Raw genomic sequence first — 57,671 nt, forward strand, 5'->3', positions numbered from 1 at the left:
GGTCCTACCCCCGTGCTTTTTGTTGCACGGGACCCACGGGTGCAACCAGCACCCGGCTTTCCCTGCGCCCTCTGATCGATGAGAGGGTGAAACGAGACGCAAAGCTCGGGCAGTTCATGCCGCGAGAGCGCGAACGCACATCCCCTCCGCTGTTTGACATTTGGATCAGAACTCGCGGCGACGCCGTAGGGTGGGCAAAGCGAAGCGTGCCCACCACCGCGAGCACGGTGTTGGATGGTGGGCACGCTTCGCTTTGCCCACCCTACAACCTCAAGCGCAACCACCCGCTTGCACTACAACAACTGCCTGTGGTTATGGCTCCCTGCTTTCGCAGGGACGACAGCGGTGCGCGGTTCGACGGAATCGTAGGATGGGTAGAGCGCAGCGAAACCCATCATTGGCGCCGCTTGCTTCGTCGCGATGGGTTTCGCTGCGCTCTACCCATCCTACGATCTTCCAGTGCCAGCCTACGCCACGCCCGCGCGCAGGAAGTCGTGGAAATGCACGATGCCGACCGGCTTGCCGGCGTCGACGACGATCAGCGCGGTGACCTTCGACGCATTCAACAATTCCAGCGCCTCGCCGGCCAGCGTGTCGCGGCCGATGGTTTTCGGATTCTTGGTCATGACGTCGTCGACGACGGCGGTCATCAGGTCGGAGCGCATATGGCGGCGGAGGTCGCCGTCGGTGACGATGCCGACGAGATGGCTGCGGCGGTCGACGATGCCGACACAGCCAAAACCCTTCGAGGTCATCTCGACCAGCGCGTCCGACATCTTAGTGCCGAGCGGCTTCAGCGGCACGGCCTCGCCGGCATGCATGAGGTCGCGGGTATATTTCAGCATCGCCCCGAGCTTGCCGCCGGGATGCAGCACGCTGAAATCGGTTGAGGTGAAGCCGCGGCCTTCCAGCAGCGCAATCGCCAGCGCATCGCCGAGCGCGAGCATCATCAGCGAGGAGGTGGTCGGCGCCAGATTATGCGGGCAGGCCTCGCGCGCCTTCGGCAGCGTCAGCGCGATATCGGCGGCCTTGCTCAGGCTCGAGCCCTTTTCCGCTGTTATCGCGATCACGGGAATGCCGAAGCGCGCGGCGTAAGAGATCAGGTTCTTCATCTCCGGCTGCTCGCCGGACCATGACAGCGCCAGGATGACGTCGTCGGCGGTGATCATGCCGAGATCGCCATGGCTCGCTTCGGCGGCATGGACGAAGAACGCCGGCGTGCCGGTGGAGGCAAAGGTCGCCGCAACCTTGCGGCCGATATGACCTGATTTGCCGAGCCCGGTGACGATCAGCCGTCCGTTGGCGTTGCGGATCATCTCCGCCGCCGCGGCAAAGGGCGCCCCGAGGTCGGAGCGGAGCGCGGCGTCGATCGCGGCGACACCGCTGGCTTCCGCCTCCAGCGTCCGCAGCGCCGATTGTACGGCGGCGTCAGCGGGCTCGGTGTCCGACGATTTCGGCATCAGCGGTTTGGGCTTGGCCATATCTCTTTACCAGAGGGTCTGTTTCCAGGGAGGAGGGGCGGTGCGCCCAGAGCCGTCTCCCTTAGCACGGCCGGCGGCGGCAGGCGACGCAGCCAGCCGCTCTCAACGAGCCATTAACCATAATTGTTTTAACTCCATTAAGGACGTTCTCGGCCCCGTTCCGCGTTTGCCGTGTAAGTCAAGGAATTTGTTGAGGTATTTCTATCGTGGGACGAGGGCGAGCAAGGGGCCGGGCTGGGCACGCGCGCTATTTGCGCGCGCCTGTCGTGTGCCTTGCCGCGCTCGCGGTGAGCGGCCCCTTCGCGCAGGCCCAGACGGTCACGCCCGATTTGTTCAGCCCGTCGCGCACGACCCAGGTGGCGCCGCCTGATTCGCCCCTGCGCAGGACCGCGGCCGAGCTGGCCGATCCGCTCAACGATCCACGATTGCGTGACCGGGATCGCGATGGCCGCGCGCCGTCACGCATTGGCCAGGTGCCGTCTTACGGCCTGCCGGCTGCGAACGGCGCCTCGACGTCAGGCTATGACTCGCTCAACCGCAAACGCCAGCAGCCGAAATATTATCCGGCGCAGGCGAGGCCGAAACGGCCGCCCGGCCCCGGCACGCCGCCGCCCGCGCCACCGCCGAGGACTCTGGCCGGACAATTGCGCCTGTCGATCCCGCCGTCGGAGACCGCCAACAAGCCGCCGGTGCCGCCGGCGATGGCCGGCAATGTGGTGGGCCAGCCGCCGCGCAAGCGGCTTAAGGTCGACGATGATCCATTCGGCGCGGTCGGCGATTATGCCGGCAGCTTCCTGATCAAGTCCGCGGTCGAACTCAGCGCCGGCTATGAAACCAATCCCGGCCGGCTGTCGGTGCCGCAGGGCTCGCCGACCTACGTGATCGCCCCGGAATTCCTGGCGGTGTCCAACTGGGAGCGCCACGCGCTGGTCGCGGACCTGCGCGGCTCCTTCACCGGCTACACCCAAAACCTGACGCCGAACGCCGATGGCACAGCGCTCTCCGCGCCGCTCGATATCGATCGCCCCAACTTCATCGGCCATATCGACGGGCGGCTCGACGTCACCCGTGACACAAGGCTGATGGGGCAGGCGCGGCTGCTCGTCTCCACCGACATCCCCGGCAGTCCGAACGTGCCGGCGGGTCTCGCCAGGTACCCGATCTACACCACGGTCGGCGGCACCTTCGGCGTCGACCAGAATTTCAATCGCCTGCAGGTCTCCGCAGGAGCCACCGTCGACCGCACCGATTACCAATGGTCCAGGCTCACCGACGGCTCGTTGGACTCGAACGATGACCGCAACTTCAGCCAGTACGGCGGCGTCGCGCGCGTCAGCTACGAAGTGAACCCTGCGGTCAAGCCGTTCGTGGAAATCCAGGGCGACAGCCGCGTCCATGATCTGCGGCTCGACCGCTCGGGCTTCGCGCGGGATTCCGTGGGCGGCTATGCGAAGGCCGGCTCGTCCTTCGAGTTCTCGCGGCTGTTGTTCGGCGAAGTCTCGATCGGCTACGCCGCCCGCAACTATCAGGATCCGCGGCTGAACCGGCTGGATGGCCTGCTCACCACGGCATCGCTGACCTGGACCGCGACGCCGCTGACGACGGCCAAATTCTATTCCGACACCCAGCTCGCCGAGACCACGCTGCCCGGCACATCAGGCGTGCTGGCGCGCACCTACACCGTCGAGGTCGATCACGACTTCCGCCGCTGGCTGACCGCGATCGGCAGGTTCACCTACGGCACGCTCGACTACCAGGGCGACAACCGCCTGGACAAGATCTACTCGCTGTCAGGCGATCTTATCTACAAGATGACCCGCAGCCTCTGGATCAAGGGCACCGTCCGCCACGACATATTGGACTCGAGCTCGCCGGGATCGAGCTCGCAGTCGACGGTCATGCTGCTCGGGGTCAGGGTGCAGAATTGAGGGAGAAAGCGGCTGCCTCACTCTCCGTCATGCCCCGCGCAGGCGGGGCATCCAGTACGCGGAAGCTTCTCGGCTTATGCTCCGACGCTGATGGAATACTGGGTCACCTGCCTTCGCGGGTGACGACAGTTGAGAGTGGTGCCGCCGCGGCGCACTACCGCGGCAGATCCGTCTTGCCCATCAGGAACGTGTCGATCGCGCGGGCGCAGAGGCGGCCTTCGCGGATGGCCCAGACCACCAGCGACTGGCCGCGGCGCATGTCGCCGGCGGAGAAGACGTTGGGCAATGAGGTCTGGTAGTCGCTCGTGTTGGCGCGGACGTTGCCGCGCTGGTCGAGGTCGACCGCGAGCTGCTTCAACAAGCCGTCGTGCACCGGATGCACGAAGCCCATCGCCAGCAGCACGAGCTCGGCGTCGAGCTCGAACTCGGTGCCGGGCAGGGGCTTGAACTTGTCGTCGACCTTGATGCAGTGCAGCTTCTTCACCTTGCCGCCGGTGCCCTCGAACTTCTGGGTCAGCACGGCGTATTCCCGGATCGCGCCTTCGGCCTGGCTCGACGAGATCCGCATCTTCAACGGCCAGTTCGGCCAGGTCACGCCCTTGTTCTCGCGCTCCGGCGGCGCCGCCATGATCTCGAGCTGGGTCACGGACTTGGCGCCCTGGCGCAGCGAGGTGCCGATGCAGTCGGAGCCGGTGTCGCCGCCGCCGATCACCACCACATGCTTGTCCTTGGCCAGGATGTCGGTCACGCCGTTGAGCGGCTCGCCGGAGACGCGGCGGTTCTGCTGCGGCAGGAAGTCCATCGCGAAATGGATGCCGTCGAGATCGCGGCCGGGGATGGGGAGGTCGCGCGGGGCTTCCGCGCCGCCGGTCAGCGCGATCGCGTCGTACTGGCTCAGATCGCTCGGATCGATCGCCCCGGGTGCATCGCCTCCGACTTGGGCGCCGTAATGGAAGGTGACGCCTTCGGCCTCCATTTGCGTGACGCGGCGATCGATGATGCCCTTCTCCATCTTGAAGTCGGGAATGCCGTAGCGAAGGAGGCCGCCGGCCTTGGCATACTTCTCATAGACATGCACGTCGTGCCCGGCGCGCGCGAGCTGCTGCGCGCAGGCCATGCCCGCCGGCCCCGCGCCGATCACCGCGACCTTCTTGCCCGTCTTCTCGGCCGGGACTTCCGGCTTCAGCCAGCCATTGTCCCAGGCGCGGTCGACGATCGCGCATTCGATGGTCTTGATGGTGACCGGGTTGTCGTCGATGTTGAGCGTGCAGGACGCCTCGCACGGCGCCGGACAGATGCGGCCGGTGAATTCGGGGAAGTTGTTGGTCGAATGCAGGTTGCGCGAGGCTTCTTCCCACTTGCCCTGATAGACGAGGTCGTTCCAGTCGGGGATCTGGTTGTTGACCGGGCAGCCGGGTGTGCCCGGCGCGACCGAGCCGGTGCCGTGGCAGTAGGGAATGCCGCAGTTCATGCAGCGCGCGGCCTGATCGCGGAGGTCCTTCTCGCTGAGCGGAATGACGAACTCGTGGAAATGCTTCAGCCGCTCGGTGACCGGCGTGTACTTGCGGTCGTGCCGCTCGATCTCGAGGAAACCTGTGATCTTTCCCATTAAGTCTGAGGCCCCTGCACCTGGTTCGTCTTGTTTCGTCATCCGGGCTCGCGTCACGCGCCCCGTTAGACCCTCATCCTGAAGACCGGCGCTCGCGCCGCGTCTCGAAGGATGAAGGCCGGTATCCTGGCCTCATGTTCGAGACGGCGCTTCGCGCCTCCTCACCATGAGGGTCTTGTGACTACGCTCCGATCGCGATCTTCGGCTCGGCGTCGGCGTTCGCCTTCATTTCCTTCAGTGCGCGACGGTACTCGACCGGCATCACCTTGCGGAATTTCGGCAGCCACGCCTTCCAGTCCGCCAGGATCTCGGCGGCTTTCTTCGAGCCGGTCAGCTTGGCGTGCCGCGTGACCAGCACATGGAGCCGTTCGACATCGGAATCAAGCAGGTTCTGGAACACGTCGACCCGGCCATGCGCCTCGAGATCGCCGGCATGGTGATAGGTGGCGGCGTTGATCATCTCTTCCGACAGCACCGGTTCCAGCTCGACCATCGAGAGGTTGCACAGTTTCGGGAAGTCGCCGGCTTCGTCCAGGACATAGGCGATGCCGCCGGACATGCCGGCTGCGAAGTTCCGGCCGGTCTTGCCGAGCACGACGACGATGCCGCCGGTCATGTATTCGCAGCAATGATCGCCGGCGCCCTCGACGACCGCGACCGCGCCGGAATTGCGCACGGCGAAGCGTTCGCCGGCGATGCCGCGGAAGTAGCATTCGCCCTCGATCGCGCCGTACATCACGGTGTTGCCGACGATGATCGACTCCTCCGGCACGATGCCGGAATTCTTCGGCGGCTTGACGATGAGGCGTCCACCAGAAAGGCCCTTGCCGACATAGTCGTTGCCTTCACCTTCGAGCTCGAAGGTGACGCCCTTGGCAAGCCACGCGCCGAATGCCTGGCCCGCGGTGCCCTTGAGGCTGACATGGATGGTATCGAGCGGCAGGCCTTCATGGCCGTAGATCTTCGCCACCTGGCCCGACAGCATCGCGCCGGCAGAGCGGTCGGTGTTGTTGATCTCCTCTTCGATTCTGACCGGCGCGCCACGGTCGAGCGCGGCGCGGGCCTTCTCGATCAGGCGACGGTCGAGCACGGCTTCAAGATGATGGTTCTGGGCCTCCGAATGGTAGATCTTCTGGCCCTTCTCCTCCTTCTGCCGCACGAACAGCCGCGAGAAATCGAGGCCCTTGGCTTTCCAATGCGCGACCAGCGAGGTCTGGTCGAGCATCTGGGTCTGGCCGACCATCTCGTCGAACGTCCGGTAGCCGAGCGTCGCCATGATCTCGCGCACTTCCTCGGCGACGAAGAAGAAGTAGTTGATCACGTGCTCGGGCTGGCCGGTGAATCGCTTGCGCAGGACCGGGTCCTGGGTCGCGACGCCGACCGGGCAGGTGTTGAGATGGCACTTGCGCATCATGATGCAGCCGGCCGCGATCAAGGGCGCCGTGGCGAAGCCGAACTCGTCGGCCCCGAGCAGCGCGCCGATCACGACATCACGCCCGGTGCGGAAGCCGCCGTCGACCTGCACCGAGATGCGGCTGCGCAGCCGCTCGCGCACCAGCGTCTGGTGAGTTTCGGCGAGCCCGATCTCCCACGGGCTGCCGGCATGCTTGATCGAGGTGAGGGGCGAGGCACCGGTGCCGCCCTCGAAGCCCGCGATCGTCACATGGTCGGCGCGCGCCTTGGCGACACCGGCGGCAACCGTGCCGACGCCGATCTCGGAGACGAGCTTGACCGACACGTCGCCGTCCGGATTGATGTTCTTCAGGTCGTAGATGAGCTGCGCCAGATCCTCGATCGAATAGATGTCGTGGTGCGGCGGCGGCGAGATCAGGCCGACGCCGGGCGTCGAATGGCGGACGCGGGCGATCGTCGCGTCGACCTTGTGGCCGGGCAATTGGCCGCCTTCGCCGGGCTTGGCGCCCTGCGCCATCTTGATCTGCATCATGTCGGAATTGACGAGATATTCCGTCGTCACGCCGAAGCGGCCCGAGGCGACCTGCTTGATCGCCGAGCGCATGGAATCGCCGTTCGGCAGCGGCTTGAAGCGATCGGATTCCTCGCCGCCTTCGCCGGTGTTGGACTTGCCGCCGATCCGGTTCATCGCGATCGCGAGCGTGGTGTGCGCCTCGCGCGAGATCGAACCGAACGACATCGCGCCCGTGGAGAAGCGCTTGACGATCTCCTTGGCCGGTTCGACCTCCTCGAGCTTCACCGGCTTGCGCTTTTCTTCTGCCGCGGTCTTGATCCGGAACAGGCCGCGCAACGTCAGCAGCCGCTCCTGCTGCTCGTTCAGGATCTTGGCAAATGCGCGATAACGCTCGAGCGAGTTGCCGCGCACGGCGTGCTGCAGCGCGGAGACCGACTCGGCGGTCCAGGCGTGATCCTCGCCGCGGGTGCGGTAAGCGTACTCGCCGCCGACATCGAGCGCGGTCTTGTAGACCTGGGCGTCGCCGAACGCATCGGCATGCCGACGCGCGGTTTCCTCGGCGATCTCACCCAGCCCCACGCCTTCGATGCGGGTGTGGGTGCCGGCAAAATACTTGCCGACGAAATCGGCCTTCAGCCCGACGGCGTCGAAGATCTGCGCGCCGCAATAGGACTGGTAGGTCGAGATGCCCATCTTGGACATCACCTTGAGCAAGCCCTTGCCGATCGACTTGATGTAGCGCTTGACGATCTCCTTGTCGTCGAGCCCACCCGGCAGGCGGTCCTTCATCGCGATGATGGTCTCGAATGCGAGATAGGGATTGATCGCCTCCGCGCCGTAGCCGGCGAGGCAGGCGAAATGGTGCACTTCGCGCGGCTCTCCGGATTCGACCACGAGGCCGACCGACGTACGCAAGCCGGTGCGGATCAAATGATGATGCACGGCGGCGCAGGCGAGCAGCGCGGGGATCGGGATGCGGTCGGTGCCCGTCATGCGGTCGGACAGGATGATGATGTTGATGCCTTCGCGCACCGCGCCCTCGGCGCGCGCGCAGAGCTCATCCACCACCTGCTCCATGCCGGCCGCGCCGAAGCCGGCGTGGAAGGTGGTGTCCAGCGTGCGCGACTTGAAATGGGTCTCGGCAACATCGGAGATCGAGCGGATCTTCTCCAGATCCGCGTCGGTCAGGATCGGCTGGCGCACTTCGAGGCGCTTGGTGGAGGCGAGCCCCTGCAGGTCGAACAGGTTCGGCCGCGGCCCGATGATCGAGACGAGGCTCATCACGAGCTCCTCGCGGATCGGGTCAATCGGCGGGTTCGTCACCTGCGCGAAGTTCTGCTTGAAATAGGTGAACAGCGGCTTCGGCTTGTCGGACAGAGCCGAGATCGGCGTGTCGTTGCCCATCGAGCCCGCGGCTTCTTCGCCGGTTGCCGCCATCGGCGTCATCAGGATGTTGATGTCTTCCTGCGAATAGCCGAATGCCTGTTGGCGGTCGAGCAGCGGCAGGTTCGAACGCACGCTCTTGGTCGGCGCATCCGGCAGTTCTTCGAGCTGCATCTGGGTGCGGGCCAGCCAGTCGCGATAGGGATGGCTTTTGGCCAGATCGGCCTTGATCTCATCGTCGGGAATGAGCCGGCCCTGCTCGAGATCGACGAGCAGCATCTTGCCCGGCTGTAGCCGCCACTTGGTGACGATCTGGTCCTCCGGGATCTTCAGCACGCCCATTTCGGACGCCATCACGATGCGGTCGTCTTTTGTGACCAGATAGCGCGCCGGGCGGAGCCCGTTACGATCCAAGGTCGCGCCGATCTTGCGGCCGTCGGTGAAGGCGATCGCGGCCGGGCCGTCCCACGGCTCCATCATCGCGGCGTGATATTCGTAGAAGGCGCGGCGCTCTTCATCCATCAAGGGATTGCCGGCCCACGCTTCCGGAATCATCATCATCACCGCGTGCGGCAGCGAGTAGCCGCCCTGCACCAGGAATTCGAGCGCGTTGTCGAAGCAGGCGGTGTCGCTCTGGCCTTCATAGGAAATCGGCCAGAGCCGGCTGATGTCCTTGCCGTAGAGCTCCGAATGCACGGAAGCTTGCCGCGCCGCCATCCAGTTGACGTTGCCGCGCAGCGTGTTGATCTCGCCGTTATGGGCGATCATGCGATAGGGATGCGCCAGCGACCAGGCCGGGAAGGTGTTGGTCGAGAAGCGCTGGTGCACCAGCGCCAGCGCGCTCGCGAAATCGTCCTCGTGCAGGTCCGGATAATACTTGCCGAGCTGATCGGCCAGGAACATGCCCTTGTAGATTACCGTGCGGCACGAGAACGAGACCGGGTAGTAGCCGGCCATGCCGCGATCGCGGCGCTGATAGATCGCCTGCGAGATCGACTTGCGCAGGATGTAGAGCCGGCGCTCGAACTCGTCCTCGGTCTTGCCGACGCCGTTGCGGCCGATGAATACCTGCAGGTGATAGGGCTCGGTCGGCTTCACGGTGACGCCGAGGGAGGAGTTGTCGGTCGGCACGTCGCGCCAGCCGAGCAGCTTGAAGCCCTCGTTCTTGATCTCGTCGGCGATGATGCTCTTGATGACGTTGCGCCAGGCGGCGTCGCGCGGCAGGAACAGCGCGCCGATTGCATAGTCGCCCGGCTGCGGCAGCTTGAAGCCAAGCTCGGCTGCCTTGCGCGCGAAGAAGGCGTGCGGGATCTGCACCAGGATGCCGGCTCCGTCGCCGGCGCGCGGATCGGCGCCGACGGCGCCACGATGCTCAAGGTTGCACAGGATGTTGAGGGCGTCGGAGACGATCTGGTGCGAGGGCTTGCCCTTGATGTTGGCGATGAAGCCGACGCCGCAGGCATCCTTCTCCAGGCTCGGGTCGTACATGCCTTCGGCTTTGGGACGCCAATCGTGTTCGCGCGCCGGTTCGTCCGCTTTCGAGGCTGCGGCCGCCGACAACGTCTCTGTCACGATGGTTTCGCGCTCGAATTCCGACCCGCTCATGTTTCCTCTCAAATAAGGCTAAAGGGCCTCACGGTCGTTGGCGCACCTTGGGCGTTGCGGCACCCACCGGGGCCACCGCTCGTCCTCCGCGAGCCGCAATGTCTTAAATCAGGCGAGGAGCGTTCAACGTCCCTGAGGAACGGCCTTGCCCGCAGCATTCTCGGAGCCCGAAGGGCCGAGTTTCCGTTGCAATCCCTATGCCGGGAATTGCTCCGCGATTAAGACAGCTATACTGTCCTAACTCCGACCTTGCCAAATTTTTTTCTATCACACAAGCGCATGAGAGTCCTCGTCCGCATGTAGTTTTGCGCGGTGCGCGACGGGAGGGCCGCCCCGGATTTGAAGCAAACGCGCCGTGATCCGGCCCAAGGACCGCCGGAATTGCCGCTGAAGTTTCCCGCGGGCGCCAGAGGGCAAAAATGCTCCATGCCCAGCGTCTTACAGGAGCTACCGGTGATGAAGCTGTTTACGGGATGGGTCTTGTCTGCGGGCCTCGTTCTGGCGGCCCCGACCGCCAATGCGCAGTTGCTGGCGCCCAATCACGTCGAAAATCCGCTGGTCGTGACCGTGTCCGACTTCGACGGCCCCTATGCGGCGATGCCGCCGGAGGTGCCGGCGCCGCGCTATGGGCCAGCCTACGAACCCGGGCTGCTGCCGCCGATCGAAGTCTACGCCGTGCTGCGCGAAAACGGGTTCCTGCCGCTCGGCATCCCGCGGCAGCACGGGCTGGTCTACACGATCGCGGTCATCGAGCCCGGCGGCAGCGACGGCAGGCTGGTGATTGACGCGCGCAGCGGGCGTATCGTCCGCTTCATTCCGGATGACGGGATGGATGACGATTACCGAGGCGATCTGAGCGGCGCCTATGGCGCTGCCGGACCGTTGCCGCCGGCAACCCCTGTTCGCAGCAGCGTGCCGCGGCCGCCGGCCCCGATTCCGCATGTGGCGAGCCGGACCGTGCCGAAGCCCAGGCCGAACCCGCTAGCCGCGAAGCGCGCGCCGGAACCGGCCCAGCAATCAGCCGCCGTGCAGCAGAAGCCCGCGGAGACCCAGCAGGCCATTCCGCCGGCTGCCGCCCCGACCGTCGGCCAGGTCAAGCCGGCTGCTCCCGCCGCGCCGACCATTCTGCCGACCCAGGAAATGCCGCAGGTGCAGGGCTTGGAGTAGCAAACGTTCCTGTCATTCCGGGGCGATGCGTGAGCGTCGAACCCGGAATCCATTTCGCCGCCGACACCCGTGGCCAAATGGATTCCGGGCCTGCGCCTGACGGCGCATCCCGGAATGACGGAGGGGAAACAAAAACGCCCCGGTTTCCCGGGGCGTTTTGCGTTCGGCCAATATCTGCCGAAGCTGCTGCCGCGATTAGGCGGCGGCCTTGGAGCCGTCGGCGACCTGCGGCGCGGCGGAGCCGGTCGTGATCGGAATGCTGCGCGGTTTCTTGGCCTCGGGAATCTCGCGAATGAGGTCGACGTGGAGCAGGCCGTTCTCAAGCGAAGCGCTCTTCACCTGTACGAAGTCGGCGAGCTGGAACGCGCGCTCAAAGGCCCGAGAGGCGATGCCGCGATAGAGAACGTTGGTATTGTCCTTGCCATTCTCGTTGGCGGTCTTCTCGCCCTTGATCGTCAGCGTGTTTTCCTTCGCGACGATGGAAAGCTCAGCCTCGGAGAAGCCGGAAACCGCAACGCTGATGCGGTAGGCGTTCTCGCCGGTGCGCTCGATGTTGTAGGGGGGATAGCCGGGGCTGCCGTCCGAAGTCGCCTGATCGAGCAGGTTGAAAAAGCGGTCGAAGCCGACGGTGGAACGATAGAACGGGGTCAGATCGTAGGTACGCATGATAGTCCTCCAATGAGCGACTGATTCGATTGCCCGCCCGCCATCGGGCCGGGCTTTAGTCTGTGTGCAGCCTGATGTTCCGGTTCCGAAACACTGGTAGCGGCCTGCACGAAGATGATATGGGTGGGGCCATCAGGCGTTCAAGAGGCGGAAATATCGTCGCTTTTTGGCGCTCACGCCCTTGATTCCCGCCGTCTCTCACCTAGCGGTTCCCCTTCATGACGCTCGTCTCCATTCCAGCCAATCCGGTTCCGGAAGACGTCGTCAGCGGCACCATCAAGACGCCTGATGGCGCTGAATTGCGCTTTGCGCGATGGGCGCCGCCGCCGGGCCGCAAGGGGACAGTCTGCGTGTTCACCGGCCGCAGCGAGATGATCGAGAAATATTTCGAGACCGTGCGCGATCTGCGCGACCGCGGCTTTGCGGTGGCGATGATCGATTGGCGCGGGCAGGGCCATTCCTCGCGGCAGTTGCGCGATCCACGCAAAGGCTATGTGCGCAGCTTTGCCGATTACGAGATCGACGTCGAAACCTTCATACAGCAGGTGGTGCTGCCGGATTGTCCGCCGCCCTATTTCGCGCTGGCGCATTCGATGGGCGGGGCCGTGATGCTGCGCATCGCGCATGCCGGCAAACGCTGGTTCGATCGCATGGTGCTGTCGGCACCGATGATCGACCTGCCGGGACGCCGCACCTCATTTATCCCATCCGCGCTGCTGCGGATCATGCGGCTTGCCGGCCAGGGCGGACGCTACGTTCCGGGCGGCAGCGACGATCTGGTCGGGCTTTCGCCCTTCATCAACAATCCGCTTACCAGCGATCCCGTCCGCTTTGCGCGCAACGCGGCGATCCTGGAAGAAGATCCTACGCTCGGCCTCGGTGCGCCAACGGTCGCCTGGGCCGACACTGCCTTCAAGGCGATGCGTACGTTCCGCGAATACTACTATCCCTCGCAGATCCGCCAGCCGATCCTGATGCTGGCGGCGAGCAACGACACCGTGGTCTCGACGCCTGCGATCGAGGAGTTCGCCTATCACTTGCGCGCCGGCTCGCATCTCGTGATCGCCGGCTCGAAGCACGAGATCCTGCAGGAGCAGGACCGCTACCGCGCGCAGTTCTGGGCGGCGTTCGATGCCTTCGTGCCGGGCACGCCGCTGTTCGGGTAGAATATTTCCTCGATCGGCTACAAGGTCTTCAGATATTCGATCAGGGCTTGGCGCTCATTCTTGTCGAGCGCGCGGCCGACGATGCCCTTCGGATACGGTGCGGCTCCCTCGAACGAGTGGCCGCTCACGCTGTTGCCGTGGATCTCTTTTCCGTCGCGATCAGTCGCCGAGAACAGCGTCTGGCTATTCCTGCACGACGTCTCGTCGCTCTTCACGTCCAAGCCGACACGCTCCGGGTCGAAATCACGCGCGCCCATGCAGAACTTTTTTGGACGCTCGGCGGCGGGTCGGAGCAGCCATTCGAGCGAGGCGACGGAGCCGTTGTGCAAATAGGGCGCCGTGGCCCAGATGCCGTTCAGCGGCCGCGCGCGATAACGCGGCGCCGGCGAAGGGTTGGGGCAGTTCTTTCGTTCGCCCCAGAGCTTCTTCTGCTGCGCCGACGGGATGTGCTGATCGTCCATCCATTTCCGGCTGACGAGGTCCACCGTCGCCATCAAGCCGAGGGCGTAGGACATTTCCGTCGAGGAGGTCGGCTGAAGGTCAGGACATTCCCACCACTTCGTGAGGTCGCGCGCTGGATCGATGCCGAGGAAGCCAGGGACCTGAACGGTTCGCGTGGTCAGTATCCTGGCCTGCGCCGGGTCTGTTCCCATGTCATCCGCCGTCGTCTGGACGGGATCGAGCACCGGGCTCTCGCCGGTACGGTCCCAGCGCGGCGACGACCAGAAGCTCTTGTCCGGAAATTGGGCGTCGAACACGGGGTCATCGACCGGACCGAGATGGCATTCGACGCAGATCTCGGCATACAACTCCCGGCCCTTGGCGACGCGGTCGGGCTTGAGCTTCCAGGCCTGATCGTCGAACAACTGCGACGGCCATTTCGGCGCGGTCAAACCACCGAAGCGCGGTGGCGGGGTGTTACACGACTACAGCGTGTGGCGAGGTTTGGCTGAATCCCTCAAAGTGGGTGAACGACCGGACGGCGCTGCGCTCGGCTGCGCGCTCATTCACGACTCGGCGGCAAACTTCCGGGTTTCGACAAGGGTCAGCCGGGCGAGCGGTACGCCGGCTTTCAGGAGCCCCTCACGATAGTGTTGGATATCGGCCGGCTGCTTCCAATGGAAGTTCTTCAAATGTCGATCGACGGTGAAAGTCGGATAGTTGGACATCAGAACGCCGGTCGCGTCCGCCGCCTCCTTGGTCCGCCCCAGCTGAGCCAGCGCGGCGGCACGGATCGCCAGCGCCGGCATATGGTTCGGATTGATGTAGAGCTGCTCGCGTGCCCAGGACAGGGTCGCGTCGTATTGTCCCAGGAGGTAGTGGCTGAACGCATTCAAGGCCGCCCATTGGTAACGTGGGTCGCTGTTGCCGCGCTGCGCCCCCATCGAAAACAGCTCGATGGCCTGGCGGTGCTCACCGCTCACGAGGTGAACATATCCAAGCACGCCGCGCGCGCCCATGTCGTATGGGTTGAGCGCCACGGCGCGGTTCGCCGCATCCAGAGCCGCCTCGTAGTGTCCCTCCACCGAACGCACATAGGACAGGATCTGAAAGGCGAAGGACGAGCGCGGGTCAAGCCGAACGCTGGCCTCCGCGAGGCTTACGATCGAGGTCCACAATTCGCGCGTGCGCTTGAGCCAGCCAAACTGGATGCTCTGCACCTGGATCGTGGCGAGATAGGCATGCGCGATCGAAAGCGTCGGATCGAGCGCGATCGCCTCCTTGAACAGCGCAATGGAGGCCTCGTAATCTTCCCTGGTGTGCCGGTAGTAGTAGGAAAGGCCCTTCAGGAATCGATCCCACGCGGTGACATCGTTGGAAAGGCGGGCAGGCGCGGAAGCCTCGGCGCGGAATATTTCGGTGGCGATCGCCGCAGAGAGGCTGGTCGTGATCTCGTCCTGCATCGCGAACAGATCGCCCATGTCGCGGTCATAGCGGCCGGTCCACAGTTGCTCGCCGTTCTCGGGCGCGATCAGCTCGGCTGTCACCCGGATCTTGCTCCCTGCGCGCCGCACCGAGCCCTGGATCAGGTAGGTCGCGTCGATCTCGCGGGCGATCAGGCGGGTGCTCACATTCTTGCCCTTGAAGGAGAATGTCGAGTTGCGGCTCAGCACCCGATAGAAGGACTGCAGCGAAAGCGCGTGGATCAGGTCTTCGGTCAATCCGTCGGAAAAATACTCGTCGCTGGAGTCGCTCAAATTGGCGAAGGGAAGCACGCCGACGATCGCGGTCCGCGACTGCCCTGGCAGGCCCGACGAATCCCGCACCTGGCGCCCAGGCGCCTCCGGGCCGCTCGGCTCCCAGGTGAAGACCTCCACGGGATCCGCGATATTCTTGAAACGATGACTGCCGGTGTTGACCAAGGTGGCTTTGAGGTGCCTGCCGGCTTCGTGATAGGCCTTGGCCGAAGCGGCCAAGCCGCCCGGCGGGGAGACCGTCTCGAGCCGGACGGCGATGTTGACGTCATCGCCGAACAATTCGTCCTCGTCGGCCATCACATCGCCCATGTGAATGCCCATCCGGAACTGCATGACACGGTCGGCGGGAAGCTGGTTATTGCGCTCCGCCATCAGCATCTGCATCTCGATGGCGGCCTCCAGCGCTCCGACGATGCTCGGAAATTCGAGCAGGAAGCCGTCGCCGGTGTTCTTCAGAATACGGCCGCCATGATTGAGGATGATCGGATGGATCGCGGTCCGATGGGCTTTGAAGGCGGCATGCGTGCCCGCCTCGTCGGCGCCCATCATCCGCGAGTAGCCGGCGACATCGGCGCAGACTATGGCAGCTAGCCGTCTCTCCATAACCGTATCTATGCTCCGGAATCGGCCAGTGACCGCCGCGTGCGCGGCCGACCGTTCCAACCCTTATAAAACAAGATGTACATGGCGGAAGCCCGATCCTGAGATCATAGTAATGCAAACGTTCCGGAATTGGCAGCGGACGGCGCCGGAAATGTTAGCTGCATGATTTTTATGTCGTGGAATAATGTGGAGCTGCTGTCCTTGTTCGTTGGCCAACGTCCGCGTGAGAGATGATGACGATGCTCGGAATTCACGAACTATGGCTTTTCATCTTGTCGGGGCTGCTGCTTAACGTGACGCCGGGGCCGGACACCGCCTATATCATCGGCAGGAGCATGCAACTCGGATGGCGTGGCGGAGCGGCGGCCGCGCTCGGCATAAGCTGTGGCTGCCTTTTTCATGTCTTCGGCGCGGCGATCGGGCTTTCGGCGCTGCTGATGACGTCCTCACTGGCCTTTACCGCCCTCAAATGGGTCGGCGCAGCCTATCTCCTGTTCACGGGCGTTCAGATGCTGTTGTCACGCCAGCGCGTGATCGCGGATGTCACCCTTCAGGGTGAGGCGCCGACGCTGCGACGGGTGTTCTGGCAGGGCGCGCTCACCAATGCGCTCAATCCGAAGGTGGCGCTGTTCTTCCTCGCCTTCCTGCCGCAGTTCGTGGCGGCTGATTCGCCACACAAGACCGCGGCCTTCCTGCTGCTCGGCGCGATCTTCGTCTTCAACGGCACGCTGTGGTGTTTCGGCGTGGCGGCCTTTGCGGCGCGGGCGGCGATGCGGATCCGCCGCTCCAGCGGCGTGATCGCCTGGATCAACCGCACGCTCGGCGGGCTGTTCGTCTATCTCGGCTTCCGGGTGGCGATGCTGGAGGCGCGCTAGAGAAATCCTCGAGGCTTAGCCGTGGATCTTCACGAGCGCGCTGGCTGCGAGGTAGAACCCGAGCAGGATCATCGCGATCAGGAACCAGCGGCGGAACGCCTCCGGCTGCAGCCGTGACCGCACCGCCTGCCCGACGAACATGCCAACGAAGGACGCCACCATCGCCACCGCCCCGGGCAGCGCGGTCGCGGCGGTCAATACGCCGGCGGCGGTGAGATTGAAGGCGAGGGCGACGGTTGCGGTGGTGAAGAACAGGCCGAGCGCCTGCACCAGCTCGTCCTTCTCCATGCCGATCGCCTGCATGAATGGCATCGACGGAATCACCTGCACGCCTGTCGCCGCCGAGATCACCCCGGTCACGACGCCGACGATGCCGCCGATCCATTTCTCGTCGCGGCGGGCGACCTTGAAGCTGAAGCGGCTGAGGCCCACGACCGCATAGATGATGAGCAGGAGACCAAGAACGACGGTGCCATAGGGCGCATAAGGCCCGGTCAGCAGCCCGCTATTCAGCCAGATGCCGACCACGGTGCCGAGCATCAGCGGCCATAGCCGCTTGAGGATGTCGCGCAGATAAGGGCCGACGAAGGTCTGCCAAATGTTGGTGACGATCGCCGGCACGATCACGATCGAGATCGCCTGCGCGGGCGGCATCGTCACGGCCAACAGTCCCATGGAAACCGTAGGCAGGCCAAGCCCCAGCGTTCCCTTGACGAAACCGGCGAGCAGGAAGGCGAAGGCGATCAGAATCAGCATCGAGTCGAACATGGGGGCACATTGACCGATCGACGCAAGCGGCACAATCTGGAGATTACGGAGAATGCCTTCGGCTTTGCCGAAGATAGGCGGAGAGCCCGGTATGCGTTTCGACCTGGTTGATCTGCAGCTCTTCATTGCGGTGGCGGAGACGCGCAGCATCACCAATGGCGCTTCCCGCGTTCATCTGGCACTTGCGTCCGCGAGCGAACGGATCAAGGGGCTCGAGGCTGCGCTTGGCGTCTCGCTGCTCAAGCGCGGCCGCCGCGGTGTCGAGTTGACCGCCGCCGGCGAAAGCCTGCTCGATCATGCGCGGATCGTGATCCACAATGTCGAAGCGCTGCGCGGCGACCTTGCCGCCTATGCCAGCGGCGTCAGGGCGAGCGTGCTGCTGCTCGCCAACACGTCGGGCCTGTCGGAACATCTGCCGCGGGCGCTCGCCGCCTTCCTGCGCGAGCATCCCGACATCAATGTCGACGTCGAGGAGCGCGAGAGCGCCGACATCGCGGCTGCGATCGCGACCGGTGCTGCGGATCTCGGCTTCGCCGCCGAGCATGCGTTGCCCGAAAGCGTCGAGCGCTTCCTGTTCAGCGAGGATCGCCTGACGCTGGTGGCCTCGCGCCGCAGCGATCTCGCAGGCCGCCGCCAGATCGATTTCCAGGACGTGACCGGCTATGACTTCGTCGGGCTGACCGCCTCGACCGCGCTGCAGGCCCACATCGCCAAGCATGCGGCCCGGTTAGGGGCCCGTCTGCGGTTCCGGGCGCGCCTGCGCGATTTCGACGCGATCTGCCAGATGGTCGCGGCCGATGTCGGCATCGCCGTGATCCCGGAGACGGCCGCCCGGCGCTGCGCCCGGTCGATGCCGATCACGTCGATCCGGCTGCGCGACTCCTGGGCCGACCGCAAACTCACGATCTGCGCGCGCAGCTTCAAGGCATTGCCGCGCCCGGCGAAGCTGCTTGTCGACTATCTGCGCAAGGCCGCATCGTGACGGGGGGCTTGCTCAACCGTTGAGCAGCTTCATCGCCGCCTCGTGCACCCGCGGGTCGCCCGCGGCGATGATGCGGCCGCCGCTTTGCGCTGGCTTGCCTTCCCAGGTGGTGACGATGCCGCCGGCGCCGGTGACGATCGGAATCAGGCCTGCGATGTCATACGGCTTGAGCTCTGTCTCGACCACGAGATCGAGATGGCCGGCAGCCAGCATGCAGTAGGAGTAGCAGTCGCCGCCATAGCGCGTGAGCCTGGCGGCGCTCTCGATCCGTCCAAAGCATGCCCGGTCGGTGGCGTTCATCAACAGCGGACTCGTGGTGTAGGCCGTCGCCTCCTTCAGCGACGCGCAGCGCCTGACCGAAAGCCGCCGTTCGCCGGACGGGCCGGAGTAATGGGCTGAACCATTGTCGCCGGAGAACCGCTCGCCGATGTAGGGCTGATGCATCATCCCGAACACCGGCGTGCCCTTGTGCAGCAGTGCGATCAGCGTGCCCCAGATCGGGAAGCCGCCGATGAACGACTTGGTGCCGTCGATCGGATCGAGCACCCAGACATATTCGGCGTCCTCGCGCTCATTGCCGAATTCCTCGCCAACGATGCCGTGCTGGGGGAAATTGGCCTTGATCAACCGCCGCATCACCGCTTCTGCTGCGCGGTCGGCTTCGGTCACCGGATCGAAATCGCTAGCGCTTTTATTGTCGACTGAGAGCGAGGTGCGGAAGAACGGCAGGATGGTTTCGCCGGCGGCGGTCGCAAGGCGGCCGATGAAGGCAGTGAAATCAATGACCGGCACGGCTGTTCCTTAAAGCGAGAAGCGAACTGGCAACTCAGTGCTACTGCCTAGCTCAATCCGGGATAATCCGCACCGACATTGAGGAGGTTTGTCGCCAGCATTTTTGAACGCGAGAGGGGCGCCGCATCCCGCTATGAGTTTTGGTACTAGGTGCAGTCACGAAATCGGGAGGCTGCGATTGAAGAGCAGCATTAAACGTTCATTTCTTGATGAAGATATTGAAAGAAAACGACAAAAATCGACTTTAGCCCTGTGTTACGGGTCTGCAAGCCCTGCGGATAATGCATGGGAAATGAATCTAAAACCGCTTGCGTTTTGTGCGGCGCGGCCGCATATTGTTGCGGTGCGGTAGCGCCTCGCGCTATCGCTGCCCTCCTTGGGCGTTTCCTCCCTAGACTTGGGCCGCTTGTTCATTCAAGCGGCCCTTTTTTCTTTTGGGGTTCTTTGCTGTCATTCCGGGGCGTCCGAAGGACGAACCCGGAATCCATCGGGCCGCAGGTATGGTAGTGAGATGGATTACGGGTTCGCGCTCGCACGCCCCGGAATGACGATGGATCCTACTCCGCTGCCGCCTGGAACGGACCGAGGTCGCCGAGCGGGACTTCCGCCAGCGCCTCCGCCAAGGTTGCGAAATCGGCGGCCAACTGCGCAAAGCGCGGCCCGCGCTCGCGCCGGCGTTCATCCATGTAGACCGCGCGGTTGAGTTCGAGCTGAACGGTATGCAGCCCGCTCGCCGGGTTGCCGTAGTGCTCGGTGATGAAGCCGCCGGCATAGGGCTTGTTGCGGCCGATCGAATAGCCGAGCCCGCTCATGACGTCTTCGACCACGTCGGGGAGCAGCGGCGCGCAGCTTGTGCCGTAGCGGTCGCCGATGACGATGTCGGGCCGGCGCGGCTCGTCCCGCGACACCCCGATCGACGGCATCGAGTGGCAGTCGACCACAACAACGGTTCCGAACGCCTGGTGCGCCTTGTTGATCAGCCGGCGCAGCGCCCGGTGATAGGGCTTGTAGAGCGCCTCGATCCGCGACAGCGCCTCATCGACATTGAGCCGCTCGCGATAAATCTCCTGGCCGTCGCCGACGACGCGCGGGATCGTGCCAAGCCCGCCAGCGACCCGCATCGAGCGCGTATTGGCAAAGCTTGGAAGCCGGCCCGTGAACATGCGCGGATCGAGCTCATAGGGCTCGCGGTTCACGTCGACATAGGAGCGCGGGAAATGCACCCGCACGACGGGAAAGCCGCGCGCGCTCAAGCCTTCGATCAACTCGTCCATGAAGGAGTCTTCCGAGCGCCTGAGCGACGTCAGATCGATCCTGGAAGCGTTGAGGAATTCGGCCGGATAAACCGAGCCCGAATGCGGCGAGTTGAAGATGATCGGCGCCCGCCAATTGACGGGTTCGACGATCTCGAACGGAGGCGGCAATTCACCGTCAGGCCTGCTCATCGTCCGGCGCCGTCCCTTCGATTCCGCTGGGGCTTCCAGCACGATTTTGCCGGAAAAACGGAGGATTTATGTGGGGGCATTGTCGGTAATCACGACCCTTCTGCCAAGCGAAAAAAATCGTGAGGCGGGCTGGAATGTCTCTTAAGAGCGGGTAACGCCCGACGTGATTGATTCGCGCGGCGTTCCGGTCCACAACTAAGTTAAGCATCCGGTCGGCCGCGCCGGCTCATCTTTCACTCGAAATTTACCGCCTATCGGGCTTAGTGTGCGGACCGATCCTCCCAAGCCGGGATTCGACGAAATCAACGCCATGCCCAAAATCCTCCTCGCCGAAGACGACAACGATATGCGCCGCTTCCTGGTCAAGGCGCTCGAAAACGCCGGATTCCAGGTTTCCCCGCACGATAACGGTATGTCGGCCTATCAGAGGCTGCGCGAGGAGCCGTTCGAGATGCTGCTGACCGACATCGTGATGCCGGAGATGGACGGCATCGAGCTCGCCCGCCGCGCCTCGGAACTCGATCCCGACATCAAGATCATGTTCATCACCGGATTCGCCGCCGTCGCCCTGAACTCCGATTCGGAGGCGCCCAAGAACGCCAAGGTGCTGGCCAAGCCCGTGCACCTGCGCGAATTGGTCAGCGAAGTGAACAAGATGCTGGCGGCCTGATCGGCAGCCAAGATTCGCCTTCAAGCGTCCTTGCCTGCCCGCTTGGGGTCCGTTATAGGAACCCGACCCAGCCGATTTTTCGGGCGCGTAGCTCAGCGGGAGAGCACTACCTTGACATGGTAGGGGTCACAGGTTCGATCCCTGTCGCGCCCACCACGCTTCGCCCTGGCGGGCTACGCGTGGCGCAGCCAAGCGGAGCAGGCCAGGGCGAAGCGTGTCCGGCGTAGCTTGAACGAAGTGAAAGCGAAGACGGACTGCCGCGACGGCTTGGATATCTGATCCAAGCGTCAAATGACCCCCCGCCGTCATCGTCCGCGCGATGCATGCGTGTCTTCCTGGGACGAGCCGTCTGTCACACCTGCGCTGATAAGATCTCGAGTTCGCTATGGAGATATCCTGAAGGAAACACGACGCCGCATTCGTAGCCGCGCCTCCACACGACGTGGCAGTGCGTGCTCGACTTGAAGCCGTCAAACGACATGAGGAAGTCGTTGGCAAAGAAGTGAAATGAATTCGAGTACAAACCAGCACCGCGCATGTGGAGATTTCTCACCAGGCAGGGATGAACTCCCGAAATCCCGCTAAACGAAAGCAATGCGAACTGGTTCAACTGAACACGTTCTAGGGCACGACGTTCAATCATGACCGGACGCTCCAATTGATAAAATATCCGCAATTGAAATCTGGGAACGCTGCAACTTTCCATCAGTGCGGCTGTCCTAACGCATGCGCTCGTGTTCCTATGGTTAACGGTCGACGCGAAGAAAGCGCGAGCGAGATGGCACAAACCGCACGTCCGCACGTCGCCTGACACTTTCTGCCTTCGCTCTGGCACAAAGTGCACTGACGAGCGCGCCAAGGTTGTGCTTGTTTGCGCTGCGACTCTCGCCGATTCACGGCGGGCCTCGGGGATATCGGTTTCAGGGCGCGGAACCGCGCCATGCAGGCGGTCGGAGGCCTGTTTCGGTTTCCGGCGCCAGTCCGTTTTAGCGGCATGTCACAAATCCTATATAGAGAGGTGGCCATCATGCTTGGCTGAGGGGGCTTGGCGCGCCTCAGATGACCGGACTGGCCTTTTCCAGAGATGTTCGTACCGCAGTTCGATAGGTGGTCTGTCCGTGGCGTTCCGATCGCCGGCGTTCGCGGCATCGCGAAGCTCACGCCTATCCCGGCGAAAGCGCCCGCCATATGAAGATGGACGGTTCAGATGATCCGTTGCCCCCAAGGGAGACGGACCGGATAAAGGCCGCGCTCACTGCAGGAGATCCGACGGCCTGGTCCAACGCAGAAGTGGCGCGTCTCGTCATCATCCCGGCTCTGGCGGTGCTGTTGTTTGCCGGCGGCGTCTATTGGATCAAGGTACAGCACCCAGCCGCATCGTCGGTCGATCAAGGACCGACATCTACAATACAGGTGCGCCTGGTTCCTCAACGCGAGGAGACACCGATTCCCGTCGATTCAACGTCGCAGGCGACGACGGCGAATGTCGCCCATTCGAATCCTGAAGCCGAACAGCCGGATGATCAGGCGGGGGATGAGGTTGTGATCAAGTCGCCCGACCGCGCGTCCCTGCCTGTTGAAGCCAGTCCCAGCATCCCCAGCATCTCACGTCGTTCGACCGTGGCGAATGTGGTGCCGAATAATGCCCTGCTGAAGTTTCAACAAAGCCTGCTCAAGCACATTGCAAGATTTCAGCGCTATCCCGCGGCGGCCCACAATAAGCTTCAGGGCGCGGTCGAAACGTTCTTCTCGATCGACCGGAAAGGGCGCCTCCTGGGCGTTTGGGTGAAAACAAGCTCCGGCCAGATACTGCTCGATACCGAGGCGATCGAGACCATCAAGAGGGCGCAGCCTCTTCCATCCATCCCAGCCGAACTTCCGGATCGCCTCAACGTCCAGATTCAACTGGCCTTCGATCCATCCTGAAGCGACCCCGGTAACCGCCGCACGGTCTACGGCTGATTGCCCGGCTCGAAAGTGCAGTCGGCGCCGCCGCCGGCCTTTTGCTTGATCACCTTGGGATCGATCGTGCAGGTCAGCTTCGAAAGGCCCGCGATGTTCGATCCGGCGGCACCTTCGGCGGGGATGCCCGCCATCAGCATGGTTGCAAACAATTCGTTGGCGTCGCGGCCTTTCAGCGCGCGCTTGGCGATCTTGAAGGTGATCTCGCAGGAGCGCGACGTGATGTCGACATTGCTGGTGCGGCAGACGATGTTATCGGCGGTGACGGAGATCTTTCCGCCATAGGGAAAATTGGTGTCGCCCTTGAAGAAGGAAGCGACGGTGCGCTTGGGCGCGGCGGCGATCGGCGAGTATTGGGCGACCACGGCGGCGAGCGCCAGTGCCGCCGATCCTGAAGCGGAGGTAGCTGGAGCCGCGCTCGCGCCGCTGATCGAAAGAAAGAGAGTGAGAGCCGCCAATGGTCCAACGCGCATCGTTCCTGCCTCCTCCGCGTGTCGTCCCCGCGAAGGCGGGGCCATGCCGCGTGATGTCTCGATAGGATTCGGTCATAGTCATCGTCGCAAAACTACATCCTGTGGTTATGGGTCCCAGGTCAAGCCCGGGACGACGTGGAGAGAGCGGGCCCGGAGTTGTGGGGCTGGCAAAGCGAAGCGTGCCACCATTGCGAGCGGAGTCCTTGATGATGGGCACGTCGCAGGCGCGCCTTTGCCCACCCTGCACATGCTGCGTATTCCAATCTTTTTCCTCACCCTGAGGAGGTCGCGTAGCGACCGTCTCGAAGGGCGAGGCCACCGGCGGCGCCTCATGGTTCGAGACGCGCTGCGCGCTCCTCACCATGATGGGCGAGAGGGTGGGCACGTCGCTGCGCCTTTGCTCACCCTACAAATTCGCTGCCTTCAATCCCTCGACCATCGCGCGGACGATGGTGGCGACTTCGCTGCGCAAGGCTTCGATGGGCACTGCGATCAGCTTGTGCTCCAGCCCCAGCGCGACCATGCCGTGGACGGCGGAGAACAGGCTGCGGGCCGTGACGCTCAGCTCTCGCGGTGAGCGCGCGGGAAAGAGCGCGGCGAGCGGGCGGTAGATGTGGCCGAACAGGTCCATCTGCTCGGAGATCGCCCAGTCCGGGACCGGCTTGCCCGGCGCCATCCGGTGCTCGAACAACGCGCGCCATAGCTCGAGATTGTCGGCGGCGAAATCGCAATAGCCGACCGCGATGCGGACCAACGTGTCGGTGGGATCCGCCGGACCGTCCCGCTCCGCCGCGGTGAGGGCCGCGTCGAGCCGCGCGAGTGTGCGCGATCCTATCCGCAGGATCAGCTCGTCGACGTCCTCGACCAGATTGTAGACCGCGCCATTGGCGATGCCGAGTTCGCTGGCGAGATCGCGCGTCTTCAGGCCGGCCAATCCGCTGGCGGCGATCGACCGCTCTGCCGCTTCGATCAGCCGTTCGCGGTTTTTGGCTCGTCGTTCCAGGGCCTTGGACATTTGTCAATCACATTGTGAGCGTTGCTCAAGAGTTTATTGAAGCGCGCTCAAGTTCCAGCTACAAAGATGATGTGAGCAATGCTCATAACAGGGAGCTGGCAAATGTTCAAAACCGTTTTCACTCTTTTCCGCGGCACCTTGGCCGCGGCGGAGGAGGAGCTGCAGGATCGCTCGGCCCTCCTCATCCTCGACCACCAGATGCGCGACGCGGCCTCTGCCGTCGATCGCTCCAAGCGAACGCTGGCGCTGGCGATTGCCGGAGACCAGCAGGAGGGCCGTCGGCTCGAGGCGACCAACGCGCGGATCGGCGATCTCGAGCTGCGCGCCACGGCCGCGCTGGAAGGCGGCCGTGAGGATCTGGCGCGGGAGGCCGCGCAGGCGATCGCCAATCTCGAAGCCGACCGCGACGCCGCGATGACTGCGCGCACGCTGTTTGGTCAGGAGATCGCGCGGTTGAAGCGCCATGTCGCCAATGCCGAGGCGCGGCTGACCGAGCTCGACCGCGGCCGCCGCATCGCCCGGGCTTCCGACGCGGTGCGCTCGCTGCGCCGGAGCGGCACCGAGGCGGTGCGCCCATACGAATCCACGCTGCCGGAGGCGGAGAACACGCTGCGCAAGTTGCGCGAACGGCAGATGGAAGCCCAGGCCGCCGATGAGGCGCTGATCGAACTCGACGCCGCCAGCGGACCGCTCGCCACCGCTGAGAAGCTCGCCGAGCTGGGCTTTGGTCCCCGCATGAAATCGACTGCCGACGACGTGCTCGCAAGGCTGAGAGCCAAGCGCGCACCTGCTGCCTGAACTGTGAAGCTTTCAATATCATTCATTCAATTAGGAGACTGTCATGAAGCAGAATACCCAACACAGCCCCGCCTGGATTACCTTTACTTACGTCTCGTTCGCCGCTTCGGCTTTCATGGTTGGTATCGGCATCTGGCTTCTGCCGGCCGACCTTTCCATCAAGGGTTATCTGATGATGGGTTTCCTGATGCTGGTTCAGTCCTGCATCACCATGACCAAGACGATGCGCGACGTGCATGAGAGCGACCGCCTGGTGAACCGGCTCGAAGACGCCAAGGCTGAACGGATCCTGATGGAAGTGTCCAAGGCGGCCTGACCAGGCAGCCGGAGATGGAACGAACTTCGCGAGGCGGCGGATGTCTGGCATCCGCCGCTTTTTGCCGCGAGGATGCATCGATGACGGCGCGCAAGGGAGCATTTACCTTCTCACCATGAGCGCCGCCTGGCGCTTACAGCGCCTTAATGGGCGAAGGGCAGTAATCTGGCCCGACAACGGGCAGCGGCATGGCGTCTTGGAGTAGAATCTCGGTCTCGCGCTTGCGGGAAAGATTTGGCAAAGCCGGCGTGGCACTGGCGCGCCTGCCTGGCCACGCCACCTTCTGGCTCAAGGCGTTGTCGCAGCCAAACATCGATCTCACCTTGCGCACGCATGCGGGCCTTCGCACGCGCATCGTCGAGCGTCCGGGCGTCTCGCTGCCGCAGGAGGAATTGGCGGCACTGGTCTCGCAGCTCCGCGTCGTGGCCGCCAAGACGCTGCCGCAGGAGAGCCTGACGTACGGCATCTTCTCCGGCGAGCCAGAGCGTCTCGCGCGCGCCATCGTCACGCTGATCTCCGAGGAGGAAACCGAACGGCCGATCGCCTTCAATGCGCTGTCGGTGATGGAGGTCGAGCTCGACGGCGCACCGATCGACGTCACCCATCTCGGCCTCGTCATGGTCGACCCTGACGTGCGCGGGCAGGGGCTGTCCTGGGTGCTCTATGGCATGACCGCACTGGTGCTGTTCGCGCGCGACGGGCTGCGTCCGAAATGGATTTCCAATGTCACGCAGGTGCCGGCGGTGGTCGGCATGGTCTGTGAGACATTTTCCGATGTGTACCCGTCGCCGCTATCAGGCGCGCGGCGCAGTTTTGCGCATCTGCAGCTCGCGCGCGGGATCATGGCGCGTCATCGCGCGGTGTTTGGTGTCGGTTCCGAGGCCGGCTTTGACGAAGAGCGCTTCGTCATCACCAATGCCTACACCGGCGGCTCGGATGCGCTGAAGAAGAGCTTCGAGATCGCGCCAAAGCACCGCAATGCGATCTATGGCGAGTTCTGCGCTCGCGAGCTCGATTATGCGCGCGGCGATGACGTACTGCAGCTCGGCCGCATCGATCTGGCCGGCGCGCGGCGCTATCTGACCAGCGAGGTGCCGGCGGGCTCGCTGCCGGCGCTGATTGCCGCCTCCGCCGTGCTGGCGTTGCAGCGGCTGGTGTTACCGTTCTTCCACTGGTTGGATGACACGCGCGCGTTCGGCTCGCTGCGGCCGCGTTCTCGCGACAAGGATGGGCGCCGATGAATCCCGGGATCGTCGCCGATTCCATCGTCAATCTCTGCGGTGCGATCGGGCTCTGCGTCGCGATGATGACGTTCTACTGGCGCGACCCGAACAGCCCGCTGACGCGGCGCCTCTTGTTCGGACTCGGCGTGATCGCGCTCCTGTTCCTGGTGCGCGGCGTGGCGTGGTGGAGCGGCAGCGATGTGCTGGATCGCCTGAGCGTCATTCCGGCGGCGCTGATCCCGCTTGGCGCGCTTGTCGTGACCGAAGGCATGCTGCGGCGGCATGCGCCGCGCGTGGTGAAGATGCTGGCGGTGTTCGGTGGCATCCTGCTCGGCCTTGGCGGCGCGCTCGGGCTTGCCCGGTTCACGATGGCTTATGCTGTTTCGTTGTCGCTGTTCCAGCTTGCGGGCTTTCTCGTCTGTGCCTTGTTGCTCGCGCGCCGCGATCGCGCTTCGCTGATGGCGTCGGAAAACCGCAGCATCGGACGCCTCGCAGCTGGCGCGCTGATCGTGATTCCGTTCGTGATCACCGATTTCCGCACGCTGTTTCCGGACATCCCGGTCCGGCTGGGTGCGATCGGCGCGCTCTTGACCGTGACCGTGATCCTGATCGCAGGGGGCGGTGCCGAGACGCGGCGTCACGGGCTTGCGCTGATGACCTTGCGGCTTGGCAGCTCGGCGCTGCTCGGCATCGCCGCCGCCTTCATCGCCGGCGATGTCGATGCCGCGCAGATCGAGCGCTTCTGCGCGGTCGCGGTCGCCGGCGTGCTCACGATCGCCCTGATGACGGATGCGCTGCGCGCGGTGTTCGAGGCGCAGGAGCCGGGGGTCTTGAATGCGGCAGCGCTGTCGACGGCGAGGACGCGTGACGAACTGATCGCCGAACTGGCGCGGCATCCGATCTTCGAGCACGCGCGGCGCTACAGCGAGGCCGAGCTCGCCAGTTACGATCCGCCGCGCTTGCGGGAATTGTTCGCTACGCAGCGGCTGCTGCGCCGGTCGGGTGCGCCCTGGGGATTTTCACCTGACGACGCCGCGGTCGAGCGCGTGCTCTCGCTGATTGCGGCCAACAGCGCCACGCATGTGATCGTGCTCTCGCATGATCCGGTCGACCTGATCGTGCTCGCCGTGCCCGTCACATCAGCCGATCCCGCCACCGAAACCGCGCTCGCACTGGTGCGGCGGTTGCTGGCGCTGACGCCAGAGACGGTGTGAGGTCGGCGGAAATCCGCCGGCCCCTTTGGATCTCCGCTCGCCTATCAGCCGCAGACCTGCGTCGGCTGTGTACGCCAGCCGTGCGTGGTGTGGACGCGGCGATTCACGACATAGCAATTGCCGTTGTCGTAATAGGTGTCGCCGTAGCCGTAATACGGGTAGCCATAGCCGTACGGATAGTCGTAGGCATAGTCGTCGTAATAATAGGGATCGTACAAGCCGAGGCCGAAGCCCGTGCCGAAGGCGAAGCGCCGTCCATGGAAGCCGCGGCCGCGGAAGCCGCCACCACGGAATCCGCCGAAGCCCTGATGAATACCGCCGAAGGCGTTGTGGAATCCGCCGCCGGCAAAGCCGCCGCGGAAACCACCGCCGCCGAAGCCGCCATGGAATCCGCCACCGCCAAATCCGCCGCCATGAAAGCCGCCGCCACCAAATCCGCCGCCGTGGAAGCCGCCGCCACCGCCAAAGCCGCCACCATGGCCGCCGCCGCCTCCGCCACCACGTGCCAACGCCACCGTCGGCGCCGCCGCAAGACCAACCGATGCAGCCGCCAACAATGCGATAACCATCTTGCGTAACATTACACCACTCCGTCAGTATCGCACCCAGCCCGCGATCATGATGAGGTGGCGATCATTTGCGAGATCGCGATGCGCACACCGCTCAACTCCGTGCGAGCGTCTTTAAATTCCAGTTTAGAGAGAATTGAACGGCGCAGTCGGAGCAGCGCCGCGGTATTACATCGGAAATGAAAACGCCCGCTTTGTTGCGGGCGAAAAAGCGACCGCGGCGCGAAAGCTGCGGTCGCGGTCCCGGAATTCGCATGGAGGAGCGCTGCAGCGCTGCTCGATATCCGTGAGGCGGCGACTATTTTCCCTTTACGAACGCCGCGAAAGCATCCGCATAATCCGGATGCCAGCGCGACAGTGCGGGACGGTTCTCGACGATGTCGCCGACGGCCCAGAGGATGCGCCGCTCGTCGAGCTGCCGGGGCACATCATTGTCAGGGCAAAGGATGTAGAAGTCGCCCGCGTCCAGCCGCTCGATCATGAAGTCGACCGTTTGCTCGGCCGTCCAGGCGCTGGCCGGCTTCTCGGCGCGGCCGCGTGCGGTCAGGCCGGTGAAGACGAAGCCGGGGATCAGCAGATGTGCGGTGAGACGGGAGCCGGGCGTATTACGCAATTCGTGCTGCAGCGCCTCGGTGAAAGCCTTCACGCCGGCCTTCGATACGTTGTAGGCGGGGTCGCCCGGAGGCGTGGTGATGCCCTGTTTGGAACCGGTGTTGATGACGAGGCCATCGCGCCCGCGCTCGATCATGCGCGGCACGAAGGCCTGCGTGCCGTTGATGATGCCCCACAGATTGACGCCGAGAATCCGCTGCCAGTTCTCGTGCGGACCGAACATCTGGCTGCCCGGCTGGACGCCTGCATTGTTCATCAGGATGTCGGTGCCGCCGAACCGTTGTTGCACCGCGCTTTCCAGCTTCACGAGGTCCTCGAACCGGCTGACGTCGACGGTTTCGGTCATGATGCTGTCGGCGCCACCGGGCGCGATCGATGACAGTTTTGTAGCGGCTTCCTTGAGGCTGACGGCACTGACGTCGGCGACGCATACTTTCATGCCCGAAGTTGCGAAGCGCATGGCGGCGGCGAGCCCGATGCCGGACGCGCCTCCGGTGATTACGGCGACATGATTTGGCGACATGGCGGGGTGGGGCATCGTCTCTCTCCGACAAATATGTGGCAGCGATCTGTAGGCTAACACGGCGGGCATGCCATGCGCGAAGGTGCATGGGAGGTCTTCATTGCCGCACTGCCCGCCAAGAGGCCGGCTGCTTTACGGATTCTGGTCGCCGTTGTAGAGTTCCGCATATAACGGGTCTGAAACCTGCAAGGCCCGTCATATAAATCTCGTTCCATATCAAGGGAGTGCAAACATGGCTGTCACACAGGCAATTCCGATCACGCGTCACCCCTACGCGGACGGTTCCTACAAGAAGATGCTGATCGACGGCCAATGGGTCGATGCGGCCTCCGGTAAAAAGTTCGAGACCCACAATCCCGCGACCGGCGAATTGCTCGCGACGGTGGCCGAAGGCGATGCCGAAGACATCAACCGCGCGGTGGCAGCGGCGCGTCGTGCCTTCGAGGGCCCGTGGAGCAAGGTCAAGCCGTTCGAGCGGCAGAGCATGCTCTTGAAGCTCGCCGACCTGGTGGAGAAGAACTTCGAGGAACTGTCGCAGCTCGATACGCTCGACATGGGCGCGCCGATCAGCCGCACCCGCGGCAACCGCCTGCGCGTGCTCGGCATGCTTCGTTATTATGCCGGGCAGGCGACCGCGCTGCATGGCGAGACCATCGAGAACTCGCTGCCGGGCGAGATCTTCTCCTACACCTTAAAGGAGCCGGTCGGCGTGGTCGGTGCGATCATTCCCTGGAACGGGCCCTTGGCGGCGACGGTCTGGAAGATCGGCCCGGCGATTGCGACCGGCTGCACGGTGGTGCTGAAGCCGGCGGAAGAAGCGCCGCTGACGTCGCTGCGGCTTGCCGAGCTCTGCATGGAAGCCGGCATTCCGCCTAGTGTCGTCAATGTGGTGCCGGGATACGGCGAGACCGCAGGCGCGGCGCTCTCCTCACATCCGGGCGTCGACAAGGTCGCCTTCACCGGTTCGCACGTCACGGGCCAAGCGATCGTGCGGGCGTCGGCCGGCAACCTCAAGCGCGTCTCGCTCGAGCTCGGCGGCAAGTCGCCGGACATCGTGTTCGCCGATGCCGATCTCGACCAGGCGGTGCCGGGCGCGGCGATGGCGGTGTTCGCCAATTCCGGGCAGATCTGCAGCGCGGGTACGCGGTTGTTCGTCGAGCAGAAGGTCTATGACGAGTTCGTCGGCCGTGTCGCCGAATTCGGCAAGAAGCTGCAGGTCGGCAACGGCATCGATCCGAACACGCAGATCGGCCCCCTGGTGTCGCAACAGCAGATGGATCGTGTCAGTGACTATCTCGATATCGGCCAGAAGGAAGGCGCGAGGGCTGTTGCCGGCGGCGCGCGGCTGACCGAAGGGCCATTGGCAAAAGGCTATTTCGTGCAGCCGACGGTGTTCGCCAATGTGCAGGACAATATGCGCATTGCGCAGGAGGAGATCTTCGGGCCCGTCATCTCCGCGATCGCCTTCAAGGACACGGATGAACTGATCCAGCGCGCCAATGCGACGATGTTCGGCCTCGGCAGCGGCGTGTGGACCACCAATGTCAGCAAGGCGCACCAGGTTGCGCGCGCGCTGCGCGCCGGCTCGGTCTGGGTCAACTGCTACCAGGCGATGGACCCGGCGGTGCCGTTCGGCGGCTACAAGATGAGCGGCTACGGCCGTGAATCCGGCAAGCAGCATTTGGAGGAATATCTCAACGTCAAGGCGGTCTGGATCAAGACGGCCTGAAACGAACACCTCTCTCGTCATTCCGGGATGCGCCGAAAGGCGCAGGCCCGGAATCCATCGGGCCGCAGATTGCGTGGACAAATGGATTCTCTGATGTGCAATTGCACATCATAGCTCGCGCTTCGCGCGCCCCGGAATGACGGCTTATCGGCGATAGGCCGCCACTTGCTTTTCAGCGGCGCGCGCCTCCCCTATAGTGCCGGCAACGACAACACAAATATCGGGGCAGGCATGAAATTCCCGTCGCTTTTCTCTCCTCTCAAGATCGGACCGTACCAGCTCCAGCACCGCGTGGTGATGGCGCCCTTGACGCGGATGCGCGCCGAAAAACCGTCGCTCGCGCCGCGGCCGCTGAACGTGGAATATTACGCTCAGCGCGCTACGCCGGGTGGGCTGATCATTGCGGAAGCCTCGCCTGTCGTGAATACCGGGTTCGGCAGTCCCGGCATTCCCGGCATCTACAGCGAGCAGCAAATTGCCGGCTGGCGGAAAGTAGTCGACGCCGTGCATGCCAAGGGCGGCATCATCTTCCTGCAGCTCTGGCATGTCGGCCGCGTCTCGCATTCCTCGTTCCAGCCTGGCGGCGCGCTGCCGGTCGCGCCATCAGCGGTGGCGATCTCCTCCGAGTTCAAGGCGATGACGGCGGACGGCAAGGTGGTCGATTACGAGACCCCGCGCGCGCTCGAGACCTCCGAGATTCCCGGCGTCATTGAGGCCTATCGCGAGGGCGCGAGGAACGCACTGAAAGCCGGCTTCGACGGCGTCGAGATCCACGGCGCCAACGGCTATCTGATCGAGCAGTTCCTGCAATCGCGCAGCAACCTGCGCACCGACCAGTATGGCGGGTCGATCGAGAACCGCGTGCGCTTCCTGATGGACGTGACCAGGGCCGTTGTCGAGGTCTGGGGCGCGAACCGCGTCGGGGTGCGGCTGTCGCCTTATGGCATCGCCAATGGCAGCGGCGAGGCCGACCCGATGCCGCTGTACAGCCACGCCATCAAGCAGCTGGATCCGCTTGGGCTGGCCTATCTGCACTTCATCGAGCCGCGTTCCTCCGGCGCTGGCCGCGCCGAGGTCAATCACCAGAACGTGCCCTCGGCGATGGTGCTGTATCGCCCGATGTGGAGCGGCGTCCTGATCACAGCCGGCGGCTTCACCGGCGAGACCGCGGATGCCGCAATCGCCGCGGGACACGCGGATGCGATCGCCTTCGGCCGCATCTTCATCTCCAATCCGGACCTGCCGCGCCGCCTGCAGCGCAGCTATCCGATCACACCGTATAATCGCGCGACGTTCTACGGCGGCGAGGAGAAGGGATATACGGATTATCCCGTGCACGACGAGATGGCGCAGGCGTAAACACCGCCGTCATTGCGAGCGTAGCGAAGCAATCCATGGTTCCGCGCGTGGAGAGATGGATTGCTTCGTCGCTTCCGCTCCTCGCAATGACGAGGAAAACGAGGAGCGACAATGGCCAAAGCAGCCGCTGCAGGAGGGATCGCGTCGGGCCAATGCCTGTGCGGCGCAGTTCGGCTCGAGATCGACGTGCCGGCGCGCTGGGCCTGGCATGATCATTCCGCGCCGAGCCGCCGCGCGCATGGGGCGGCCTATGCGACCTATGTCGGGAGCTGGCGCAAGCGGTTCCGCATCGTCGCGGGGAAGGATGCGATCACGCGCTACGAGGATGACGCGACGAAGACCGTGCGCAGCTTCTGCGCGACCTGCGGGACGCCTCTATTTTACGAGCGCGCTCGCTCGCCGCACATGGTGAACATTCCGCGCGCGCTGTTCCTGGGCCGTACCGGCCGGCAGCCGCTCTATCACGTCGCGATCGAAGAGCTGCAGGAGTGGGCCTATACCGGCGAACCGCTGGTGCCATTGAAGGGTTATCCCGGCGTGGTCTGGCATCGCTCGAAAAAGAAGAAGCGCCCCGATCGCGAGGGGATGTTTTGAATTTTCGTAGCCCGGGTGGAGCGCAGCGCAACCCGGGTTCGCCCGTGGCTCCCCGGATTACACTGCGCTCCATCCGGGCTACGGTCCTACGGCGCTGCATCGCAAGGCAGCCATGAGCGCAGGCGCGATTGCTCGGGGCGTGCAAGTTTGGTCATGATGCCTCATCCCGCGCGCCAATGAGCCCGAGGGTAGGAGGAGACATGAAGAATCGCATTACCGGGCGTTCGGCGTTCCTGGCGCTGTTGAAGGACGAGGGCATCACGCATCTGTTCGGCAATCCCGGTACCACCGAATTGCCGATCATGCATGCGCTGAAAGACCATCCCGACCTCACCTATGTGATGGCGATGCAGGAGAGCCTGGTGGTGGCGATGGCCGACGGCTTCAGCCGCGCCTCCGGCAAGCTCGTCGCCTGCAACGTCCATGTCGCGCCCGGTCTCGGCAACGCGATGGGCTCGCTGTTCAACGCCAAATTCACCGGCACGCCGTTGATCCTCACTGCCGGCCAGCAGGAGCAGGGCCACGGCTTGACGGAGCCGGTGCTCTATGGGCCGCTGGTGCAGATGGCGGAGCCGCTGGTGAAATGGGCGGTCGAGGTGACGCGACTGGAGGATCTGCCGCGCATCGTGCGCCGCGCCGCCAAAGTCGCGACCACGCCGCCGACCGGACCGGTGTTCATCTCGCTGCCCGGCGATATCCTCAATTCCGAAGCCGGCATCGAGGTCGGCCGGGCGACCCGCGTCGACACGCGGGTGAAGCCGTCAGATGAATCGCTGCAGGCGCTGGTCGCGCGCATCCTCAAAGCCGAGCGGCCGGTGATCGTCACCGGCGATGAGATCGTCAAGAGCGATGCGCTGCAGGAAGCCGCCGAACTCGCGGAAACGCTCGGCGCGCCGGCCTATCAATCTTCGACGCCCTATGGCGCGCACTTCCTCTCCGAAAGCCCGTGCTTCATGGGCGCGATCGCTCGGGTTCAGAAACTTGCGCGGGAGACGCTCGCGCCCTACGACCTCATCATCGCACTCGGCGGCGATCCCCTGCGGATGTCGGTTTATAGCGAGATCGATCCGCTGCCGGATGGGCTCGGGATCGTGCAGGTCGGTCTGGTCGACTGGGACCTCGCCAAGAACTACGGCGCGGAGATTGCGCTGAAGGCCGACGTGAAGGAAACCCTGCGTGCGCTGATCCCGGCGCTGAAAGCGGCGGGCGGCGGCGCGCTGGAAGCGCGGGCAAAGCAGGGCGTTGCGGCGCTGGCGTCAAAAAACTGGGCCGCGAAGCGCAAGGCGCTGGTCGACCAGATCTCGAAAGCCGAGGGCACCTCGCCGATCGATCCGGACTGGCTGGCGCTGCAGGTTGTCGAGGCGATGCCTGACAATGCGATCCTGGTCGATGAAGGCCTGACCTCGTCGCGCCAGATGATTGCGCTGCGCCCGCACCGCGACCGCTATGGCTATCACGCGCTCGCCTCCGGCGGCATCGGCTGGGGATTGCCGGCATCGGTCGGCGTCAGCCTCGCCAATCCGCAGCGACCGGTGGTGTGCTTCTCCGGCGACGGCAGCGCGATGTATTCGATCCAGTCGCTGTGGACCGCGGCCAACCACAAGCTGCCGCTGACGTTCGTCATCGTCAACAATGGCGGCTACCGCATCATCAAGCAGCGCCTCCTCGCCTTCCACGGCGATGATCACTATGTCGGCATGGATTTCGTCGACCCGCCGGTTGATTTTACTGGCGTTGCGAAGTCGCTTGGATTGGAAGCGATCCGGATCACCGATCCCCGCGAACTCAAGAGCGCGATGCGCTCCGCGTTCGGCCGGCCGGGTACGAAGCTGATCGAGGTGGTGGTCAGTAATTCGGTGAATTGAGCCACGAGTCGTAGGGTGGGCAAAGCGAAGCGTGCCCACCATCCACGTTCGGTGCAAGAAAGGTGGGCACGCTGCGCTTTGCCCACCCTACGATTCTTCGATTTATTCCGCCGCCGCGGCGTGCGGCTTGATGCGGTAGCGGCTGGCGGGGTGCTCGTTCGTGAGCCTTGCGCGGCCCGCGCCGAACAATTTCTCGCGCAGCGTGCCTTGTACATAGTCCTGCTTGTATCGGCCGCGGCGGGTCAGCTCCGGCACCAGCATGTCGGAAATATCCTCGAAATCGCCGGGCGAGATCGCAAACGCGACGTTGAGGCCATCGACGTCGGTCTGTTCGAACCAGCGCTCGATGTCATCGGCGACCTTTTCCGGTGTGCCGACCACGACCGGGCCGATGCCGCCGATGCCGACATGCTCGGCGACCTCGCGCACGGTCCAGATGCGATCGGGATCGGCGCGGGTGATGTTGTCCATCGCGGTGCGGCCGGCGTCGTTGTGGACATGGCGGACTTCCTGGTCGAGGCCGTAGGTCGAGAAATCGACGCCGGTCCAGCCGGACATCAGCGTCAGCGCGCCCTCATGGCTGATGTGGCTGCGATAGTCGGCATATTTCGCGTTTGCTTCGGCCTCGGTGCGGCCGAGGATGACGGTCATCATGCTGAACATCAGGATCTCGGCCGGATTCCGGCCCTTCTGGGCGGCAAGCTCACGGATGGCGGAGACTCGCGGCGCGATCACCTTGGCCGACGGTCCCGACATGAACACGCATTCGGCATGCTCGGCGGCGAACTGCCGGCCGCGCGGCGAGGTGCCGGCCTGATAGAGCACCGGCGTGCGCTGCGGCGACGGCTCGCTCAAATGCAGCGCGTTGAGGCGATAATTCTTCCCCTCGTGCTTGACGGGATGCACCTTGGCGGGATCGGTGAAGATGCTGCGCGCGCGATCGCGGATCGCAGCGTCGTCTTCCCAGCATCCTTCCCAGAGCTTGTAGACCACTTCCATATATTCGTCGGCGATCTCGTAGCGGTCGTCATGCGCCGTCTGCTTGTCCTTGCCGGCGCCGCGCGCGGCAGAGTCGAGATAGCCGGTCACCACGTTCCAGCCGACGCGGCCTTCGGTCAGATGATCGAGCGTCGACATCCGCCGGGCTAATGTGTAGGGCGGCTCGAAGGAGAGATTGCTGGTGACACCGAAGCCGAGATGCTTCGTCACCGCGGCCATCGCCGGAACCAGCAGCAGGGGATCGTTCACCGGCGTCTGCGCGGCATTGCGCAGCGCAGCGTCCGGGCCGCCGCCGAACACGTCGTAGACGCCGAGCACGTCGGCCAGGAACAGACCGTCGAACCGGCCGCGCTCCAGAGTCTTGGCGAGATCGAGCCAGTAGGGCAGGCGGTTATACTCCGCGGTGCGGTCGCGCGGATGGGTCCACAATCCCGGCGACTGATGCGCCACGCAGTTCATGGCAAAGGCGTTGAGCCGGATTTGTTTTGTCATCGTGGGCAATCTGAGAAGCGCGGCATCGCTGCCGCGCCAAAGCGTGGAAGAAATTTATCGTCCGGCCTGCCTGAACGGCAGTTCCTCACCGGCCGGCGGCATGACATGCGCAACGTTGAGCGTCATCGACACCACATCGTAATAGCCGTTCACCGCGACCAAATCCATCACGCCCTGTTCGCCGAATTTTGCAACCGCTTTCTGGTAGATCGCATCGTCGACGCCATGGTCGCGGCGGAGCTGGGTAGTGAACTCCCAGACGATCGCTTCATCCTCCTTCATGTTTTCGGGCTTGCGGCCGGCACCGAGCGCCGCGACGATCTTCGGATCGAGCCCCGCCTTCAGCGCGAGCGGCGCGTGCGCATACCACTCATATTGCGAGCCCCAATATTGCGCGGTCATGATGATCGCCATCTCGTTGACGCGCTTGTCGAGCGAGGTGTTGAAACGGAGATATTCGCCGACCTTCTGCAAGCGGTCCGCGAGTTCCGGGCTGCGTAACCAGGCATTGAACGGTCCGCTCATGCCTTTGCGCGGGCCGGACATGATGGCATCCGCGACCGTGCGCTGGGCAGGGGTCATCTTCTCCAGCGGGATCTCCGGAAAGCGCTCGCCGGTCGCGGCCGGTGCGACGCCGGTGAACAGGATGCAAAGTGCCGAGACGCGCAGGATCGTTTTCATGGATGACCTCCCTGTTTGATGTCCGGACGGACGCCGGACTGCGCGGAAATTGTTGCAGCTTGGCGAGCGTTGGCAAGCTTTATTCGGGCGTCTTCCAGCCGCCGCGATATCCCTATAAGAGGTGGGCAGGTTGGTTGCGGGAAAGGCAGATCATGGCTGACAGGGCTGACGCGATCGCGCGGGTGCGCGCGCAATTTCACTCTGGCGAGTTCCTGCGCGAGCTCGACAAGCGGGTCGGCTATCGCACGGAAAGCCAAAATCCTGGCAGCGGTGACGCGCTACGCGCCTATCTCACGGAGAATCTGCAGCCCGCGCTGGCCGAACTCGATTTCAAGACTCGCCTGATCGAATCGCCGACAGGCAAGGGCCCATATCTCGTGGCCGAATATATCGAGAACGCCTCGCGCCCGACCGTGCTCACTTACGGCCATGGCGACGTCGTCGACGGCATGATCGGCGAATGGCGCGACAATCTCGATCCCTGGAAGACCACCATCAAGGGCGACCGCGTCTATGGCCGCGGCACCGCAGACAACAAGGGCCAGCACAGCATCAATATCGCGGCGCTGCGTGCGGTGCGGGAGACCCGCGGCGGCAGGCTCGGCTTCAACGTAAAGTTCATCATCGAGACCGGGGAGGAGATCGGCTCGCCCGACCTGCGAACGGTCTGCGAAGCCCATCGTGAGGAACTCAAGGCCGATCTGTTCCTGGCATCCGACGGGCCGCGGCTTTCGGCCGAGCGGCCCACGATCTTCCTCGGCTGCCGCGGCGGCAACCGTATCCATCTCGACGTCAACCTGCGCGAGGGCGGGCATCATTCCGGCAATTGGGGCGGTGTGCTCGCCAATCCTGCAACGATCCTGGCGAACGCGATCGCGAGCCTGGTCGACGCCAAGGGCCGGATGAAACTGGAAGCCTTGAAACCGCCACCGATCTCGAACCGGGTCCGCGCGGCGCTGGCGGATGTGAAGGTCGAGCCGGGCCCGGACGAGCCGGCATTGTCGCCGGACTGGGGCGAGGAGGGACTTTCGCCCGCCGAGCGGCTCTACGCCTGGAACACGCTGGAAGTGCTGGCGATGTCCTCGGGCAATATCGCAAGCCCCGCGAATGCGATCCCCGGAAAAGCGAATGCCGTTTTGCAGCTTCGCTTCGTCGTCGGCACGAAGATTGGCGAGGTCGTCGATGCCGTGCGTGCGCATCTCCATGCCAATGGTTTCCCGATGGTCGAAGTCAGCGGTGCCCAGCGCTTTGCGGCGTCGCGGACCGACATGGACAGTCCCTGGATCGACTGGACCGCGCAATCGATCCGCAACACCACCGGCAAGGCGCCGGCGGTGCTGCCGAATTTCGGCGGCTCGCTGCCGAACGACGTATTTTCGGAAGGATTGGGCCTGCCCACGATCTGGGTGCCGCATTCCTATCCCGGCTGCTCGCAGCACGCACCTGACGAGCACATTCTGCTGCCGGTGACCGAAGAGGCGCTCGCGATCATGGCCGGCCTGTTCTGGGATCTCGGCGAGATGGCGCGGGCGCTGTGATCGCGGCCGATGCACCAAGCGAGTCCCCATATGACGGACGGACTATATGAAGGATGCCGAGCCCGTCGATGCGCCGACGCCGCCATCGATCACCAAGTTTACGCCATTTACAAAGCTGGCATCATCACTGGCAAGAAACGCGATGACACCGGCAACTTCTTCCGGCTGGGCTGCCCGTCCCAGGGGAATGCGTTCTTCTAGCCGTTGAAGCACGTCTGGGAAGCGTTCGAAGACGCGCCTCGTCAGGTCGGTGAATATGGTGCCTGGACAGACCGCGTTGATGCGCACGCCTTTTGAGGCAAATTCGAGGGCCAGGCTCCGCGTGAGATTGCTGACCGCGCCTTTTGTGGCGTTGTAAAAGTTGAGCCCGCGATCGCCGCCAAGCCCCGAAATGGATGACACGTTGATGATCGAGCCCTTGCTCTCGATAAGATAAGCAAGCGTCGCCCGCGTTACGTTGAAGACCCCATCGACGTTGACCGCGAAGACCTCGCGCCAATTCTGAGTGGGCAGATCGAGGAAAGCCCCGGCAGTTCCCGTTCCCGCGTTGTTGACGACAATGTCGATCCTGCCGAGCCTGCGGACGACATCGGTCACGAGATCTTCAACAGCATTCGCGTTGGAGACATCAGCCGGCCGGATCATGCAGCGGTCGGCTGTCAAGGTTGCGGCGACGTCCTGCAATTTGGACGCCCGGCGTCCGTTCAGGACGACGATCGCTCCTTCCTCATGAAATCGGCGTGCGGTCGCAGCGCCGATACCACTGCCGGCGCCGGTGACGATGACTACCTTGCCGTCGAACCTTCGGGACATAGCTCGTGAACTCCACCTGATGCGATCGATGCGTCGGCGGATGCTGGGGAGCTTCGATTGCAGTTGTATTTCAGCGGAGACATTCTTGGCTACATTTGAAGGCGCTCACGGCGACGAGACTACGAATCGGCTGCGCGGAGGCGGAGCGCTCTCGACGAGGCGCTAGCGGGTGCGACTAAAGTGCACCGCCGCGGGTACCTTGCGACTGTCCGCACTTCAGGCCATCATGGCGGCAGCCATCGCCGGGCACGTTGGGGACACCTGCTTGAGCCATATGACGTCATCTCGGATGCGAGCCCTGCCGCCGTCGCGGCGTTGCCGCGCCGTCCGACCAAATGCGGCTGACGGACATTCTGACACAATCGAACCTATCCAAACGAGGAGAACTACGCATGAAACGCCTTCTTTCGATCGGCTTCGCGCTCGCCGCCGCGCTCGGCGCGGCTGAGGCCGGCGCCCAGGAGCTGACGGGGACGTTGAAGAACATCAAGGAGACCGGCACGATCACGCTCGGCCACCGCGACTCCTCAATCCCCTTCTCCTATCTCGACGACAACCAGAAGCCGATCGGCTATGCGATGGACATCTGCTACAAGATCGTCGACGCGGTGAAAAAGGAACTGAAGCTCGACAAGCTCGAGGTGAAACTCAATCCGGTGACGTCATCGACCCGCATTCCGCTGCTCGCCAACGGCACCATCGATCTCGAATGCGGCTCGACCACTAACAATGCCGAGCGGCAGAAGCAGATTTCCTTCACCAACACCCATTTCCTCACCGCGAGCCGCTACGTCTCGAAGAAGTCGAGCAAGCTCAATTCGATCGACGATCTCAAGGGCAAGGCCGTGGTGTCGACCGCGGGCACCACCAACATCAAGCAGCTCACCGAGGCCAACGCCGCGCGCGGGCTCAACGTCAACATCATCCCGGCCAAGGACCATGCGGAGGCGTTCCTGATGGTCGAAACCGACCGCGCGGTCGCCTTCGTGATGGACGATATCCTGCTCGCAAGTCTGGTTGCGGGGTCGAAAACGCCCGACGATTACGTGATCTCGAAGGACGCATTCTCGAAGCCGGAGCCTTACGGCATCATGCTGCGCAAGGACGACCCGGCCTTCAAGAAGGTGGTCGATGCGGCGACTGCCGCGCTCTACACCGGCGGCGAGGGACAGAAGATCTACGACAAATGGTTCACGCAGAAGATCCCGCCGAAAGGGCTGAACCTGAATACGCCGATCGCTGCGGAGCTGAAGAACGAGTTCGCCAAGCCCTCGGACTCGCCGGACCCGGATTCGTATAAGTAAACGCAGCTTTAGACCCTCATGGTGAGGAGCGCGTAGCGCGTCTGCGGACGATGCTTCGCATCGCCGGGAGAACCATGAGGCCCGACCGTGGCCTCATCCTTCGAGACGCTTGCTGCGCAAGCTCCTCAGGATGAGGGGAAACAGCGGCTGGCCGGCCATCCTTGGCCCGGCCATTGCATGGGCGGGCCGGGCGTATAGCGGAACGGGGGAGCTTTGAACTATCACTGGAACTGGCAGATCTTCTTCGAGCCGAACCCGACCGGCAGTGGCACCTATCTCGACATGCTGCTGTCGGGGCTGGCGCTGACGATCAAGACCGCGCTCACGGCCTGGATCATCGCGCTGGTGTTCGGCTCGGTGGTTGGCGTGCTGCGCACGCTGCCGTCGAAGGTCGCAGGCTGGATCGGCTTCTGTTATGTCGAATTCTTCCGCAACATGCCGCTGCTGGTGCAGCTCTTCCTGTGGTTCTTCGTGCTGCCGGAACTGTTGCCGCGCGCGGCGGGACTGTGGCTGAAGCAAATGCCGAACGCGCCGTTCTGGACGGCTTCGATCGGCGTCGGGCTGTTCATGTCGGCGCGCGTTGCCGTGCAGCTTGCCGCCGGTATCGCCTCGCTGCCGCGGGGCCAGAAGCAGGCGGCGACCGCGCTCGGGCTGACGACGGCACAGACCTATCGCTACGTGCTGCTGCCGATGGCCTATCGGATCATCCTGCCGCCGCTGACCTCCGAATTCCTCAACACCGTGAAGAACACGGCGGTGGCGATCACCATCGGGCTGATCGAATTGACCGGGCAGGCGCGCGCGATGCAGGAATTCTCGTTCCAGGTGTTCGAAGCCTTCACGGCCGCGACCATCATGTATCTGCTGGTCAATATCGTCGTCGTCACCGGCATGCGCTTCCTGGAGCGCAAGGTCGCGATTCCCGGCTACATCGCGGGGAAATAGCATGCTCGGCAGCTTCGATTTCGACGTCATCCGCCGCTCGCTGCCCTATCTCTTCGTCGACGGCATGACGTTCACGCTGACGCTGACCGCGCTGTCGGCGCTGGGCGGGTTGGTGTTTGGAACGCTGATCGCGCTGATGCGCTTGTCCGGCTTCAAGCTGCTCGGCCGCATCGCCGGGCTCTATGTCGATTTCATGCGCTCGCTGCCGCTGGTGCTGGTGATCTTCTGGTTCTATTTCCTGGTGCCCTATATCGGGCAGTGGCTGACCGGCGCATCGCGCCCGATCAGCGTCGGCGCGTTCGCCTCCTCGCTGATCACCTTCATCATGTTCGAGGCGGCGTATTTCTCCGAGATCATGCGCGCCGGCATCCAGTCGATCTCGCGCGGCCAGCCGGCAGCAGCGAGCGCGCTGGGCCTGACCTACGCGCAGAGCATGCGCTACGTCGTGCTGCCGCAGGCGTTCCGCAACATGCTGCCGGTGCTGCTCACCCAGACCATCGTGCTGTTCCAGGACACCTCGCTGGTCTACGTCCTGTCGATCCCGGATTTCCTCGGCGCCGCCAGCAAGGTGGCGCAGCGCGACGGGCGGCTGGTCGAGATGTACCTGTTCGCGGCCGTGGTCTATTTCACCATCTCCTGCCTTGCCTCCTTCGGCGTCCGCCGCCTCCAGGCGCGCATCGCCATCGTTCGGTAGATAGTCATGCAGTTGAAATTTCGAGGCACGCATCTCTTCACCTCTCCCATAGGGAGAGGTCGGATCGCACAAGCGATCCGGGTGAGGGGCTCTGCTCTATCGAGGGACCTTAACCCCTCACCCGGCGCTGCGCGCCGACGTCTCCCTTCGGGAGAGGTGATCTCGCGGCAAGAGTTGAGCCAGGCATGATCGAACTTCGCCACGTCAACAAATGGTACGGGCCGACCTTCCAGGTGCTGAAGGACTGCACCACCAGCGTCGCCAAGGGCGAGGTCGTGGTGGTCTGTGGCCCTTCGGGATCGGGCAAGTCGACGCTGATCAAATGCGTCAATGCGCTGGAGCCGATCCAGGGCGGCGAGATCATCCTGGACGGCATCAAGGTCAATGATCCCAAGACCGACCTGCCGAAGCTGCGCGCGCGGGTTGGCATGGTGTTCCAGCACTTCGAGCTGTTTCCCCATTTGCGGATTATCGACAATCTCTGCCTGGCGCAGGAGAAAGTGCTCGGCCGCAAGCACGATGAAGCGGTGGCAAAGGGGATGAAGCTGCTCGATCGCGTCGGGCTGAAGGAGCACGCAAAGAAATATCCGGCGGAGCTTTCCGGCGGGCAGCAGCAGCGCGTCGCGATTGCGCGGGCGCTGGCGATGGACCCCGTCGCGATGCTGTTCGACGAGCCGACCTCGGCGCTCGATCCGGAAATGATCAGCGAGGTGCTCGACGTGATGGTCGACCTCGCGCGCGAGGGCATGACCATGATGGTCGTCACTCATGAAATGGGCTTTGCCAGCAAGGTCGCCCATCGCGTGATCTTCATGGATCAGGGCGAGATCGTCGAGGATGCGCTGAAGGCGGATTTCTTCGGCAAGCCGCGCAGCGACCGCGCGCAGAAGTTCCTCTCGAAGATCTTGCAGCATTAATACTGCCGTCATTCCGGGGCACGCGAAGCGTGAGCCCGGAATCCATTCAGCCGCTTGCGCTGGCGGGGAAATGGATTCCGGGCTCGATGCTGCGCATCGCCCCGGAATGACGCCGAGGGTTTGATGGCCTGGAAGGCCTATCGGCGTTAACGAATTGCGTATAGAAACCCGATCGCATCACTACGTCCGGGAGACTTCGCTTGGAAAAGATCGCTTACGTCAACGGCTCCTATGTACCCCTTTCGGAGGCCAAAGTGTCGGTCCTCGACCGCGGCTTCCTGTTCGCCGATGGGATCTACGAGGTGGCCGCCGTGCTCGACGGCAAGCTGGTCGACAACGCCTCGCATCTGGCGCGACTGGAGCGCTCGGTCGGCGAGATCAGGCTGGAACTGCCGGAGAGCATCGCGCGGATCCAGGACATCCAGAAAGAGCTGGTGGCGCGCAACAAGCTCGTCAACGGCATGGTCTATCTGGAGGTGACCCGGGGCGCCGATACCGGCCGCGATTTTGCCTTTCCCAAGGGGGTGAAGCCGACGCTGGTGATGTTCACCTCTGAGAAGGACATCGTCGGGGCGCCCTCGGCCAAGACCGGCATCAACGTGATCACGGTGCCCGACATCCGCTGGGAGCGGCGCGACATCAAGAGCGTGGCGCTGCTGGCGCAGGTGCTGGCCAAGCAGGCGGCCGCCGAAGCCGGCGCCGGCGAGGCCTGGATGATCCAGGACAGCAAGGTCACCGAGGGCGGCTCGTCCTCTGCCTTCATCCTGACCCAGGACGACGTCATCGTGACCCGACAGAACGGCAGCGAAATTCTGCCCGGCTGCACCCGTAAGGCCGTGGTGGCGCTCGCCGAGGAACGCCAGCTCCGCGTCGAGGAGCGCGCCTTCTCGATCGAGGAGGCGCTGGCCGCCAAGGAAGCCTTCATCACCAGCGCCAGCCTGTTCGTGCAGGCGGTGGTCGCCATCGACGGCAAGAAGGTCGGCAATGGCAAGCCCGGCCCGATGACGGAGCGGCTGCGCGAGATCTATGTGGAGTTCGCCAAGGCGACCGCGGTGTAGCATGTCACCCTCGTCATTGCCGGGCTTGACCCGGCAATCCATCTCGCTTCGGAAGAGTCTTTTTTGATGGATGCGCGGGTCAAGCCCGCGCATGACGAGGGGTTGCCCGCGGCAATCCTAATGCGCGCCGCCGCCGGCCAGCGCATTCGGCTTCTTCAGGAGCGCCGCGGCGAACAGCGCGACGATCAGCGCGACGCCCATCACGTAAAAGGTGTCGCTGAAAGCCAGAATGTAAGCCTGCTTCTGCACGATCCTGCCGACTGCGACGATGGCGCGGTGCGTGGCGTCGGCATGGTCGGCGACGCCATGGCTCATGAAATACTGTGTAAGCTGCTCGATCCGCGTGCGGGTCGCCTGCTCCAATAGCGAGACCGACTGCATCAGCACGTTGGAATGATACTGCTCACGTTTGGTCAGCAGCGTCTGCAACAGCGCGATGCCGACGGCGCCACCGAGATTGCGCATCATATTGAAAAGCCCGGACGCCGAGCCGGCATTCTCGGCCTCGATCCCTGCGGTCGCGACCGCCGACAGCGGCGCCATCACCAGCGCCTGGCCGATGGCGCGCACGATGTTCGGCCAGAACAACTGGTCGGTGGCGTAGTCATAGGTCATATAGATGTTCATGAAATTGGAAGCGGCGAACAGCGTGAAGCCGACGCCGATGATGATGCGCGGGTCGAAGCGCTGCATCAGGCGTGGCACCAGCGGGATCAGCACGAGCTGCGGCAGCCCGGTCCATGCCAGCACCATGCCGATCTGCTCGGCATTGTAGCCCTGAATCCGTGACAGATATTGCGGCAGGATGAACACCGAGCCGTACAGCGCAGTGCCGAGCAGGAAATTGGCCAGCATGCCGAAGCCGAAGTTACGGCGGAGCAGCAGGCGCAGGTTGAGCAGCGGCTTGTTCGCGGTGAGCTCGATCACGATGAACGCCACTAGCGCCACCGCCGCGATGACGGAGAGGCGGACGATGAAGGGCGAGCCGAACCAGTCGTCCTTGTTGCCCTCTTCCAGCACCGTCTGCAGTGCGGACAGGCCGATCGCCATGGTGATGATGCCGGGCCAGTCGCCCTCGCGCAGAAGCGAGAGCTTCATTGGTTTTGCTTCCAGCGAGAAATAGAGCATGCCGACCATGATCGCGCCGGGCACCAGGTTGACATAGAAGATGTACTGCCAGCCCCAGTTCTCGGTGAGATAGCCGCCGATGGTCGGGCCGATCGCCGGCGCGAACGTCGCCGACAACGCGAATATGGCGAGCCCGATTGGCTGCTTCGCCTTAGGCAGCAGCGTGATGATCAAGGTGAACGCCATCGGGATCAGCACGCCGCCGGTGAAACCCTGCACGGCGCGCAGCGCGATCATCTGCGGCAGGTCGTGCGCGAGCGCGCAGGCCGCGGAAAAGACAAGGAACAGAACAGCGTTGGTCAGGAGATAGCGCCGGACCGAGAACACCTGCGCGAGCCAGCCGCTCAGGGGGATCACCACGATCTCGGCGACCAGATAGGAGGTCGAAATCCAGCCGCCGTCATCGATGCCGGCGCCGATCGCGCCCTGGATGTCCGCCAGCGAGGCGTTGACGATCTGGATGTTGAGCACCGCCATGAAGGCGCCGAGATTGGCGCCGACCACCGCGATCCAAATTTTTGCGGGGATAGCCGGTGCGGCGGCGGGTTTTGGGCTGAGGTCCGCGGAGGACGCGGCGTTGAGCGTGGGCTGTAGCGTGGTCATTAGTCTCGTCCGCTAGCGCGTGATGAAGCCGAATTGCTTCCGCGATCGATGCTGCACTCCTCTCCCGCATGCGGGAGAGGAGAACTCGCCGCTAGCCTCCATCCGGCCACGCGGCGCTGGCGGCAAGTCGGCTCTTGGCTTCGCGCTCGGCCAGCACGGTGGCCTTGGTGTCGACGGTCGGCACTGCGGACATGCCCGGGCGCAACAGGCCCTTCAGCCTGATATCATCGAGTACGATCTTGACCGGCACGCGCTGCACGATCTTGGTGAAATTGCCGGTGGCGTTGTCCGGCGGCAGCAGCGCAAATTCGAGTCCGCTCGCGGGCGACAGACTGTCGACATGGCCGCGCAGCTTGGTGCCGCGGAAACCGTCGATCTCGACTTCGACCGGCTGGCCGTTGCGCACATTCGTGAGCTGGGTCTCCTTGAAGTTGGCGACGACGTAGACGGCATCGAGCGGCACCACCGCCATCAACTGCGTGCCGGCCTGAACATATTGTCCGACCCTGAGCGAGCGTGCGCCGACGGTGCCGTCGACTGGCGCGGTGATCCGCGTATAGCTGAGGTTCAGCGATGCCTGCCGCTCCACCGCGCGGGCGCGATCGAGCTGCGCGACCGCCTTGGCGCGTTCGGTGGTGAGCACATCGACCTTGCGCTGGGCGGCGAGCAGGCCGGACTTGGAGTGCTGCAATTGCGCGTTGCTGGCACGGAGCGCGGCGTCGGTCTGCTGCGCGCGCTGCACGGTGCCGGAGCCGGTCTTCATCAGCCCCTCGTAGCGAGCCTGCTCCTCCTGGGCGAATTTCAGATTGGCTTCGGCGGCCGCGACGTCGGCCGTTTCCTGTTCGATGATGGGCTGCTGCTGGGCAAGCTGGGCATCGAGGTTGCGCACCGCAGCCTCGGAGGCGTCGACGTCGGCATGGGCCTGGGCCAGTGCGGCGCGGAAATCGCGGTCGTCGATTTCGGCCAGCAACTGCCCGGCCTTGACCGGCTGGTTATCGCCGACCAGCACCTGTGCGATATAGCCGGAGACCTTCGGCGAGACGATCGTGGAGTCGGCCTTCACATATGCGTCATCGGTCGATTCGAGGTAGCGGCCGGTAGTGAGATAGTCGTAGCCGAAATCGGCAATGCCGGCGACGCCGAGCACGGCGACCAGCGCCAATGCCGCCCGCCTGATCAACAGCCGCGACGGGCGCAGGCTTATTTTCTCTTTTGTATCAGTGACATAGGATGTCGTCGACATGGCTACCCCGAATACGTTTAGGCGCGCCTCCCGGGCGGGAGGGCGCCAAATCCGCGACATACATGCGATGTCTCCAGCGCTGTGATAATCCCGCCAAAACTGGAAGGATTATCCAGTGAGAGCAAATAATCGGGAACTCGCGCATGGACCGGTTGACCAGCCTGACGGCCTTTGTCCGGGTGGTGGATAGCGGCGGCTTTTCGGCCGCCGGCCGCCGCCTCAACATGTCCACGACCATGGTCAGCAACCATGTCCAGGCGCTGGAGGACCGGCTCGGCGTCCGGCTGCTCAACCGCACCACGCGCAAGGTGAGTCTCACCGAGGTCGGGCGCACCTATTACGACCGCTGCGTGCAGATCCTCGCCGACATCGAGCAGGCCGACGACATCGCCGGCGCGCTGCATTCGACGCCGCGCGGCACGCTGCGCGTCTATACCCATACCCACACGGTGCCCTATGTCGCGCCCGTCGTCGCCGAGTTCCTGAAGACCTATCCGGAGGTCAGGGTCGATCTCTCGATGGGCGAGCGCACGGTCGACATGATCGACGAGGGCTTTGACGTGGCCGTGCGCATGATCCGGCCGCCGGATTCAAGCCTGATCGTGCGCAGTCTCGCCACCTGGCGCCACGTGCTGTGCTGCTCGCACGACTACATCGAACGGCACGGCGCGGTGCATGAGCTTGCCCAGCTCAGCGAGCGCGATTGCGTGCGGCACGTAAACTATCCGTACCAGGACGAGTGGCGGTTCATCGACCGCACAGGCGCGCCGGCATCAGTGAAGGTATCCGGCCGGTTCACCACCAACAGCGGTGAGGCGCTGCGCATGGCGGCGCTGCAGGGGGCCGGCATCTGCCTCGCAGCGGGCTTCCTGGTTCACGGCGATCTCGAAGCCGGACGGCTGGTCCGCCTGCTGCCGGAATACCGGCCCGTCGAGCTTTCGTTGAACGCGGTCTATCCACATCGCCATCATCTATCGGCGAAGGTGCGGACTTTCATCGACATGCTGGTCAACCACAGCGCCGAGCAGCAGAAGCTGATCGACCCCTATTCGTGATGCCGCAATCGCGGCTTCGTAGGGTAAGCAAAGCGAAGCGTGCCCACCCTACGAGTTTTCTTTTCGTATTCGCCCGCTGAGGGCATCGCTTCCAGTGACGATGTGATGGCGCGGCGAAGCGTAATCCAATAGATTGCATGAGAATAGGGCAGGAGGGAGCGGCATGTTTGCGCTGAAGCGGGTGTCATTGTGTCGAACCATGACGCCGCTTGCGGTGATGCTCGCCTGCCTGCTCGCGCCGTTGCCGGCCGCGGCGTTCGGGCCGCCACCGAATGCGCCGCTGTCGATGGAAAAGCTCTCGCGTCTCGATGACTTCCTCACCGAGCAAAGCGCGACCGGAAAGATTCCCGGCGCGGCGCTGCTGATCCAGCGGCATGGCAAGCCGATCTATTTCAAATGCTTCGGTAAGCGCGACGTCGAAGCGAACATCGATATGACTGCGGATACGATCTTTCCACTGCATTCGGTGACGAAGACGGTCACCAGCGTGGCGGCGATGATCCTAATCGACCGCGGCAAGATCGCGCTCGACGATCCCGTCAGCAAATACATCCCTTCCTTTGCCAACATGAAGGTCGGCGTCGAGCGCAAGGACGAGTCGGGTCGCCCGGTGCTCGATCTGGTGCCGCTGATCCGTCCGGTCACGATCGAGGATCTGTTGCTGCACACGTCGGGCATCACCTACGGCTTCTATGGCGCGGGGCTGGTGAAGGCGGCCTATGACGGCATCTATCTCGGCGACTTCGACAATGCCGAATTCGCGGAGCGGATCGCGAAGCTGCCGCTTGCCGAGCAGCCGCGCACATTATGGGACTACGGCCATTCGATCGATGTACTCGGCCGCGTCATCGAGGTCGCATCGGGACAATCGCTCTATGAGTTCGAGAAGACGGCGCTGTTCGAGCCGCTCGGCATGACCACGACCAAATATTTCCTGACCGACCCGGCGGAGCGCGCCCGCTATGCGCGGCGGCTGCGCAGTGACGAGCGCATCGAGCGCAATCCGCTCGACGTGACGCGCTGGGAGTCCGGTGGCGGCGGCCTGGTATCGACGGTTGCCGACATGGCGCGTTACGGCCAGATGCTGCTCAATGGCGGCACGCTGAATGGCAAGACCATTCTCGGCCCGAAAACTTTCAAGGCAATGATGACTGACCATATCGGGCCGGGATCGGGCGTCGCCCGCAACTATTTCTACTATCCGGGCGACGGCTTTGGCTTCGGCTACGGGTTCGGGATCCGCACCGATGCCGGCAATGCCGTGCCGCCTCCGCCGGGCTCGCCCGGCGAGATCAAGTGGGACGGCGCTTCGGGGGCGTATATCGTCGTTGACCCGGCCCAGGACATGTTCTTCGTGCTGCTCTTGAACGCGCCCTCCGGGCGATGGCACGTCGAGGTCAACGTCAAGAGGATTGTTTACGATGCGTTCGAAAAGTGATCGAACAGAAGCCTGATCCGAAACGGCCCCCGATGCTGCGCAAGACCGACGGAACCGATCAAGGCGCAATCGCGACGACCCGCATCGTTGCGCTCGACCGCGCGCGCACCTTCATCATCCTGTTGGTGCTGATCCATCATTCGGTGGTGAACTACACTCATTTCGGCAGCGGCGACAAAGCGCGCTGGCTCGGCTTCGACCTTGTCGTGTTGTTCAACGACAGCTTCTTCATGGCCTGCATGTTCCTGATCTCGGGCCTGTTCGTGCACGACAGCCTGACGCGCCGGGGCGGAGCGAATTTCATCGCGGCCCGCGCCTGGCGCCTCGGCGTTCCCTATCTGGTGTCGATCTTCGTGCTGATGCCGGTGGCCTACTATCCGACCTTCCTGCGCTATCATCTGCCTGGCACGACCGATTTCAACTTCTTCTATTTCTGGTGGCACACGCTCACCATCGGGCCATGGCCGTCGGGACCGGCCTGGTTCCTGTGGGTGCTGCTCGCGCTCAATATTCTGACTGTCATCGTGTGGTCGGTCGGGCCGCGGCTGCTCAAGGGCTTGGGCCAGGTGATCTTCTTGACGCGCAACCGGCCGATGACGGCGTTCGCGGCATTCCTGGTGGTCTCGCTTGTTTCCTACGTGCCGATGCGCCTCATCTTTGGTGATGCGAGTTGGCTCGAGCCGGGCGGTTATCCGCTGCCGATCCAGACCAGCCGCATCTTGCTTTATGCCGCCTATTTCTTCACTGGCGTCGGCATCGGCGTGGTCAGCCTGCGCACGGGCATTTTCGCGGAGAACGGCGAAGTGGCAAATCGCTGGTTGCTGTGGCTTGGCTACGCGCTCGCGTTCTACGGCGCGATCCTGTTCCTGGTCTACGCTCACCACAACTGGATCGATTTCAACAATCCGCCGACGTGGTGGGAAGTGGCGTACGCGTTTGCCTTCGCGCTGTTCAGCGCGGCGATGGCGTTCGCGCTGCCGGCAACCTTCCTGCGTTTCGCGAGGGCCAAACTGCCCCTGTTAGATGCCATGCAGCCTTCGGCCTATGGCATCTATCTCCTGCACTACATCTTCATCATCTACCTGCAGTACCTGGTCTACGACCGTGCCTGGCCAGCCGGCCTGAAGGCAGCCATCGTGTTCGCCGGCACACTTGCGGCGAGCTGGGCGCTAACAGTGGCGCTGCGCAGGATTCCGCTCGTTGCGCGGATGATCTAGTCTCGTAGCCCGGGTGGAGCGGAACGCGGAACCCGGGACACCTGCACCAGCGTTTACGAGTTTCCCCGGGTTACGCTGACGCTCCACCCGGGCTATGAGGCTGTTTTCTACGAGGTTGTCTTCCCAAGCCCTGAGATGAAGCCCACTCGCGCAACGCAGCAATGCCGAAATGTGCTTGGTTCAGCAACGATCAACTGATTAGAGCGTTTCCAGTCACGAGCCGGTGCGAGATCGCCGGCGAGCCTGGAGATAGAGTCCCGCGATGTGGATCTTGTTGCTACTGCCGTTCGTCGGCCTGTTGTGGGTGCCATTTTATAATTTCCTGGAACCGTCGCTGTTCGGCTTCCCCTTCTTCTATTGGTATCAACTCGCCTGGGTGCCGATCACTTCATTCTTAATCTGGCTGGTCTATCGCAGCCGCAAGCCTGACGAAGCCTGAAGGAAGGTGCACGTCATGGCTGATCAGATCGAATGGATTCCACTTTCCGTCTTTGTTTTCTTCTTTGCGCTCGTCACCGTCATGGGCTTCATGGCGGCGCGCTGGAAATCCGGCGCCGTCAGCGAGCATCTCGATGAATGGGGCCTGGGTGGCCGCCAATTTGGCACCTGGGTCACCTGGTTCCTCGTCGGCGGCGACTTCTACACCGCCTACACCATCATCGCCGTGCCCGCGCTGGTCTATGCGGTCGGCGCTTACGGCTTCTTCGCGCTGCCTTACACCATCATCGTCTATCCCTTCGTGTTCGCGGTGATGCCTCTACTCTGGAAAGTGGCGCATTCGAAAGGCTACGTCACCGCTGCTGACGTCGTGCACGGCACCCATGACTCGCGGGCGCTCGAATTCGTGGTCGCGCTCACCGGCATCGTCGCGACGATGCCCTATATCGCGCTGCAATTGATCGGCATGGGCGTCGTGATCAAGGCGATGGGGCTGAGCGGCGAACTGCCGCTCGTCGCGGCCTTCGTCATCCTTGCGCTCTATACCTATAGTTCCGGCCTGCGCGCCCCGGCGCTGATCGCCTTCGTCAAGGACATCATGATCTATATCGTTGTGCTGGTGGCGGTCGTGGTGGTGCCGGCGAAGCTCGGCGGTTATGGCGCAGTGTTCGCTGCCGCCAACGATGCCTTCACGGCGAAGGGCGGCGACACCGGCCTGATCCTGAAACCGTCGCAGATGCTGGCCTTTGCGACGCTCGCGCTCGGCTCGGCGCTTGCGGCCTTCATGTATCCGCACACGCTGACCGGCGTCTTTGCTTCCAAATCTGCCGACACGATCCGCAAGAATGCGATCCTGCTGCCGGCCTATACGCTGCTGCTCGGCTTGATCGCGCTGCTCGGCTACATGGCCCATGCCGCGCACATTCAGGTGTCCTCGCCGAACGACGTCGTGCCGATGCTGTTCAAGGCGCTGTTTCCATCCTGGTTTGCGGGCTTCGCCTTCTCGGCGATCGCGATCGGCGCGCTGGTGCCGGCGGCGGTGATGAGCATCGGCGCCGCCAACCTGTTCACGCGCAATATCTGGAAGTCCTACGTCAATCCAGATATCACCCACGCCGGCGAAGCGTCAGTGGCGAAGATCGCTTCGCTGGTGGTGAAGGTCGGCGCATTGGCCTTCATCCTGTTCCTGCCGACGCAATATGCGCTCGACCTGCAACTGCTCGGCGGCCTCTGGATCATGCAGATCCTGCCGGCGCTGGTGTTCAGCCTGTTTACGCGCTGGTTCCGTGCCGAGGGGTTGCTGCTCGGCTGGGCGGCCGGCATCGGCTGGGGATCATGGACGGCGTGGAGCAATGGGCTGAAGCCGCTGGCGACGATCAATTTTGGCGGCGACAGCTACACCTTCTATGTCGGGCTCGGCGCGCTGATCCTCAACATCGCCGTTGCGGCGATCGCCACCGTGATCGTGACCTGGCTGTCACGGGCGGCTCAACGCGGCGCCCCGGCGCGATCCTGACGCAGCTTCGTTCGGCGCAGCTTGTGCGAGCTGCGCCGACAGGCCCGCGACCTCCGCCTTCACCTTGGCGATCGCCGCGTCCTTCACCGCGCCGTAGCCGCGGATGTCCATCGGCGCTCGGGCAATCGCGAGGATATCGGGCATGCGCCGGGCATCGATCCGGCCGAGCAGGACATCGATCTGTTCCTCATACCAGGCGATAAGGTCGCGCTCAGCGCGGCGCTCGGCGGTGTAGCCGAAGACGTCGAACGGTGTGCCCCGCAGCGTCTTCAGGCGCGCAAGAATCTTCAGCGGCGTCCTGATCCATGGGCCGAAGCTGCGTTTGCGCGGCCGACCGCGCGCGTCCTCCTTCGCCGGCAGGAACGGCGGCGCCAGATGATATCTCACCGAGAAATCGCCTTCGAACTGCTGGCGCAGCTCGTCGAGGAAGCCGGTCTCCATGTGAAGCCGCGCCACCTCATATTCGTCCTTGTACGCCATCAGCTTGAACAGAGCGCGCGCGACCGCGTCCGTCAGCGCCTCGGTTCCGAGCGAAGCCTCGGCATCCTGCACCCGCTTCACCGTTTTCCGATAGCGCGCAGCATAGGCTACGTCCTGGTAGGTCGTCAGAAAATCGGCGCGGCGCGCGATCACCTGATCGAGCGTTTCCGCTTCGATCGTTCTCGCGCTATCCGCGTCGGGCAGAAAGTCCGGATCGACGCTGGCGATGCGTCCCCAGGCAAAGGCCTGCTTGTTGCGCTCAATGGCGACGCCGTTGAGCTCGATCGCACGGAGCAGCGCGTTCAGCGAGACCGGGACGAGGCCGTGCTGCCAGCCGAAGCCGAGCATGATGATGTTGGCAAAGACGGTGTCGCCGAGCAGCCGCTCGGCCAGTGCATTGGCGTCGATCGTGCTGAGATGACCGCAGCCGATCACGTTCTCGATGGCGCGCAGGCGGGTTGATGCGGCAAGGTCCGCATCTCGGAAGCGCACGACGTCGCCGGTCGGCATCTCCGCACTGTTGAGCGCGGCGCGCATGCCCTTCCGATAGGTGCCCGATGCCTTGGCGGAGGAGCTGACGACGACATCGCAGCCGATCAGCGCGTCGGCCGCGCCCTGGTCGATGCGGACCTGGTGCAGTTCGTCCGGCTGGGCGGCGATACGGATATAGCTCAAAACCGGTCCGAACTTTTGCGCAAAGCCGGTGAAATCGAGCACCGAGACGCCGCGGCGCTCGAGATGCGCGGCCATGCTGATCAGCGCGCCGACCGTGATGACGCCGGTGCCGCCGACGCCAGTCACCAGGAGATCATAGGGGCGATCGAGTGGTGCGAGCACCGGCAGCGGCAGCATGGCCGCGCGCGCCTGCGGATCGATGCTGCTTGCCGGCTTCGCGCGGCGCCTTGCGCCCTCGATAGTGACAAAGCTCGGGCAGAAGCCGTTGAGGCAGGAGAAATCCTTGTTGCAGGTCGAGAGATTGATGCGGCGCTTGCGGCCGAACGGCGTCTCCTTCGGCTCGACGCTGAGGCAGTTCGATTCCACCGAACAGTCGCCGCAGCCTTCGCAGACGAGGTCGTTGATATAGGCAAAGCGCGGCGGCTCTTCGATCTGGCCGCGCTTGCGGCGGCGGCGTTTTTCGGTGGCGCAGGTCTGCTGGTAGATCAGCACGGAGACGCCGGGAATGTCGCGCAGCTCGCGCTGCACGCCATCCATCTCCTCGCGCGGATGGATGGTGACGCCGATGGGGAAGTCGGCGGGCGCGAACTGCGAGGGCTCGTCCGAGACCAGTGCGATCCGCGCCACGCCTTCGGCGCGGACGCTGTGTGCGATAGCATGCACGCTCACAGGCCCGTCGACCGGTTGGCCGCCGGTCATGGCCACGGCGTCGTTGAACAGGATCTTGTAGGTGATGTTGGCGCCGGCTGCGATGGCCTGGCGGATCGCCATCGATCCGGAGTGATAATAGGTGCCTTCGCCGAGATTCTGGAAGATGTGCTTGTGGTTAGTGAACCGCGACGATGCCGCCCAGTTGACGCCTTCGCCGCCCATCTGGATCAAGGACGAGGTCTCGCGGTCCATCCAGCTCGCCATGAAATGACAGCCGATGCCGGCGAGCGCCTTCGATCCCTCCGGCACTTTGGTCGAGGTGTTGTGCGGGCAGCCGGAGCAGAAATAGGGTGTGCGGGTCGCGCCCGCGATCGTGATCACGCGCTGTGCGTCAGGGGTGAGTGCGGCGGCGCGCTTCGCAAGATCGAGGCCGGGGAAGATCGGGTCGAGGCGCCGCGCCAGCACCTCGGCGAGCGCGCGTGGCGACAATTCGCCGATCCATGAGATCAGGCGCGCACCGGTCTCGTCATGCTTGCCGACCATGCGCTCCGGCTTCGAGCCCGGATAGTCGTAGAAATATTCCTTGAACTGGCTCTCGATGATGCCGCGCTTTTCCTCCACCACCAGGATCTCGCGCTTGCCCTTCACGAACTCCATCGCGTCGTGCAGCGCGAGCGGCCAGACCATGCCGACCTTGTAGATGTCGATGCCAAGGCGGCGGCAGGCAGCCTCATCGAGGCCAATCAGCCGCAGCGCTTCCATCAGGTCCAGATGCGCCTTGCCGGTCGTGACGATGCCATAGGTCGCGTGCGGGATGTCGTAGATGTGGCGGTCGATCGGGTTGGCTTTTGCAAAGGCGTAGACCGCGTGCTTCTTGGCCTCCAATCGCTCCTCGATCTGTGGGCCCGGAAGATCGGGCCAGCGATAGTGCAGGCCGCCGGGCGGCGGCGTGAAATCGGGCGTACGGAAGATGCGTGGCCGGCGCAGCGCGACGGAGGCGCCGGATTCGACGATCTCCGAGATCGCCTTGAAGCCGACCCACATGCCGGAGAAGCGGCTCAGCGCGTAGCCGTATTCGCCGAACTCGAGATATTCGGCGACGCTTGCCGGATGCAGCGTCGGCATGAACCAGCTCATGAAGGCGACGTCGGACTGGTGCGGCATCGAGGAGGAAACGCAGCCATGATCGTCGCCCGCGACAACAAGCACGCCGCCATGCGGTGACGAGCCATAGGCGTTGCCATGCTTGAGCGCATCGCCGGAACGGTCGACGCCCGGGCCCTTGCCATACCAGAGGCCGAACACGCCCTGCACGGTGCGATCGGGTTGGGTCTCGACTTGCTGTGAGCCGAGCACTGCGGTTGCCGCGAGGTCCTCGTTGACCGCGGGCAGGAATTCGATGCGCTCCGTCTTGAGGCGATTGGCGATGCGCCAGAGTTCGAGATCGACGCTGCCGAGGGGCGAGCCACGATAGCCGGAGATGAAGCCGGCGGTGTTGAGCCCCGCCGCGCGGTCGCGTCTGGCCTGGTCGAGCACGATGCGAACGATGGCCTGCGTGCCCGTGAGGAAGACGCGGCCCTCACCGCGTTCATAGCGGTCGGAAAGCTGATAGGTGTCGAGGGAGGGAATGGCGTCCATGGCCGGCCTCGCGTCGGATTCGAGTCGCTCGACGGTAATCCCGTCAGTCCGGCAAGTGTTACCAATTCATCCCTGCGACACAGCTCATACCGGTAGGATTTTGTAGGAAGGCCTAGTTCTTGGTAGGATCTACCAAACGGAGGTGCCCTCATGGTCGAAGAACAGGACGAACGCATCCTTACTGAGCTGCAGAAGAACGGACGAGCGACCAACCAGGAGCTTGCCGAGGCGGTCGGCATGTCGACCTCGGCCTGCTGGCGGCGCGTGCGCTCCCTGGAGGAATCCGGCGTGATATCGGGCTATTCGGCGCTGGTGGAACGTGAGCGTGCCGGCTTTGCAACGTCGGCGATCCTTCATGTTTCGCTGGAGCGGCATGATGCGAAATTCGTCGACGAGTTCGTGGCGCGGGTGAAACGGCGCAGTGAAGTCCTGGAATGTTTCGCGACCACGGGAGATGCCGACTATCATCTGCGTGTCGTGGTGCGCGACATGCACGCGTATAATCAGTTCCTGGACGAATTCATGTTCCGCGTGCCCGGCATCCGCTACGTCCGCACCAACATGATCCTGAAGGAAATCAAGACCGGCGTGGCGCTTCCGTTCGATACCAGGCGGCCGCGGAAGGATTGAG

General features: G+C 63.8%; 48 protein-coding genes and 1 tRNA gene. 29 read left to right on the plus strand and 20 right to left on the minus strand.

The window, feature by feature from the left end; genetic code table 11:
* Positions 1-467: 467 nt before the first annotated feature.
* Entirely contained in the window at positions 468-1,481 is a 1,014-nt protein-coding gene (locus ACZXDY_RS26195) for a KpsF/GutQ family sugar-phosphate isomerase (RefSeq protein WP_464347504.1), read from the minus strand.
* A 206-nt stretch (positions 1,482-1,687) separates the two neighbouring features.
* Here ACZXDY_RS26195 and ACZXDY_RS26200 point away from each other — a divergent pair, with 206 nt between their 5' ends.
* Entirely contained in the window at positions 1,688-3,409 is a 1,722-nt protein-coding gene (locus ACZXDY_RS26200; RefSeq protein ID WP_464347505.1) for an outer membrane beta-barrel protein, read from the plus strand.
* A gap of 154 nt (positions 3,410-3,563) precedes the next feature.
* Here the strand turns inward: ACZXDY_RS26200 and ACZXDY_RS26205 are convergent, their stop codons facing one another.
* Together ACZXDY_RS26205 and gltB are read right to left on the minus strand one after the other, a co-directional pair.
* The gene (locus ACZXDY_RS26205) at positions 3,564-5,018 is read right to left on the minus strand and encodes a glutamate synthase subunit beta (RefSeq protein ID WP_464347506.1); all 1,455 of its coding nucleotides are present in this window, start codon (positions 5,016-5,018) and stop codon (positions 3,564-3,566) included.
* A gap of 181 nt (positions 5,019-5,199) precedes the next feature.
* Positions 5,200-9,933 carry a glutamate synthase large subunit gene (gene gltB, locus ACZXDY_RS26210; protein ID WP_464347507.1) on the minus strand — a complete coding sequence of 1,578 codons (4,734 nt, stop codon included), beginning with the start codon at positions 9,931-9,933 and terminating at the stop codon, positions 5,200-5,202.
* 456 nt (positions 9,934-10,389) lie between these two features.
* Here gltB and ACZXDY_RS26215 point away from each other — a divergent pair, with 456 nt between their 5' ends.
* The gene (locus ACZXDY_RS26215) at positions 10,390-11,100 is read left to right on the plus strand and encodes a hypothetical protein (protein WP_464347508.1); all 711 of its coding nucleotides are present in this window, start codon (positions 10,390-10,392) and stop codon (positions 11,098-11,100) included.
* Positions 11,101-11,295: 195 nt separating this feature from the next.
* Here the strand turns inward: ACZXDY_RS26215 and ACZXDY_RS26220 are convergent, their stop codons facing one another.
* Positions 11,296-11,766: an Hsp20 family protein gene (locus tag ACZXDY_RS26220; protein WP_028162974.1), complete on the minus strand. Its 471-nt coding sequence runs from the start codon at positions 11,764-11,766 to the stop codon at positions 11,296-11,298.
* A gap of 218 nt (positions 11,767-11,984) precedes the next feature.
* Here ACZXDY_RS26220 and ACZXDY_RS26225 point away from each other — a divergent pair, with 218 nt between their 5' ends.
* Positions 11,985-12,932, plus strand: a complete 948-nt coding sequence (locus ACZXDY_RS26225) for an alpha/beta fold hydrolase (RefSeq protein WP_464347509.1) — start codon at positions 11,985-11,987, stop codon at positions 12,930-12,932.
* 17 nt (positions 12,933-12,949) lie between these two features.
* Here ACZXDY_RS26225 and ACZXDY_RS26230 read toward each other — a convergent pair whose 3' ends face one another.
* Positions 12,950-13,825 (minus strand): di-heme-cytochrome C peroxidase, encoded by an 876-nt coding sequence (locus ACZXDY_RS26230; RefSeq protein ID WP_464347510.1) that lies wholly within the window; start codon positions 13,823-13,825, stop codon positions 12,950-12,952.
* Positions 13,826-13,939: 114 nt separating this feature from the next.
* Positions 13,940-15,733, minus strand: coding sequence for an adenylate/guanylate cyclase domain-containing protein (locus ACZXDY_RS26235; protein ID WP_464347511.1), 1,794 nt, complete (start codon positions 15,731-15,733; stop codon positions 13,940-13,942).
* 239 nt (positions 15,734-15,972) lie between these two features.
* On the opposite strand from ACZXDY_RS26235, the gene ACZXDY_RS26240 reads away from it, so the two are divergent.
* The gene (locus tag ACZXDY_RS26240; protein ID WP_130228441.1) at positions 15,973-16,608 is read left to right on the plus strand and encodes a LysE family translocator; all 636 of its coding nucleotides are present in this window, start codon (positions 15,973-15,975) and stop codon (positions 16,606-16,608) included.
* Between the two features lie 15 nt (positions 16,609-16,623).
* Here the strand turns inward: ACZXDY_RS26240 and ACZXDY_RS26245 are convergent, their stop codons facing one another.
* Positions 16,624-17,376: a sulfite exporter TauE/SafE family protein gene (locus ACZXDY_RS26245; RefSeq protein WP_130228434.1), complete on the minus strand. Its 753-nt coding sequence runs from the start codon at positions 17,374-17,376 to the stop codon at positions 16,624-16,626.
* Positions 17,377-17,467: 91 nt separating this feature from the next.
* Here ACZXDY_RS26245 and ACZXDY_RS26250 point away from each other — a divergent pair, with 91 nt between their 5' ends.
* Entirely contained in the window at positions 17,468-18,358 is an 891-nt protein-coding gene (locus ACZXDY_RS26250) for a LysR substrate-binding domain-containing protein (RefSeq protein ID WP_208823907.1), read from the plus strand.
* 12 nt (positions 18,359-18,370) lie between these two features.
* Here ACZXDY_RS26250 and hisN read toward each other — a convergent pair whose 3' ends face one another.
* Positions 18,371-19,150, minus strand: coding sequence for a histidinol-phosphatase (gene hisN, locus ACZXDY_RS26255; protein WP_028162968.1), 780 nt, complete (start codon positions 19,148-19,150; stop codon positions 18,371-18,373).
* A 178-nt stretch (positions 19,151-19,328) separates the two neighbouring features.
* Here hisN and ACZXDY_RS26260 point away from each other — a divergent pair, with 178 nt between their 5' ends.
* Complete coding sequence (locus tag ACZXDY_RS26260) at positions 19,329-19,502, plus strand: hypothetical protein (RefSeq protein WP_464347512.1); 174 nt, start codon at positions 19,329-19,331, stop codon at positions 19,500-19,502.
* 205 nt (positions 19,503-19,707) lie between these two features.
* Here the strand turns inward: ACZXDY_RS26260 and ACZXDY_RS26265 are convergent, their stop codons facing one another.
* Complete coding sequence (locus tag ACZXDY_RS26265; protein ID WP_028162967.1) at positions 19,708-20,595, minus strand: N-formylglutamate amidohydrolase; 888 nt, start codon at positions 20,593-20,595, stop codon at positions 19,708-19,710.
* A 310-nt stretch (positions 20,596-20,905) separates the two neighbouring features.
* On the opposite strand from ACZXDY_RS26265, the gene cpdR reads away from it, so the two are divergent.
* Together cpdR and ACZXDY_RS26275 are read left to right on the plus strand one after the other, a co-directional pair.
* Positions 20,906-21,265: a cell cycle two-component system response regulator CpdR gene (gene cpdR, locus ACZXDY_RS26270; RefSeq protein ID WP_027583737.1), complete on the plus strand. Its 360-nt coding sequence runs from the start codon at positions 20,906-20,908 to the stop codon at positions 21,263-21,265.
* A gap of 81 nt (positions 21,266-21,346) precedes the next feature.
* A tRNA-Val gene (locus ACZXDY_RS26275) sits at positions 21,347-21,421 on the plus strand.
* Positions 21,422-21,617: 196 nt separating this feature from the next.
* On the opposite strand, the gene ACZXDY_RS26280 is transcribed toward ACZXDY_RS26275, so the two are convergent.
* Positions 21,618-21,908, minus strand: a complete 291-nt coding sequence (locus ACZXDY_RS26280) for a hypothetical protein (RefSeq protein ID WP_051397160.1) — start codon at positions 21,906-21,908, stop codon at positions 21,618-21,620.
* 545 nt (positions 21,909-22,453) lie between these two features.
* On the opposite strand from ACZXDY_RS26280, the gene ACZXDY_RS26285 reads away from it, so the two are divergent.
* On the plus strand, positions 22,454-23,191 hold the full coding sequence (locus ACZXDY_RS26285; RefSeq protein WP_464347513.1) for an energy transducer TonB family protein: 738 nt from the start codon (positions 22,454-22,456) through the stop codon (positions 23,189-23,191).
* 26 nt (positions 23,192-23,217) lie between these two features.
* Here the strand turns inward: ACZXDY_RS26285 and ACZXDY_RS26290 are convergent, their stop codons facing one another.
* Positions 23,218-23,700 carry a hypothetical protein gene (locus ACZXDY_RS26290; RefSeq protein ID WP_028168073.1) on the minus strand — a complete coding sequence of 161 codons (483 nt, stop codon included), beginning with the start codon at positions 23,698-23,700 and terminating at the stop codon, positions 23,218-23,220.
* Between the two features lie 406 nt (positions 23,701-24,106).
* Positions 24,107-24,715 carry a TetR/AcrR family transcriptional regulator gene (locus ACZXDY_RS26295; protein WP_028168072.1) on the minus strand — a complete coding sequence of 203 codons (609 nt, stop codon included), beginning with the start codon at positions 24,713-24,715 and terminating at the stop codon, positions 24,107-24,109.
* A gap of 102 nt (positions 24,716-24,817) precedes the next feature.
* On the opposite strand from ACZXDY_RS26295, the gene ACZXDY_RS26300 reads away from it, so the two are divergent.
* From ACZXDY_RS26300 to ACZXDY_RS26315, 4 genes are all read left to right on the plus strand, one after another.
* A complete protein-coding gene (locus ACZXDY_RS26300) occupies positions 24,818-25,513 on the plus strand; it encodes a PspA/IM30 family protein (protein ID WP_464347514.1) in 696 nt (231 codons plus the stop codon).
* A 43-nt stretch (positions 25,514-25,556) separates the two neighbouring features.
* Complete coding sequence (locus ACZXDY_RS26305; protein WP_464347515.1) at positions 25,557-25,829, plus strand: YiaA/YiaB family inner membrane protein; 273 nt, start codon at positions 25,557-25,559, stop codon at positions 25,827-25,829.
* Between the two features lie 188 nt (positions 25,830-26,017).
* Positions 26,018-27,070 (plus strand): hypothetical protein, encoded by a 1,053-nt coding sequence (locus ACZXDY_RS26310; protein WP_464347516.1) that lies wholly within the window; start codon positions 26,018-26,020, stop codon positions 27,068-27,070.
* Complete coding sequence (locus ACZXDY_RS26315) at positions 27,067-28,266, plus strand: hypothetical protein (protein ID WP_464347517.1); 1,200 nt, start codon at positions 27,067-27,069, stop codon at positions 28,264-28,266. The genes ACZXDY_RS26310 and ACZXDY_RS26315 overlap by 4 nt, the downstream gene beginning before the upstream one ends.
* Before the next feature lie 44 nt (positions 28,267-28,310).
* On the opposite strand, the gene ACZXDY_RS26320 is transcribed toward ACZXDY_RS26315, so the two are convergent.
* Positions 28,311-28,847 (minus strand): hypothetical protein, encoded by a 537-nt coding sequence (locus tag ACZXDY_RS26320; RefSeq protein WP_464347518.1) that lies wholly within the window; start codon positions 28,845-28,847, stop codon positions 28,311-28,313.
* A gap of 286 nt (positions 28,848-29,133) precedes the next feature.
* A complete protein-coding gene (locus ACZXDY_RS26325; protein ID WP_464347519.1) occupies positions 29,134-29,985 on the minus strand; it encodes an SDR family NAD(P)-dependent oxidoreductase in 852 nt (283 codons plus the stop codon).
* 217 nt (positions 29,986-30,202) lie between these two features.
* On the opposite strand from ACZXDY_RS26325, the gene ACZXDY_RS26330 reads away from it, so the two are divergent.
* The 4 genes from ACZXDY_RS26330 (at position 30,203) to ACZXDY_RS26345 (ending at position 35,517) form a co-directional block, all read left to right on the plus strand.
* Positions 30,203-31,699, plus strand: a complete 1,497-nt coding sequence (locus ACZXDY_RS26330; RefSeq protein WP_464347520.1) for an aldehyde dehydrogenase family protein — start codon at positions 30,203-30,205, stop codon at positions 31,697-31,699.
* Positions 31,700-31,930: 231 nt separating this feature from the next.
* Positions 31,931-33,058, plus strand: coding sequence for an alkene reductase (locus tag ACZXDY_RS26335; protein WP_028168064.1), 1,128 nt, complete (start codon positions 31,931-31,933; stop codon positions 33,056-33,058).
* A gap of 111 nt (positions 33,059-33,169) precedes the next feature.
* Positions 33,170-33,652 (plus strand): GFA family protein, encoded by a 483-nt coding sequence (locus tag ACZXDY_RS26340; protein ID WP_028168063.1) that lies wholly within the window; start codon positions 33,170-33,172, stop codon positions 33,650-33,652.
* Positions 33,653-33,852: 200 nt separating this feature from the next.
* Positions 33,853-35,517, plus strand: coding sequence for a thiamine pyrophosphate-binding protein (locus tag ACZXDY_RS26345; protein ID WP_464347521.1), 1,665 nt, complete (start codon positions 33,853-33,855; stop codon positions 35,515-35,517).
* Positions 35,518-35,619: 102 nt separating this feature from the next.
* Here ACZXDY_RS26345 and ACZXDY_RS26350 read toward each other — a convergent pair whose 3' ends face one another.
* Both ACZXDY_RS26350 and ACZXDY_RS26355 read right to left on the minus strand, forming a co-directional pair.
* Entirely contained in the window at positions 35,620-37,008 is a 1,389-nt protein-coding gene (locus tag ACZXDY_RS26350) for an LLM class flavin-dependent oxidoreductase (RefSeq protein WP_464347522.1), read from the minus strand.
* Between the two features lie 54 nt (positions 37,009-37,062).
* Positions 37,063-37,689: a carboxymuconolactone decarboxylase family protein gene (locus ACZXDY_RS26355; RefSeq protein ID WP_028168060.1), complete on the minus strand. Its 627-nt coding sequence runs from the start codon at positions 37,687-37,689 to the stop codon at positions 37,063-37,065.
* A gap of 152 nt (positions 37,690-37,841) precedes the next feature.
* Between ACZXDY_RS26355 and ACZXDY_RS26360 the strand changes: the two genes are divergently transcribed.
* Positions 37,842-39,227: a M20 family metallopeptidase gene (locus ACZXDY_RS26360; RefSeq protein ID WP_464347523.1), complete on the plus strand. Its 1,386-nt coding sequence runs from the start codon at positions 37,842-37,844 to the stop codon at positions 39,225-39,227.
* Between the two features lie 42 nt (positions 39,228-39,269).
* On the opposite strand, the gene budC is transcribed toward ACZXDY_RS26360, so the two are convergent.
* On the minus strand, positions 39,270-40,040 hold the full coding sequence (gene budC, locus ACZXDY_RS26365) for a meso-2,3-butanediol dehydrogenase (RefSeq protein ID WP_464347524.1): 771 nt from the start codon (positions 40,038-40,040) through the stop codon (positions 39,270-39,272).
* Positions 40,041-40,432: 392 nt separating this feature from the next.
* Here budC and ACZXDY_RS26370 point away from each other — a divergent pair, with 392 nt between their 5' ends.
* From ACZXDY_RS26370 to ACZXDY_RS26390, 5 genes are all read left to right on the plus strand, one after another.
* Complete coding sequence (locus ACZXDY_RS26370) at positions 40,433-41,344, plus strand: amino acid ABC transporter substrate-binding protein (protein WP_455998075.1); 912 nt, start codon at positions 40,433-40,435, stop codon at positions 41,342-41,344.
* Between the two features lie 213 nt (positions 41,345-41,557).
* Positions 41,558-42,289, plus strand: coding sequence for an amino acid ABC transporter permease (locus ACZXDY_RS26375; protein WP_028168056.1), 732 nt, complete (start codon positions 41,558-41,560; stop codon positions 42,287-42,289).
* Position 42,290: 1 nt separating this feature from the next.
* Complete coding sequence (locus tag ACZXDY_RS26380) at positions 42,291-42,983, plus strand: amino acid ABC transporter permease (RefSeq protein WP_028168055.1); 693 nt, start codon at positions 42,291-42,293, stop codon at positions 42,981-42,983.
* Positions 42,984-43,168: 185 nt separating this feature from the next.
* Positions 43,169-43,900: an amino acid ABC transporter ATP-binding protein gene (locus ACZXDY_RS26385; RefSeq protein ID WP_130229200.1), complete on the plus strand. Its 732-nt coding sequence runs from the start codon at positions 43,169-43,171 to the stop codon at positions 43,898-43,900.
* A 200-nt stretch (positions 43,901-44,100) separates the two neighbouring features.
* The gene (locus tag ACZXDY_RS26390; RefSeq protein WP_464347525.1) at positions 44,101-44,958 is read left to right on the plus strand and encodes a D-amino-acid transaminase; all 858 of its coding nucleotides are present in this window, start codon (positions 44,101-44,103) and stop codon (positions 44,956-44,958) included.
* A 117-nt stretch (positions 44,959-45,075) separates the two neighbouring features.
* Here the strand turns inward: ACZXDY_RS26390 and ACZXDY_RS26395 are convergent, their stop codons facing one another.
* Together ACZXDY_RS26395 and ACZXDY_RS26400 are read right to left on the minus strand one after the other, a co-directional pair.
* Positions 45,076-46,689, minus strand: a complete 1,614-nt coding sequence (locus ACZXDY_RS26395) for an MDR family MFS transporter (protein WP_464347526.1) — start codon at positions 46,687-46,689, stop codon at positions 45,076-45,078.
* Between the two features lie 91 nt (positions 46,690-46,780).
* Entirely contained in the window at positions 46,781-47,932 is a 1,152-nt protein-coding gene (locus ACZXDY_RS26400) for an HlyD family secretion protein (protein ID WP_464347527.1), read from the minus strand.
* 143 nt (positions 47,933-48,075) lie between these two features.
* On the opposite strand from ACZXDY_RS26400, the gene ACZXDY_RS26405 reads away from it, so the two are divergent.
* From ACZXDY_RS26405 to mctP, 5 genes are all read left to right on the plus strand, one after another.
* Complete coding sequence (locus ACZXDY_RS26405; protein WP_464347528.1) at positions 48,076-48,987, plus strand: LysR family transcriptional regulator; 912 nt, start codon at positions 48,076-48,078, stop codon at positions 48,985-48,987.
* Between the two features lie 163 nt (positions 48,988-49,150).
* Complete coding sequence (locus ACZXDY_RS26410; protein WP_464347529.1) at positions 49,151-50,425, plus strand: serine hydrolase domain-containing protein; 1,275 nt, start codon at positions 49,151-49,153, stop codon at positions 50,423-50,425.
* Positions 50,422-51,642 (plus strand): acyltransferase family protein, encoded by a 1,221-nt coding sequence (locus ACZXDY_RS26415; RefSeq protein ID WP_464347530.1) that lies wholly within the window; start codon positions 50,422-50,424, stop codon positions 51,640-51,642. The genes ACZXDY_RS26410 and ACZXDY_RS26415 overlap by 4 nt, the downstream gene beginning before the upstream one ends.
* 262 nt (positions 51,643-51,904) lie before the next feature.
* Positions 51,905-52,081 carry a DUF3311 domain-containing protein gene (locus ACZXDY_RS26420; RefSeq protein ID WP_028169316.1) on the plus strand — a complete coding sequence of 59 codons (177 nt, stop codon included), beginning with the start codon at positions 51,905-51,907 and terminating at the stop codon, positions 52,079-52,081.
* A 15-nt stretch (positions 52,082-52,096) separates the two neighbouring features.
* Positions 52,097-53,596, plus strand: coding sequence for a monocarboxylate uptake permease MctP (gene mctP, locus ACZXDY_RS26425; RefSeq protein WP_464347531.1), 1,500 nt, complete (start codon positions 52,097-52,099; stop codon positions 53,594-53,596).
* Here mctP and ACZXDY_RS26430 read toward each other — a convergent pair.
* Complete coding sequence (locus tag ACZXDY_RS26430; protein ID WP_464347532.1) at positions 53,558-57,040, minus strand: indolepyruvate ferredoxin oxidoreductase family protein; 3,483 nt, start codon at positions 57,038-57,040, stop codon at positions 53,558-53,560. The two genes, mctP and ACZXDY_RS26430, sit on opposite strands and share 39 nt — an antisense overlap.
* A 150-nt stretch (positions 57,041-57,190) precedes the next feature.
* Here ACZXDY_RS26430 and ACZXDY_RS26435 point away from each other — a divergent pair, with 150 nt between their 5' ends.
* Positions 57,191-57,670: an Lrp/AsnC family transcriptional regulator gene (locus ACZXDY_RS26435; RefSeq protein WP_464347533.1), complete on the plus strand. Its 480-nt coding sequence runs from the start codon at positions 57,191-57,193 to the stop codon at positions 57,668-57,670.
* The last annotated feature ends 1 nt before the right edge of the window (position 57,671 follow it).

Source organism: Bradyrhizobium sp. LeoB3 (assembly GCF_055456055.1).

Bases quoted from the DNA above. Each gene is read 5' to 3' on its own strand.
- ACZXDY_RS26205 (WP_464347506.1), bottom strand. From the start codon at position 5,018: ATGGGAAAGATCACAGGTTTCCTCGAGATCGAGCGGCACGACCGCAAG.
- ACZXDY_RS26335 (WP_028168064.1), top strand. From the start codon at position 31,931: ATGAAATTCCCGTCGCTTTTCTCTCCTCTCAAGATCGGACCGTACCAG.
- ACZXDY_RS26235 (WP_464347511.1), bottom strand. From the start codon at position 15,733: ATGGAGAGACGGCTAGCTGCCATAGTCTGCGCCGATGTCGCCGGCTAC.
- ACZXDY_RS26310 (WP_464347516.1), top strand. From the start codon at position 26,018: ATGGCGTCTTGGAGTAGAATCTCGGTCTCGCGCTTGCGGGAAAGATTT.
- ACZXDY_RS26370 (WP_455998075.1), top strand. From the start codon at position 40,433: ATGAAACGCCTTCTTTCGATCGGCTTCGCGCTCGCCGCCGCGCTCGGC.
- ACZXDY_RS26265 (WP_028162967.1), bottom strand. From the start codon at position 20,595: ATGAGCAGGCCTGACGGTGAATTGCCGCCTCCGTTCGAGATCGTCGAA.
- ACZXDY_RS26345 (WP_464347521.1), top strand. From the start codon at position 33,853: ATGAAGAATCGCATTACCGGGCGTTCGGCGTTCCTGGCGCTGTTGAAG.
- budC (WP_464347524.1), bottom strand. From the start codon at position 40,040: ATGTCCCGAAGGTTCGACGGCAAGGTAGTCATCGTCACCGGCGCCGGC.
- gltB (WP_464347507.1), bottom strand. From the start codon at position 9,933: ATGAGCGGGTCGGAATTCGAGCGCGAAACCATCGTGACAGAGACGTTG.
- ACZXDY_RS26250 (WP_208823907.1), top strand. From the start codon at position 17,468: ATGCGTTTCGACCTGGTTGATCTGCAGCTCTTCATTGCGGTGGCGGAG.
- ACZXDY_RS26315 (WP_464347517.1), top strand. From the start codon at position 27,067: ATGAATCCCGGGATCGTCGCCGATTCCATCGTCAATCTCTGCGGTGCG.
- ACZXDY_RS26360 (WP_464347523.1), top strand. From the start codon at position 37,842: ATGGCTGACAGGGCTGACGCGATCGCGCGGGTGCGCGCGCAATTTCAC.
- ACZXDY_RS26325 (WP_464347519.1), bottom strand. From the start codon at position 29,985: ATGCCCCACCCCGCCATGTCGCCAAATCATGTCGCCGTAATCACCGGA.
- ACZXDY_RS26340 (WP_028168063.1), top strand. From the start codon at position 33,170: ATGGCCAAAGCAGCCGCTGCAGGAGGGATCGCGTCGGGCCAATGCCTG.
- ACZXDY_RS26385 (WP_130229200.1), top strand. From the start codon at position 43,169: ATGATCGAACTTCGCCACGTCAACAAATGGTACGGGCCGACCTTCCAG.
- ACZXDY_RS26405 (WP_464347528.1), top strand. From the start codon at position 48,076: ATGGACCGGTTGACCAGCCTGACGGCCTTTGTCCGGGTGGTGGATAGC.
- ACZXDY_RS26380 (WP_028168055.1), top strand. From the start codon at position 42,291: ATGCTCGGCAGCTTCGATTTCGACGTCATCCGCCGCTCGCTGCCCTAT.
- ACZXDY_RS26305 (WP_464347515.1), top strand. From the start codon at position 25,557: ATGAAGCAGAATACCCAACACAGCCCCGCCTGGATTACCTTTACTTAC.
- cpdR (WP_027583737.1), top strand. From the start codon at position 20,906: ATGCCCAAAATCCTCCTCGCCGAAGACGACAACGATATGCGCCGCTTC.
- ACZXDY_RS26240 (WP_130228441.1), top strand. From the start codon at position 15,973: ATGCTCGGAATTCACGAACTATGGCTTTTCATCTTGTCGGGGCTGCTG.
- ACZXDY_RS26330 (WP_464347520.1), top strand. From the start codon at position 30,203: ATGGCTGTCACACAGGCAATTCCGATCACGCGTCACCCCTACGCGGAC.
- ACZXDY_RS26220 (WP_028162974.1), bottom strand. From the start codon at position 11,766: ATGCGTACCTACGATCTGACCCCGTTCTATCGTTCCACCGTCGGCTTC.
- ACZXDY_RS26435 (WP_464347533.1), top strand. From the start codon at position 57,191: ATGGTCGAAGAACAGGACGAACGCATCCTTACTGAGCTGCAGAAGAAC.
- ACZXDY_RS26395 (WP_464347526.1), bottom strand. From the start codon at position 46,689: ATGACCACGCTACAGCCCACGCTCAACGCCGCGTCCTCCGCGGACCTC.
- ACZXDY_RS26295 (WP_028168072.1), bottom strand. From the start codon at position 24,715: ATGTCCAAGGCCCTGGAACGACGAGCCAAAAACCGCGAACGGCTGATC.
- ACZXDY_RS26320 (WP_464347518.1), bottom strand. From the start codon at position 28,847: ATGTTACGCAAGATGGTTATCGCATTGTTGGCGGCTGCATCGGTTGGT.
- ACZXDY_RS26285 (WP_464347513.1), top strand. From the start codon at position 22,454: ATGAAGATGGACGGTTCAGATGATCCGTTGCCCCCAAGGGAGACGGAC.
- ACZXDY_RS26215 (WP_464347508.1), top strand. From the start codon at position 10,390: ATGAAGCTGTTTACGGGATGGGTCTTGTCTGCGGGCCTCGTTCTGGCG.
- ACZXDY_RS26420 (WP_028169316.1), top strand. From the start codon at position 51,905: ATGTGGATCTTGTTGCTACTGCCGTTCGTCGGCCTGTTGTGGGTGCCA.
- ACZXDY_RS26280 (WP_051397160.1), bottom strand. From the start codon at position 21,908: ATGATTGAACGTCGTGCCCTAGAACGTGTTCAGTTGAACCAGTTCGCA.
- ACZXDY_RS26355 (WP_028168060.1), bottom strand. From the start codon at position 37,689: ATGAAAACGATCCTGCGCGTCTCGGCACTTTGCATCCTGTTCACCGGC.
- ACZXDY_RS26245 (WP_130228434.1), bottom strand. From the start codon at position 17,376: ATGTTCGACTCGATGCTGATTCTGATCGCCTTCGCCTTCCTGCTCGCC.
- mctP (WP_464347531.1), top strand. From the start codon at position 52,097: ATGGCTGATCAGATCGAATGGATTCCACTTTCCGTCTTTGTTTTCTTC.
- ACZXDY_RS26430 (WP_464347532.1), bottom strand. From the start codon at position 57,040: ATGGACGCCATTCCCTCCCTCGACACCTATCAGCTTTCCGACCGCTAT.
- ACZXDY_RS26195 (WP_464347504.1), bottom strand. From the start codon at position 1,481: ATGGCCAAGCCCAAACCGCTGATGCCGAAATCGTCGGACACCGAGCCC.
- ACZXDY_RS26410 (WP_464347529.1), top strand. From the start codon at position 49,151: ATGTTTGCGCTGAAGCGGGTGTCATTGTGTCGAACCATGACGCCGCTT.
- ACZXDY_RS26225 (WP_464347509.1), top strand. From the start codon at position 11,985: ATGACGCTCGTCTCCATTCCAGCCAATCCGGTTCCGGAAGACGTCGTC.
- ACZXDY_RS26290 (WP_028168073.1), bottom strand. From the start codon at position 23,700: ATGCGCGTTGGACCATTGGCGGCTCTCACTCTCTTTCTTTCGATCAGC.
- ACZXDY_RS26350 (WP_464347522.1), bottom strand. From the start codon at position 37,008: ATGACAAAACAAATCCGGCTCAACGCCTTTGCCATGAACTGCGTGGCG.
- ACZXDY_RS26300 (WP_464347514.1), top strand. From the start codon at position 24,818: ATGTTCAAAACCGTTTTCACTCTTTTCCGCGGCACCTTGGCCGCGGCG.
- ACZXDY_RS26400 (WP_464347527.1), bottom strand. From the start codon at position 47,932: ATGTCGACGACATCCTATGTCACTGATACAAAAGAGAAAATAAGCCTG.